This is a genomic window from Comamonas sp., from assembly GCF_009360615.1.
Taxonomy (GTDB): Bacteria; Pseudomonadota; Gammaproteobacteria; order Burkholderiales; family Burkholderiaceae_C; genus Comamonas.
The window spans coordinates 1-53,474 of the sequence record NZ_SPEY01000045.1; the positions used below are offsets into that span (position 1 = coordinate 1).

The window sequence follows — 53,474 nt, forward strand, 5'->3', positions numbered from 1 at the left end:
TGTCCTTTTGCACCTCGGCTTCGGCGAACTTGCGGCCGATCAGGCGCTTGGCAGCGTAAATGGTGTTCTTGGGGTTGGTGACGGCCTGGCGCTTGGCAGATGCGCCCACCAGGATTTCGCCGTCTTCTTGATAGGCGACGATGGAGGGGGTGGTGCGGGCACCTTCGCTGTTTTCGATCACGCGGGTGTTGTTACCCTCCATGATGGCGACGCAGCTGTTCGTGGTGCCCAGGTCGATACCGATGATTTTTCCCATAATTCTCTCCGTAATCTGTTGAATGTTTGCTTGATTCGTCACTTGTGGGCGCTGTGGCGGGCTTCAAGAGCCGTCACTCACAATTTTTTGCCCTGGCGGTGGGGTTCGGGGTCCTGGCGCTTCAGCCCTGGGCCACGGTCACCAGGGCGGGGCGCAGGATGCGGTCGGCGATCACATAACCTTTTTGCAGAACGGCCACCACGGTGTTGGCGGGCTGGTCGGCCGGCACCATGGAGATGGCCTGGTGATGGTGGGGGTCGAACTTCTCGCCTGCGGCCGGGTTGATGGCAAGAACCTTGTTGCGCTCCAGGGCCGAAGTCAGCTGGCGCAGCGTGGCGTCCGAGCCTTCGCGGAGCTGCTCGGGCGTGGCGTTCTGGATGGCCAGGGCCGCATCCAGACTGTCGATCACGGGCAGCAGGCTTTCGGCAAAGCTCTCGATGCCGAACTTGCGCGCCTTGGCGACCTCCTCCTCGGCGCGGCGGCGCACGTTTTCCGCATCGGCCTTGGCGCGCAGATATTGGTCCGCCAGCTCGGCGCTCTTGGCCTTGAGTTCTTCCAGCTCTGCCTGCAGACGACCCAGTTCGTCCGACGCATTGGCTGCCAGAGCCGTTTCCAGTTCCTCGGGGCTGGCGTCGTTGATGGTGTTGGGGTTGTGGTTCTCGGTCATAGGTGGTGAAGGTTTCTCAAAACTTAAGACAATCTGTTTTCCAGATGCGTTCCGGCAGGCCTATTTCAAGACCTCTGCTGCACGACGGGAAAGAAGCGCGCAGCCGCTGGAGTGAACCTGCACGATTTGCGGAGCATTCTAGGAGAGTAAGTGCTTGTGATTTCAGGGCCTCTCGCCGTGATTGACCGCTGGCAGTCGCAGGTTTATAGGTCCCAGAGTGTACAGATAGTCTGCGACTCGGCTAGAATCTAACGTTTTGCCTTGCCGCACCGCTACAGACGCAGCGGGCGGCGTTTACCCAAAAGGAGTCGTCATGCGTCATTACGAAATCATTTTGTTGATCCATCCGGATCAAAGCGAACAAGTTCCCGCGATGCTGGAGCGCTACAAGGGCATGATTGCCGCTGGTGGCGGCAAGGTGCATCGCGAAGAAGACTGGGGCCGTCGTCAGCTGGCCTACATGATCAACAAGCTCGCCAAGGCTCACTACCTGTGCCTGAACATCGAAGCCGACCAGGCTGTGATGGCTGAACTGGAACACGCCTTCAAGTTCAACGATGCCGTGCTGCGTCACCTGACTGTGCAGAAGAAGAAGGCTGAAACAGCTGCTTCCGCCATGATGAAGAGCGTTGAGCGCGAAGAGGCACGCAAGGCCAACCAGGCCGAGCACGCTTAATAGCATCTGACACTGAAGGAGTGGAAAACCGCGTTGTATTGACGGGCCTTCTCGCAGAGCAAGCCGCTTTGCGCTACACGCCCGCCGGATTGCCTGCCCTGGATTTGCGAATTGAGCACAGTTCGCAGCAGCAAGAGCTCGGCAATGCGCGCAACGTGACTGCATCTGTCAAGGCTGTTGCCTTTGGCGCCCTGGCTGAAAAGCTGGCCCGCCAAGCCCCCGGTAGCCAATGGACCTTTCAGGGTTTTCTGGCCACGCCGCGCAATAGCAAGATGCTGGTTTTGCACATTCAGGATATTCAACAAAATTAATTTTCAAGAGGTCCAGCAATGGCCACGTTCAAGAAATTCAACAAGGACAAGCGTCCTAAGCGCAACACCCAGTCGCTGCTGTTCAAGCGCAAGCGTTTCTGCCGCTTCACCGTCGCCGGCGTCGAAGAAATCGACTACAAGGATGTCGACACCCTGCGTGACTTCATCGCCGAAAACGGCAAGATCGTGCCCGCACGCCTGACCGGCACGCGCGCCATCTACCAGCGTCAGCTGAACACAGCCATCAAGCGCGCTCGCTTCCTGGCTATGCTGCCCTACTCTGACCAGCACAAGATCTAAGGAGCACGACCATGCAAATCATTCTGCTCGAAAAGGTTGTGAACCTGGGTAACCTGGGCGATATCGTCAAGGTCAAGGACGGTTACGCACGTAACTTCCTGATCCCCTCCGGCGCTGCACGTCGTGCAACGGCTGCTGCCAAGGCTGAATTCGAAGCCAAGCGCGCTGAGCTGGAAAAGGCTGCTGCCGAAAAGCTGGCTGCCGCTCAGGAACTGAGCGAAAAGCTGAACGGCGTCAACGTGAAGATCACTCAGAAGGCTGGCGTTGACGGCCGTCTGTTCGGCTCCATCACCAACGCCGACATCGCTGAAGAGCTGGTCAAGGCCGGTTTTGCAGTGAACAAGTCCCAGGTGCGCATGCCCAACGGTCCCATCAAGACCGTTGGCGACGCCACTGTGGTGGTGGCTCTGCACACCGACGTGGCTGCCGAAGTGGCCATCTCCGTGTACGGCGACCACTCCTGATTCAGGCCCTGTCCTGAATTGGCAAAAAGCCGCCTTCGGGCGGTTTTTTGCTTTCTGGTAATTGTCTGTCTCCCCTGCGTCTTTATCGTCACCCGTCGTGACGTCGCCATCGCCTCCCGCTACGATGGAGGACTTGTTTCTAGGAGTCTCATGTCGTCAGTAATGCCCCCGCTTGATCTGCAAGATGATGCATTCGCCCCGGTTCCGCCCGCAGACCAGCAGGTGGCGCAACTGCGTGTGCCGCCGCACTCCATGGAGTCGGAATCTTCGGTGCTCGGTGGCCTTCTGCTGGACAACAATGCCTGGGAGCGCGTGGGTGACCTGCTGAGTGATGGCGACTTCTACCGGCATGAGCACAAGCTTATCTTCGAGGCCATCGGCAAGCTGATCAATGCCAGCAAGCCGGCCGACGTGATTACGGTCTATGAGCATTTGCAGGGCATGGGCAAGGCCGAGGAAGTCGGCGGCCTGATGTACCTGAACCAGCTGGCGCAATATGTTCCCAGTGCCAGCAATATCCGGCGCTATGCGGAAATCGTGCGCGAGCGTGCCATCTTGCGCAAGCTGGTCACGGCCAGCGACGATATCGCGACCAATGCCTTCAACCCGCAGGGCAAGACCGTGGAGCGCATTCTCGACGAGGCCGAGCAGAAGATCATGGCGATCGGCGAGGAGGGGGCGCGCAACAAGCAAGGCTTTCAGTCGCTCGATTCGCTGGTGGTGGACCTGCTGGACCGGGTCCAGGAGATGGCCGACAACCCCATGGACGTGACCGGCGTCCCCACGGGCTTTGTCGATCTGGATCGCATGACTTCGGGTCTGCAGGCTGGTGACATGGTGGTGCTGGCGGCGCGTCCCTCCATGGGCAAGACCTCGTTTGCGGTGAATATCGCCGAGCATGTGGCGCTGAATGAAGGTTTGCCGGTTGCCATCTTCTCCATGGAAATGGGTGCGGCCCAGCTGGCGGTTCGTATTGTCGGCTCCATTGGTCGCGTCAACCAGGGCAATCTGCGCACCGGCAAGCTCAGCGACGACGAGTGGCCGCGTCTGACAGAGGCGATCGAGCGCCTGCGCACGGTGTCGCTGCATATCGACGAAACGCCGGGCCTGTCCCCGACGGAGCTGCGTGCCAATGCGCGGCGTCTGGCGCGCCAGTGCGGAAAGCTCGGCCTGATCGTGGTCGACTACCTGCAGCTGATGAGCGGCTCGGGATCGGCGGCCAGCTCGGACAACCGTGCAACCGAGCTGGGCGAAATCTCGCGGGGCTTGAAGATGCTGGCCAAGGAACTGCAATGCCCGGTCATCGCGCTGTCCCAGCTCAACCGCTCGGTGGAGCAGCGTACCGACAAGCGCCCCATGATGTCCGACCTGCGTGAATCGGGCGCTATCGAACAGGATGCGGACATCATCATGTTCATCTACCGCGACGACTACTACAACAAGGAGAGCAAGGAGCCCAATATCGCCGAGGTCATCATCGGCAAGCAGCGTAACGGGCCGACAGGGACGGTGAAGCTCTTCTTCCAGAAGAACCAGACGCGTTTCGAGAATCTGGCGCAAGGCTACGGCACGGACGAATACTAAAAAACATAGCTTCTAGCGCTTGTAGCGTATGGATTTCAGAACTCTATGAATATGAAATCTATGAATAAAAAGCGCTGGCAGCTATCAAATTGAATGTGGATATAAGAAAAGCCCGCAAGGCACAGACCTTGCGGGCTTTGTTTTTGAGTGACTGCGCCGCTAGCGTGTGAACAGGTAGATGCCAAGACCCGCAACGCACAGCCCCAGCACGCCGCAGGCCCAGGCCAGGCGCTGAGCGCCTGTGCGCAGCGCGCCCACGGTGGCCACGATCTGGGCATTCTGCTGGGCCAGCTTCTCGATGATCTCGAGCGACTGTCGCTGCGATTGCTCCAGCTGGGCGATGCGCTCTTCGTGACGCTGGATCAGCAGCAGCGCCTGCTCGCCGGCGGAGGCCGGTGGCGAAACGCGTTGCCTGGCACTGTCCGCGCCGGCATCCTGCTCGCGCGCTTCGGCCTGGGCCTCCTTCTTCTTGAGCATGCCCTGGGCGGCCTTTACCACCTGGGGCGTCGCCTTGATGACCTCGCCCCAGGGCACGAGCTTGAGCGCAGCGATCCAGCTGGTCACTTACAGCACCTCGCTGGCGAAGTCCGCCAGGCGCGAGCGTTCGCCGCGCGCCAGGGTGATGTGGCCGCTGTGGGGCCAGCCCTTGAAGCGGTCCACCACATAGGTCAGGCCCGAGCTGCCTTCAGTCAGATAGGGGGTGTCGATCTGGGCCAGATTGCCCATGCAGATGATCTTGGTGCCGGGGCCGGCACGGGTGATCAGGGTCTTCATCTGCTTGGGCGTCAGATTCTGGGCCTCGTCGATGATGACGTACTTGTTCAGGAAGGTGCGACCGCGCATGAAGTTCATGCTCTTGATCTTGATGCGGCTGCGGATCAGCTCATTGGTGGCGGCGCGCCCCCATTCGCCGGCATTGCCGCCGTCACCCTTGGCCAGGAACTCCAGGTTGTCGTCCAGGGCGCCCATCCATGGACCCATTTTTTCCTCTTCGGTGCCGGGAAGGAAGCCGATATCCTCGCCCACGCTCACCGTGGCGCGGGTCATGATGATCTCGGTATAGCGGCGCTCGTCCAGCACCTGGGCCAGACCGGCCGCCAGGGCCAGCAGGGTCTTGCCGGTGCCGGCTGTGCCCGTCAGCGTGACAAAGTCGACCTCGGGGTTGACCAGCAGGTTCATGGCGAAGTTCTGCTCGCGATTGCGCGTGGAAACGCCCCAGACAGCATTCTTGGGATTGCCGAAGTCGCGCAGGGTCTTGAGCACGGCCGTCTTGTCGCGGATCTCGGTCACGCGCATGTAGAGACTGGGCTCGCCCGGTGCTTCGTAGTAGACGAACTGGTTGATCATCAGCTGGTCGACGATGGCGCCGCTGACGCGGTAGTAGGTGATGGCGCCTTCCTGCCAGCTCTCCACATTCTTGCCGGCCTTGGCCCAGAAGTCGTGAGGCAGGGCCAGGGCGCCCGAGTACAGCAGATCGCCGTCTTCCAGCACCTTGTCGTTCTGGTAGTCCTCGGCAGCCAGACCCAGGGCGCGCGCCTTGACGCGCATATTGATGTCCTTGGATACCAGTACGACTTCGCGGTCCTTGTGCTGCTCGCGCAAGGCGGCAACCACGCCGAGAATCTGGTTGTCCGCCTTGCCCTGGGGCAGGCTCTCGGGCAGGGATGCATCCAGGGGGTTGGTCTGGAAGTACAGCGTGCCGGTGGCGCTGCGCTGGCCCGTGGCATTGAGTGGCAGGCCTTTCTCCAGGCCGTCGGCGGGCTGGGAGGCAACCAGGGAGTCCAGCGTGCGGCTGACCTGGCGGCCGTTGCGCGCCACTTCGGTCATGCCCTTCTTGTGGTTGTCCAGCTCTTCCAGAACCACCATGGGCAGGAAGATATCGTGCTCTTCAAAGCGGAACAGGCTGCTGGGGTCGTGCAGCAGGACATTGGTGTCCAGCACGAACAGCGTGGTCGGGCCGCTGCGCGTATTGCGCGCACGGCGCGCAGGCTTGGCGGCCGTTTCGGCAGGTTTGGCAGGGGCTGCGGGTCCCGCCTTGGTTGCGACAGCCGGTGCTGCGGCAGCCGGTGCTGCGGCAGCCGGTGCTGCGGCAGCCGTCGCTGCAGTCTTGCGCGGCTTGGCGGTCGCTGTGGCCGAGGTGCCGGGCTTGCCGGTGCTGCGGCGCGGTCTGGTGGCTGCGGCAGCGGTCTGCGCAGCGGCGCTCGGTGCTGCTGCGGAGGAGGGGTTCAGATCCTCGTCAAGCTCTGCAGTCTGTCGGACAGACTTGCGGGTGGACGAAAAGGCTTCTGCGGGGAGCTTTGCGGCGCGATGGCCGGGTGCGGGGGGCAGGGGCATAGTGGACGAACCGTTCTCAACAAGATTCAAAAAGCACAAAGCCGCCTGGAAACCGAGGCGGCTTTGGTGGGGTGAACAGAGAATACTGCGTAGCACTGAGGCATGCCCCATTATGCATAGGCCGCGAGGGCCTGAACGCAGTATTTCCTGTTTTGCCTTGTTTAAAGACTTTGAAATACTTTGCGTGTAGATAATTGCAAGGTTTTCAGTCCCGGCGGGGCTCAGGCCACCTTCTTGTCCTGAGTCTTCAGGCTTTTGACGGCCTTGAGCACTTCGTCCACGTGGCCGGGAACCTTCAGACCGCGCCATTCCTGCATCAGGATGCCGTCGGCGCCGATCAGGAAGGTGGAGCGCTCGATGCCCTTGACCTTCTTGCCGTACATGATCTTGTTCTTGACCACGCCAAACATGTGGCACATCTTCTCTTCAGTGTCGGCAATCAGCTCGAACGGCAGTTCCAGCTTTTCCTTGAAGTCGTTGTGCGAGTTCATGTTGTCGCGCGACACGCCGAACACGGTGGCGCCAGCCTTCACGAAATCCTTGTACTTATCGCGGAATTGCATTGCTTCCGTGGTACAACCCGGCGTGTTGTCCTTGGGGTAGAAATACAGGATCAGAATCTGGCCGTTGTGCGAGGTGTTGGACACCTTGACGCCGCCGGTGGCGTTGGCTTCAAATTCTGGGAGTGGTTTGTTGACAACGATCGCCATGCGCTTGTATCTCTCGGGTGTGTTCGTTGAAATGCCGAGGGCGTCGGTGGTATTTTTGTTTTTATCAATCGATCGCCCCCAACCGCAACCTGCGATTTTACCCTGAAATACGTATTTCTCTCAATGCATGTTCCGAAGGCTATGCTAGGAGCAGGGCTGCGACCACATTGCGTCCTTCGCTGGCCAGAACGTTGTAAGTGCGGCAGGCCGATGCGGTGTCCATGCTCTCCAGGCCGATGCGTCTGTCGATCAGCGGCTTGAGCCAGGCCACAGGCGGAAAGCGGTTCTTGCTGCCGCTGCCAAAGAGCACGACTTCTGCATCCAGCGCGGCAAGTTGCTCGAAATGCTCGGCCGTCAGGTCTTCGAAACGCTGGCAGTTCCACTCGGCCAGCAGGCCGCGGGCCCCGACCAGCAGACTGGTTTCATGGTTTTGCTTGTCAACCGCGATCCAGCCCGGGCCGTAGCCGGTGATGGTCTGCGCATCGGATTTGTCTGCCTGGAATTTCATGGTCGAGAGTGTGCGCAATCGGCGCGCTGGACGGGGGCGATGGCTGCTGTCTCCATACAGAGAGGGTGGGGACATTGCTGCAGCGCGGAACTGTGCTTAAATTATAGGTTTCACCATGGCTCTTTATGCGCCCTGGCGTGCCTGAAATCCTTTTGCATTGATTCGCATGAAAACCGTTCAAAAATCCGCCAAGTTAGCAAACGTCTGTTACGACATCCGCGGGCCGATCATGGACGCGGCGAAGAAGATGGAGGACGACGGCCAGAAGATCATCAAGCTCAATATCGGCAATCTGGCCGTGTTCGGCTTCGATGCACCCGAGGAAGTGCAGCAGGACATGATCCGGAATCTGCCCAATTCGGCGGGCTATTCCGACAGCAAGGGCATTTTCGCGGCGCGCAAGGCCGTGATGCACGAAACCCAGCGCCAGGGCATCAAGGGCGTGACGCTGGACGATATCTATCTGGGCAATGGTGCTTCGGAGCTGATCACCCTGGCGACCAACGCGCTGCTGGACAACGGCGACGAGATGCTTCTGCCGGCGCCCGACTATCCGCTGTGGACGGCTGCCACCAGTCTGTCGGGCGGCACGCCGGTGCACTACATGTGCGACGAGGCCAATGGCTGGATGCCCAACATGGACGATATCCGCGCCAAGATCACGCCACGCACCAAGGGCATCGTCGTCATCAACCCCAACAACCCCACGGGCGCTCTGTACTCCCGGGAACTGCTGCTGCAGATCGTGGATCTGGCGCGCGAGCATGGCCTGGTCATCTTCGCCGACGAGGTCTACGACAAGGTGCTGTATGACGACGCCAAGCACACGCCTCTGGGGAGCCTGTCCATCGACGTGCTGACCATCACCTTCAATTCCCTGTCCAAGGCCTACCGCTCCTGCGGCTATCGTGCGGGCTGGATGGTGATCTCGGGCGACAAAAAGCCTGCCAGGGATTACATCGAGGGCCTGAACATGCTCTCCAACATGCGCCTGTGCGCCAATGTGCCCGGCCAATGGGCCGTACAGACGGCGCTGGGCGGTCACCAGAGCATCGATTCCCTGGTGCAGGAGGGCGGCCGCCTGCGCGTGCAGCGTGATCTGGCCTGGGAGCTGATCAACGCCATTCCCGGCGTGAGCTGCGTCAAGCCCCAGGGCGCGCTGTACATGTTCCCGCGCCTTGATCCGGCCGTCTACCCTATCGAGGATGATCAGGAGTTCTTCCTCGAAGTGCTGCAGGAAACCAAGGTGATGCTGGTGCAGGGTACGGGGTTCAACTGGCCCGAGCCCGATCACTTTCGCATCGTGTTTCTGCCGCATGAGGCGGATCTGCGCGAGGCCATCAACCGGCTGGCAACCTTCCTCGAGAAGTACCGCAAGCGCCATGGCACGGACAAGCCCAAGGCCGTGCCGACAGAAAAGGCACTCAAGCCGGCCAAGGCAGAGAAAGCCGCTTAACACATCTTTTTGATAGCTGATGGCGCTTGATTTTCAAGCGCCTCAGCGCTTTTTGACCTTAGAACTTATGAAACCCATCCAAGTAGGCCTGTTGGGCATTGGCACCGTAGGCAGCGGTACTTTCAATGTGCTGGAACGCAATCAAGACGAGATTCGCCGTCGTGCGGGTCGTGGCATTGAAATTACCATGGTTGCCGACTTGGATACCGAACGCGCCAGGAGCGTGGTGGGTGACAAGGCCAAGGTGGTGGGCGATGCGCGTGAAGTCATCGCCAACCCCGATATCGATGTGGTGGTCGAGCTGATCGGTGGCTACGGCATTGCCAAGGCACTGGTGCTGGAGGCCATCGCCGCAGGCAAGCATGTGGTGACCGCCAACAAGGCACTGCTGGCCGTGCACGGCACGGAAATCTTCAAGGCCGCGGCCGAGAAGGGCGTGATGGTGGCCTATGAGGCTGCCGTGGCCGGTGGCATTCCCATCATCAAGGCCCTGCGCGAAGGCCTGACCGCCAACTCCATCCAGTGGGTGGCGGGCATCATCAATGGCACCACCAACTTCATCCTGTCCGAAATGCGCGACAAAGGCCTGGACTTCGACGTGGTGCTCAAGGAAGCACAGCGTCTGGGCTATGCCGAAGCCGACCCCACTTTCGACATCGAGGGTGTGGACGCTGCCCACAAGGCCACGCTGATGAGCGCGATTGCCTTCGGCATTCCCGTGCAGTTCGACAAGGCCTATGTGGAAGGCATCACCAAGCTGGCCGGTGCCGATATCCGTTACGCCGAGCAACTGGGCTACCGCATCAAGCTGCTGGGCATCACCAAGCGCACGGACAAGGGCATCGAGCTGCGTGTGCACCCCTCGCTGGTGCCTTCCAAGCGTTTGATCGCCAATGTGGAAGGCGCGATGAACGCCGTGGTCGTGAACGGCGATGCCGTGGGCACCACGCTGTACTACGGCAAGGGCGCAGGCTCCGAGCCAACGGCTTCGGCCGTGGTGGCCGACCTGGTGGATATCGCCCGCATGGACGGCTCCGATCCTGCCCACCGCGTGCCTGCCCTGGCCTTCCAGAGCAGCAGCCTGGCTGCCGCCGGCAGCGAGCTGCCGGTGCTGCCCATGGCCGAGGTCGTGACCAGCTACTACCTGCGCATCCGCGTGGCTGACGAAGCCGGAGTGCTGGCCAAGATCACCGGCCTGCTGGCCGGTGCCGGCATCAGCATCGATGCGGTGCTGCAGCGCGAGGCCGATGAAGTGGGCGGCGAAGGCTCGACCCAGACCGACCTGATCATCCTCACGCACGACACGCGCGAAGGGGATATGGACAAGGCGCTGGCCGAAATCCAGGGCCTGCCCACGGTGCTGGCGCCCATCACCCGCATCCGCAAGGAAGAGCTGAACTAAGGACTTGAGCATGTACCGTCGCACTCAAACCGGTTTATTCCCTGTTCAGTGCGGTGTCGGTATTGCAAACCCCTTCAAAGGCTGGCGCCCCATGGCGCCAGCCTTTTTGCTTTGGGTGGCAGCGGGTGCGCAAGCGGCGCCCGTCGATGTCTATCGTGGCACGCTGGGTGGCTCGGCGGTGGTGATGGAGCTGGGCCAGCCGGGTGCGGATGGTGAACGCCAGGGGCGCTATTTCTATCTGCGCCATGGAGTGGATATTCCGCTCCGGGGCGCGCTGAATGCGCTGTCTGAGGCACGTCCTTTGAATAACGACTGGGCGCGTGAAAGCGGTGGCGAGCCTCCCGTGTTGACCGACTCCCAACAGCGCCGCATCGTTTGGCAACTGCGCCAGCAAGGCAGTGCTTTGGCAGGTGAGTGGGTGGATGATATTCATGGCAAAAAACTGCCGCTAGCCCTTACCCATATTGCGCAGTACGACCCTGAAAAGATAGCGCCATTCGGTGTGGAGGCTGTGACGTTGGCGATTGTGCAAGGTGCGGGCAGCGGTATTGCATCGGGCGTTGCCATCTCGGCACAGGCCACGCCCTACGACTATCTGAAAGTGGCCGAGCAAAAGCTGGAGCAGGGCAAGGAAGTGGTGGTCAGTCCCACTCTGGCCTGGAGGCCGGTGCGCGACGCGCGTACCCAATTCTGGTATCCGCGCCTCACGCGCCATCCGGATAGCAAAATTCTGGCGCAGACCAATACCGTTCTGGAGCAGCGCCACTGGGGCATGAGCCTGGAGGCGCTGGCCTGTGTGGGTTCGATCTACCAGAACGCTGGTCCGGCGGCAGGCTCGCTGGGGGACTTCAATAACGAGTCGATCAAGGTGACCTACCTCTCAAGCGCCTTGATGAGTGTGGTGGAGTCCGGTTCAACCGGTTGCGGCGGCGCGCATCCCAACAATCATTACGACCCCTTTGTGCTGGACTTGCTGCGGGGCGGCTATATGGACTTCACCCGCCTGCTCAAGGACGTGAGATATGGCGAGTACAAGCTGGAATACGGTGATCGGCTGTCGCGTTTTCTGAGCAAGGCAGTGAGCCGGTATTCCGAGGATGACCAGGAGTGCACCGAGCTCTTGCCTCAGTACATGGCGCTGATGTTCGACAAGCCTGACAAGATGAGTTTTGTGATTTCGGGCATAGGCCATGCCATGGGAGTGTGCCTGGGCAGTGGCGTCAGTGTCCCGTTCAAGGAGCTGAAGCCCTATATCAAGCCGGGGGCGCAGCGCTATTTCCAACCCTGAGTCCCCGTTCAGGGCGATATGAGGCAATGGCGTTGGCCGGTCTCTGCATTCGCGCGCAGTCAAATCGGGCTTGCTGACCGATAATGGCCGGCTTGGCGGCACGACTTCTGTCCGTTTGGCTGCTGGTTCCGAATTTTAGTTTTTGGCGAGTTTGAGATGCTGTATCTGTCCACCCGCGGCCATGCTGACCGCAAGCGTTTTTGCGACATTTTGCTCGAAGGTCTGGCTCCCGATGGCGGCCTGTACCTGCCCGTCGAGTATCCCCGGATCGACGATGCCAAGCTGAGCCAGCTGCGCGAGACGCTGGCCACCAAGGGCTATGCGGCCCTGGCCTTCGAGATTCTGTCGCTCTATATCGACGACATTCCGGCCGAAGATCTTCGCGCCCTGTGTGCCAAGACCTATACCAAGGAAGTTTTTGGCAGCGACGCCATCGTGCCCGTGCGCCAGCTCGACGGCGTGCTGCACATCGAAGCCCTGTCCAACGGCCCCACGCTGGCCTTCAAGGACATGGCCATGCAGCTGCTGGGCAATCTGTTCGAGTACGAGTTGGCCCGCCGCAACGAAGAACTGAACATCCTGGGCGCCACCAGCGGGGACACCGGCAGCGCGGCCGAATATGCCATGCGCGGCAAGAAGGGCGTGCGCGTCTTCATGACCAGCCCCCACGGTCGCATGAGTCCTTTCCAGCAGGCGCAGATGTTCAGCCTGCAGGATGAGAACATCCACAACATCGCCATCGAAGGCGTGTTTGACGACTGCCAGGACATCGTCAAGGCGGTCTCCAACGACCACGCCTTCAAGGCCCGCTACAAGATCGGCACCGTCAACTCCATCAACTGGGCGCGTCTGCTGGCCCAGGTGGTCTACTACTTCGCCGGCTATCTGCAGGCCACCCGCTCCAATGACCAGAAGGTGAGCTTCACCGTGCCGTCGGGCAACTTCGGCAATATCTGTGCAGGCCATGTGGCACGCCAGATGGGCCTGCCGATTGCCAAGCTGGTCGTGGCCACCAATGAGAACGATGTGCTGGACGAGTTCTTCCGCACCGGCGTCTACCAGGTGCGAGGCTCGGCCAATACCTACGAGACATCGAGCCCCTCGATGGACATCTCCAAAGCCAGCAATTTCGAGCGCTTTGTGTTCGACCTGGTGGGGCGCGACGGCGAGCGCACCAGGCAACTGTTTTCCGAAGGCGTGGCCAAGGCGGGCAAGTTCGATCTGAGTTCCGATCCCGCCTTCAGGGATGCGGCCGGCAAGTACGGTTTTGCGAGCGGCAAGAGCACGCATGCCGACCGTCTGGCCACGATCAAGGACACCTTCGAGCGCTTCGGGCAGATGATCGATACCCACACCGCCGACGGCGTGAAGGTGGCGCGTGAGCATCTGGGGACCGAACCCATGCTGGTGCTGGAAACCGCCTTGCCCATCAAGTTTGCCGCGACGATTGAAGAGGCGCTCGGCCGCCAGCCCGACCGTCCCGCCAAGTTCAACGGCATTGAAGACCTGCCCAAGCGCGTGGTCGTCATGGCCTGCGACGTGGACAAGGTCAAGGCTTTTATTGCAGAAAACTGCAAATAAAGCCTTGCAGCGTTAAGCTTGATAAGCACCTGTGGCTTGGCGACAGGTGCTTTTTTCTTTGAATGAGATTGGCATTTGCGCTTAACCATCCAGCGTTGGCAGCTCTCAAAAGCATATTGAAATCAAGATGAAGGTCATAGGCATTGCCGGATATTCGGGCGCGGGCAAGACCATGCTGGTCGAGGCGCTGGTGGCGCTGATGAGGCAGCGCGGCCTCAAAGTCTCGGTCATCAAGCATGCCCACCATGACTTCGATGTGGATCGCGAGGGCAAGGACAGCTGGCGGCATCGCAAGGCGGGAGCCTATGAGGTGCTGCTCGCGTCCGACCGGCGTATGGCGCTGATGCGCGAATACGAGCAGCCCGCGCCATTGAACGTGCGCGAACTGCTGGCACAGCTGGACCCCATCGTGGACTGGGTGCTGGTCGAAGGTTTCAAGCATGGCGAGCTGCCCAGGATCGAGGTCTGGCGGCTGCAGCAGGACAGGCTGGACAAGGGCAAAACCCTGGAGCCGCTGTATCCCCGTGATTCTCGGGTGCTTGCCGTGGCCACCGATTCGGCCCATGACCTGCCGCAGACGCCCTTTCAGCCCGTGCTGGATCTGAACCAGCCCCAGCAGGTGCTGCAATGGCTGCTGGCCCATGCGGATTCCCTGCAATACAAGAACTAAGGAAAGACACAGCAATGCAAGCACCACAGACGCCCCGCAAGCCCCTCAAGCCGCTGGATGAAGCCCTGCAGGAGTTGCTGGCCCATGCACAGCCTCAGTCGGGCGCACAGATGGTGGACACCTTTGATGCCGATGGCCGCGTGCTGTTGCAGGCCGCCGTCTCGCCGCTGCAGGTGCCGCCTCAGGACAATTCGGCCATGGACGGCTATGCCGTGCGCGCCGCCGAATGTGCCGACGGTGCAGCCGTTCTGCCGGTGTCGCAGCGCATCCCCGCCGGCACCTCGCCCGAGGCGCTGGCTGCAGGCTCTGTCGCCCGCATCTTCACGGGCGCGCCCGTGCCTGCCGGAGCCGATGCCATCGTGATGCAGGAAGACTGTGAACCGCTTGAAGACGGCCGTGTGCGCATCAAGGCCGCGCCCAGAACGGGGCAGTGGATTCGCCGCGCGGGCGAAGATATCAGGCAAGGTGCCACCGTGATTGAAGCCGGCACCCGTCTCACGCCGGCCCACCTGGGTCTGGCTGCCAGCATGGGATTTGCCTGCCTGAAGGTGGCGCGCAAGCCGCGCGTGGCGTTGTTTTCCACCGGCGATGAACTGGTCATGCCCGGTACCGTGGCGCCCCAGGACATGCCGGCGGGCAGCATCTACAACAGCAACCGCTTCTTTCTGCGGGCTTTGCTGCTGCGCATGGGCTGCGAGGTGACGGATCTGGGCATTGTTCCCGACGACCGCGAGGCCACGATTGCCGCGCTGGCCGATGCCGCCATGGACCATGATGTGATCGTCACGAGCGGCGGTGTCTCCGTGGGCGAGGAAGACCACATCAAGCCCGCGGTGCAGGCGCTGGGGCAGCTGGATCTCTGGCAGATCGCCATCAAGCCCGGAAAGCCGTTTGCCTATGGTCGCGTCCATCGCGAATCCGGCACGGGCTTTGCGCACTTTATCGGACTGCCGGGGAACCCGGTCTCCAGCTTTGTGACCTTCCAGGTGCTGGTGCGACCCTTTTTGCTGCGCCTTCAAGGGGTGCAGCAGGTGCTGCCGCGTGCCATCGAGGCGCGCGCCGATTTCGAGTGGCCAAAGGGCGACAAGCGCAGAGAGTTTTTGCGGGTGCGCTACAACGGGCGAGGCGGGCTGGAACTGTTTGCAAACCAGAGCTCGGGCGTGCTGACTTCCACGGCCTGGGGTGACGGTGTGGTGGACAACCCTGCCGGCACCACGATTGCCATGGGAGACAGCGTGCGCTTCATCCCGTTTGCCGAACTCATGGCCTGATGGAGTTGGAGATGAAGACCGTTACGATTCGATATTTCGCCTCTATCCGGGAGGCCTTGGGCACGGGCAGCGAAAGCCTGCAGACCCCGGTCGTCACCGTGGGCGCATTGCGCGAGCAACTGATGAGCCGCAGCGATGCGGCTGCCCAGGTGCTGGCAGCCGGCAAGGCTGTGCGCATGGCGCTGAACCAGGAGATCTGCGATGGCGATGCCGTGCTCGGCGATGGCGACGAAGTGGCATTTTTTCCGCCTGTGACGGGCGGCTGATGCGTTTTTGAGCGCACGGCGGAACCGCCGTGGCGCCTTGTCCGGTCGTTGCCTGCCGCACCGCCGATGCTGCTCCCGCCATGGTTGCGGGACCAGCCCCCGAGTCATATACCCTTTTCTGATGCCATGACAGAAACCGCCAATCCTTCCACTCCAGAAGTCAACCCCGGGATCAGTGCCCGCACCCGCAAGGCTTTGGCCGAAGCGCGCGAACGCGGCGTCAAGCTGGGGACGGCCGGTGCGTCGAACATCCGCGCCACGGTGGAAAAGCGCAAATCGGCGGCCGATGCCTTTGCCCGGCAGCACGAGGCGCTGTTTGCCCAGTTGCAGGCGCAAGGACTGACCCACCGTGCCATGGCGGTCGAACTCAATGAGCGGGGCATTGCGGCCCCCAGGGGAGGAGCGTGGACCCATGGTCAGGTGCAGCGTATTCTGAACCGTTATGCAGACTGGCAGGCTTCCGGGGCCGCCCGGGCCTGACGCTGTGCCTCGCCGATCGAAGGCTTTGCGGCACATGGCTCATGTGCCATGCCCGGCGACCGCCTGCGGCCTTGTGGCTGCCAGTGCCAGCAAACCCAGCACAATCAGCATCACACCATAGCCATAGGTGGTGGGCACCAGCCCCAGGCTCTGCGTGAGCAGGCCTGCCGCAATGGCGGGCAGGCTGAAGGCCAGATAGCTCAGCACATAGATGGTGGACAGCAGGCCGCCGCGCTCATGCGGCTCGGCCAGCGGCAGCACGCTGCGCAGCGCCCCCTGAAAACCCACGCCGAAGCCTGCACCGGCGATGACGGATGCTGCCACCATCAGTGCCAGGCTGTGACTGGCCACGCCCAGCAGCAGCATCACGATGCCCAGCGGCAGCACCGTGCCGCCAAAGCGCAGCATGCGCTGGGCCGTCCAGTGGCGCAGCAGCCAGATGGCCGCTGCGGCGCTCAGGGTGTTGATGCATACGGCGAGCCCCGCCATCAGCGTGGAGCCGGTGATCACCCGCAGCAGAGTGGGACCCAGCGACAGGTAGAAGCCCGCCAGCGCCCAGGCGGCAACATCCAGCGGTGCCATGCGCAGGAAGGCCGGGCGGATATGCGCGGGAAGGCGGATGCGAGGTCGCATGGCGGCGATGGCTCCGCTGCGGCGGGTGACGGTTTCCGGCATCACGGCAATCGCCCAGGCCGATACGGCAAAGACCAGCAGCAGCCACCAGTAGATCTGGTGCAGCCCGTCATGGCCGTGGCTGGCCAGCTGGTTGGCGCCGAACACGCCGGCGGCCATGCCGATCATGGGAGACAGCGTATTGACCAGGGCGCCGCGTTCGCGGTCCAGATCAAGCAGGGCCGCGCCCAGGGCTGCACTGGCCATGCCGGTGGCAAAGCCCTGCACCACGCGCGACCAGAGCAGGGCTTGCGCGTCCTGTGCGTGGGCAAACATCAGCATGGAGGCCGCCTCCAGTCCCAGGGCGGCAAGAATGACGGGACGCCGGCCCAGGTGATCGGACAGCGCCCCCATGGTCAGCAGGGCGGCCAGAAGACTGAACGCATAGACCGCGAAGATCAGTGTCAGCATGCCGGAAGAAAAGCCCCAGGCCTGCTGGTAGAGCCGGTACAAGGGCGTCGGAGCGCTGGAGGCGGCCAGAAAACTGGCCAGGGTCAGGGCGACAGCGGCCATATGGCGAGTGCGGGTCGCCGCTGGCAGGGATAGAGAGGATGTGGGCATGGAAAAGCAGGCTCCGCTACCATAAAAGCAAAATTTTTGCGTTTGCATATTCTGCGTTGATTTTTCATTAACGCAAATATTTAGCTTTAATGACCATGATTGCAAAAGACCCAGTCCAATCCCGGCCGGGCGGGCGCAGCTCCCGCGTGCAGGCCAGCGTGCATCAGGCGGTGAGGAAACTGCTGGAGCGCATGCCGCGTGAGGAACTGACCTTTCCCCTGATTGCCGCCGAGGCTGGCGTGACGCCCTCCACGCTGTACCGCCGTTGGGGCGACCTGCCGCAGTTGCTGGCCGATGTGGCGCTTGAGCGCATCCGCCCCATCGCCGATCCTGCGGACACGGGCAGCCTGAAAGGCGATCTCCAGGCCTGGACCGAGCAGTACATCGAGGAAATGGGCTCCCCTCTCGGGCGTACCTTGCTGCGCGATACCTTGGTGGCCACCCAGGAAGACCAGGTGACCTGCGCCTGCGTGGACATCATTCGCGACCAACTGGGCATTGTGCTGGGCCGGGCCCGCGCGCGCGGCGAAACGGCCCCCGACGTGGAAGCCATGCTGGATCGGCTGGTAGCCCCCATCGTCTATCGCATTCTTTACGGTCTGCAGCCCGATGTGGCTTTCGGGCGCACGCTGCTCGAACAACTGCTGCCCGAGCAGGTCTGAGGCAGTTGTTCTAGAATCGCGGATCACAGGTGCAAAGGGGCGCCTGCCCGCACAAGAGGCTCTCACCCTTGCTTTCGCCGGCGTGTTCACGCCCGATCTCGATGTTCTGTCAGACCATGGTTGTTCCGAGGGGCCCAGCGCGGGAGGCTCCGATGCAACCTGGAGCACTGTCATGACTTCATCTCTCCCTGCCCAGGCGCGGCGTGCGCTGGCTCGGGACTACAAACAGGCATTTCCTGCCATGGGCATCTATGCGGTGCGCTGCGATGCCGCCGATTTGCTGCATCTGGGTGCCAGCCGCAATGTGGATGCGACCCTCAACCGCCTGCGATTCGAGTTGAGCAATGGCTCCCGGCGCGATGGAGCCCTGGCCCGGGCCTGGGCCCGCCATGGTGCACAGGCGTTCCGTTTCGACGTGGTGGACCGCGTCAAGGAACGCGACGACCCTTTGTTCGACTATGACGCCGAACTTCAGTCCCTGCTGTTGCTGTGGCAGCAAGAGTTGCAAGGGAAGCGTTCATGAGCCGGGAATCCAGGATGGCTTTGGGCACAGGGCCAGCGCTGCCTGCGGGCGGTGCAGACATTGATCCACCGGGACCGGCCATGGGGGCCCGTTTTGCTGCGGAATGCGTGTCGCCGCAAGCCCTGGTCGACGAGATCAAGGTGCGTGCCCGTGTACGCCTCAGTCGTGTGCGGCGTGAGAGTCTTGCTGGTTCGGCTACGTTGCGCGACCACTTGCATCAGGCGGCGCGCGAGGTCGGTTTTGCCGGCTGGGAGCAGGCGCGCCGCGTGCTGGGAGCGCTGGCGGCGCCGGGCGATGACATGGGCAGCTTCTGGCATGTGCCGCGTAGCGGCATTCTTTTGCACATCTGGTTCAGCGAGTATGCACAGGCGCTCAGCGTGCTTGCCCAGCAGGCCGATGGCTTTTTGCTGCCTTATCGGCGCCAGTGCTTCATCGTGCAAGCGCCGTTCATCGAGGCCTTAGGTCTGAATCCGGCCGACCCAGCCTGGGTCGTCACAGGGCGCGATCTGGTCGCCGCCTATGGAACGCCTGCCTGGCGGGTTTTGGCCTGGCAGCGTCTGCATGCGCCTGCCGGAGCCTTCTGATCTAGCTCCGGAGCTTGAAGCGAAAAATGCTGGTCTGAAAGCGCTGAAAACCGGTTTCGTCCGGGTTTTCAGGCCCGGTCTTCAGGAGCGGAGAACTGCGGTGCACGCCATTCCAGGAGCTCGGCCAGACGTTGCACGATCCAGCCTGCCTCGGGCGCCGTGACGACCGAGCCCTCTGTGCACAGACCCGCGTGCATGCCCAGCAGCACCTGCTCTTCGGAGGAATTGCCCGAGTGATAAAGCGTCTGCGCCTGCTCGGTCAGATGGCTTGCCAGGTCTTCGCACAGCTCGTAGCGCGCGACGACTTCGGCAATCGGGGCGGACAGCTTTCCGCTGCGTGTGCGAAACAGCTCGGCAAAGCTGGGCGGCGGCTGGATCTGGCTGGTGTCGTCCATAGGGGCTTGACCTTTAGCTCGGCTCGAACAGGCGCTCGAAGCGTTCGATGTCCACGGCCAGCTCGCAGGTAATGAGCTGGCCCGATTTGTTGTCGCGCTTGCGGTGGGCGGCAAACAGCGTGGCCTTGCCCTTGAAGTTGTAGTCGGGCAGGTGGATCAGCTCGTAGGGATAGGGCACAAAGAGCTGGAACTCGAAAATCATCCGGTGCTCATTGCGCGGAGAGGGGTACAGCGTGTACTCCGGCAGATTGATGGTTTGTGTGGCCATGGCCCAATGCTAATGCGCCGGACATGCCCATGCTGGCCTGCGACAATGCGGGCATGACTGCAGCACGTGTATCCATTCAGACCCAGGACTTTGACCTCTCGGCCGAGATCGCCGCTCTGCGCGCGGGCGATGCGCGCGTGGGGGCGGTCTGCAGCTTTGTCGGCACGGTGCGCGATCGCAATGAGGGCGATACCGTGGCCAGCATGGAGCTCGAGCATTACCCCGGCATGACCGAGAAGTCGATCGAGGCCATCATCGACAAGGCCGTGGCGCGCTTTGGCATCCATGGCGCGCGGGTGATTCACCGCATCGGCCTGCTGCAGCCCATGGACCAGATCGTGCTGGTGGCCGTGACCAGCGCCCACCGCGGCAAATCGTTCGAGGCCTGCGAATACATCATGGACTATCTGAAGTCCGAAGCGCCATTCTGGAAAAAGGAGCAGACCGCTCAGGGGGCACGCTGGGTGGATGCGCGTGTCAGCGACGAACAGGCGCTGGCACGCTGGCAATAAGGCCGCAGGGGCCTGAGTCCGGTCCTGTTCCCGAGCCCCGTCGCCCCCGGCCTGTGGGACTCCCGCCGTGCCCCAGCAGCGCACGACTTTGGAGTCTCGAGGGAGGCCAGGCTGTCCGATCTGATAAATGAAGCGTCCGCCGCGACGGTTTTCGGCCTTTTCATGCCGGCGAATTTTGAAGGGCCCTCGCCATGGTGCGTATTGTGGGCTTGTGCCTACATGGATTCGGGCGGTGAAGCGCCATGCTAGGGTCGGGCTTCGGACGCGGTGGATCTTCTGATCAATGTCAAATCTCGGACCGGTTGACGTCTTTTGCGCCGCGTTATTGCCCTTTCGGTCTTGAAATTCACCACCTGGCTACCAGATAAACCAGCAATGAATCTGATTGGAGCGAAAGCGACAAACCATGCGAATTGACAAACTGACGACCAAATTCCAAGAAGCCTTGGCCGACGCGCAGTCCCTCGCGCTCGGTGCTGATCAATCCACCATCGACCCTCTGCACCTGCTGGTGGCCATGCTGCGCCAGGACGACGGCCCGCGTGCACTGCTGCAGCGTGCCGGCGGCAATGTGCAACAACTCAAGAACCTGGCCGAACAGGCCATGGCTGATCTGCCGCGCGTGCAGCAGCAAGGCGATGTGCAGGTCGGCTCCGAGCTGGCCCGCCTGTTGCAGGCCTCGGAGAAAGAAGCCCTCAAGCGTGGTGACCAGTTCATCGCCAGCGAGCTGTTTCTGCTGGCGCTGGCCGATGCCGCAGGCTCGGCCACGCGTGCCGGTGCCTTGCTCAAGCAAAGCGGCGTGAGCAAGTCGAGCCTGGAAGCCGCCATCAATGCCGTGCGAGGAGGTCAGAACGTGGACAGTGCCGAAGCCGAAGGCCAGCGCGAAGCGCTCAAGAAATATACGCTGGACCTGACCGAGCGCGCCCGCAGCGGCAAGCTCGATCCGGTGATCGGCCGCGACGATGAAATTCGCCGTGCCATCCAGGTGCTGCAGCGTCGCAGCAAGAACAACCCCGTGCTCATCGGCGAGCCCGGCGTGGGCAAGACCGCCATTGTCGAAGGTCTGGCCCAGCGCATCGTGGCCGGCGAGGTGCCCGAGAGCCTGCAGAACAAGCGCGTGCTGTCGCTGGACATGGCGGGCCTGCTGGCCGGTGCCAAGTACCGCGGCGACTTCGAGGAGCGCCTCAAGTCCGTGCTCAAGGAAATCGCTCAGGACGAAGGCCGCATCATTCTTTTCATCGACGAGATTCACACCATGGTGGGTGCCGGCAAGGCCGATGGCGCCATGGATGCCGGCAATATGCTCAAGCCTGCGCTGGCGCGCGGCGAGCTGCATTGCGTGGGGGCGACCACGCTCGATGAATACCGTAAATACATCGAGAAGGATGCAGCGCTGGAGCGCCGTTTCCAGAAGGTCATCGTGGACGAGCCTTCGGTGGAAGATACGATTGCCATCCTGCGCGGCTTGCAGGTCAAGTACGAGGCGCATCACAACGTCGATATCACCGACCCCGCCATCGTTGCCGCTGCGGAGCTGAGCCACCGCTACATCACCGACCGCTTCCTGCCTGACAAGGCCATCGACCTGATCGACGAGGCAGCGGCCAAGATCAAGATCGAAATGGACTCCAAGCCCGAGGTGATGGACAAGCTCGAGCGCCGCATGATCCAGCTCAAGATCGAGCGCGAGGCCATGAAGCGAGAAAAGGACGAGGCTTCGCAAAAGCGTCTGCAGCTGATCGAGGAGGAGCTGGAGAGCCTGGAGCGCGAGTACGCCGACCTCGAGGAAATCTGGAAGGCCGAGAAAGCCAGCGCGCTGGGCTCGGAGCAGATCCGCAAGGAAGTGGATCAGCTGCGCATCCAGATCGAGGAGTTCAAGCGCAAGGGGGACTTCAACAAGGTGGCCGAGCTGCAGTACGGCAAGCTGCCCGCACTCGAAAAGCAGCTGCATGAAGCCCAGGCCAAGGAAGAAGGCCAGGATGGCGCGACGGCCAACAAGCTGTTGCGTACCCAGGTCGGAGCCGAAGAGATTGCCGAGGTGGTGAGCCGTGCCACGGGCATACCCGTGGCCAAGATGATGCAGGGCGAAAAAGACAAGCTGCTGCACATGGAAGACAAGCTGCACGAGCGTGTGGTGGGCCAGGAGGAAGCGATCTCGGCAGTGGCCAATGCCATCCGCCGCTCGCGCTCCGGTCTGTCAGATCCCAACCGACCCACCGGCTCCTTCCTGTTCCTGGGCCCCACGGGCGTGGGCAAGACCGAGCTGTGCAAGGCGCTGGCAGGGTTCCTGTTCGATAGCGAGGACCATCTGGTGCGCATTGACATGAGTGAGTTCATGGAAAAGCACTCTGTGGCACGCTTGATCGGTGCGCCTCCCGGTTATGTGGGTTACGAAGAGGGCGGCTACCTGACGGAAGCCGTGCGCCGCAAGCCCTATAGCGTGCTGCTGCTGGACGAGGTGGAAAAAGCCCACCCCGATGTCTTCAATGTGTTGCTGCAGGTTCTGGACGATGGTCGATTGACCGACGGCCAGGGGCGCACGGTGGACTTCAAGAACACCGTGATCGTGATGACCAGCAATATCGGCTCTCATCTGATTCAGGCTATGGTCGGCGAGGATCCGGATGATGTGAAGGAAGCGGTCTGGGGGGAACTTAAAAACCATTTCCGACCCGAATTCCTGAACCGCATCGATGAAACCGTGGTCTTCCATGCACTGGATGCCAAGAACATCGAGGCGATTGCCAGGATTCAGCTGAAGTTGCTGGAGAGCCGTCTGCTGAAGATGGAGCTGAGCATGCAGGTGTCCGAGCAAGCACTGGCCGAGCTGGCCAAGGTCGGCTTCGACCCCGTGTTCGGTGCCCGTCCCCTCAAGCGGGCCATCCAGCAGCGTATTGAAAACCCGCTGTCCAAGCTGTTACTCGAGGGAAAGTTCCCGCCCAAGAGTACGATAGCCGTGACAGTCGACCCGGTGAACGATCCCGGGGTGTTCCGGTTCGAGTCCGCAGGCGAAGCCTGAGGGCTTGAACCCCAGAAAGAGGTATTGCTTTGAACGATTTCGCCGCCACTGCAACCCGTTGGGCCGTCCGCATCATGCTGATGCTGTTAGGCCTGGTGTTCTTCCTGTGCCTGATGGCCGTGGCCTGCCTCATCGCCCTGGCCTGGGGTGTGCGTGCCCTGTGGGCAAGGCTCACCGGCCAGCCCGTGGTGCCCATGAGCATGGGAGCCATGAGCCCTTTTGCCGGTTGGCAGACGGTGTACCGCTCGGGGGCCGAGTGGATGGCGCAATCGTCGGGCAATGCCGACGCCAGAAAGGATGGCCGCGAAACGCGCGGGCGTCGGGGTGTGCTGCCCGGCGCAGGCGACGTCACCGACGTGCAGCCGCGCGAGGTGCACGAGTCGTGATGACAAGCCCTTGCACAGGCTTCATACTTTGGAGCCTGTGAGGCAGCAAAGGGCCGCAGGCTGGTTTCGCGGTCAACACACAAGAGCCTGTGCAGTTGCATCAGGCTCTTTTTTTACGCTGTGTTTACGCAGTCTCGCGGTATGGTCGGGATTGTGATCTTGGGATTTTCAGACAGGCATGAACTACATGGACTTGCACCGCATTTTTGACTTGCAGTACCAAGCCAGCCGCACGCAGGTCGATGTACCTTTGCTGGTGCGGCGGGAGAGGCTGCTGCGTCTGCAGAAGCTGCTGGACGAGAACGCTCCGGCCTTGTGCGCGGCGGTGGAGCAGGACTTTGGCGTGCGCTCCGGGCGCTGGACCGAGATGCTGGATCTGATGCTGGTGCGCAATATGCTCAGGCACACGCTCAAGCACCTGCCCAGATGGAGCAAGCGCCAGCGCGTTCGCACGCCGCTGATGCTGCAGCCCGGCAAGGCCTGGGTGGAGCGCCAGCCCCTGGGCGTGGTGGGCATCATCTCGCCCTGGAACTATCCGCTGCAGCTATCGCTGGCACCGGCCATCACGGCGCTGGCGGCGGGCAACCGCGTGATGCTCAAGCCCAGCGAGCTGACACCGCATACCTCGGCAAAAATGGCAGAGCTGGTCGCCCAGTTCTTCGCTCCGGAAGAATTCTGCGTGATCGAGGGCGATGTGGCCGTGGCCACGCAGTTCTCGGGTCTGCAGTTCGACCATCTGCTGTTCACCGGCTCCACAGCCGTGGGGCGGCGTGTGGCGCAGGCGGCAGCCGTGCATCTGACGCCCACCACGCTGGAGCTCGGGGGCAAGTCGCCCTGCATCATTGCGCAGGACTGCGATATGCAGGCCGCGGCGCTCAAGGTGGCCTATGGCAAGCTGGTCAATGCCGGTCAGACCTGCATCGCTCCCGACTACGTGCTGCTGCCGCGCGGCAAGGAGCAGGAGTTTGCCGAGGCCTACCAGGCGGCAGTGCGACAGCTGTATCCGCGCATCTCGGGCAATCCGGACTACACGGCCATCATCAGCAAGCGCCATCTGGCACGGCTCAAGCAGATGCTGCGCCAGGCGCAGAGCCTGGGAGCGCAGGTGCACTGGATGCATGAGGCCGCAGCCCCGGCGGCCGAGGGCGACACCACGGCCTGGGGCGAGGCAGTGGAGCGCCAGTTCGCTCCGGCACTGGTGTTCGGTGCCACGGGCGATATGCAGCTGATGCAGGAGGAGATCTTCGGCCCCATCCTGCCCGTGATCTCGTACGAGCATATCGAGGACGTGATCAATGCCATCAACGCCAGCCCGCGACCGCTGGCGCTGTACTGGTTCGGCAATGACGAGGCCGAGCGCGATGCGGTGCTGATGCGTACCGTCAGCGGAGGCGTCTGCGTGAACGACACCTTGCTGCATGTGGCGCATGAGAACCTGCCGTTCGGCGGTGTCGGCGACAGTGGCTGGGGCGCCTATCACGCAGAGCAGGGATTCCTGCGCTTTGTGCACCAGAAGGCGGTTTTCGTGCAGTCGCGCTGGGCGGCGACCTTCCTGCTGTACCCGCCGTTCGGGGAGAAATTCGACCGGATGATGGCGTTCATGCGGCGCTGGCTCTGAAGTCGCTTGCCCGCGGTATGGGGGCCGGGCACTCCGATGGCGTCGCGGGCGTGTGCCATTTTGTCATCAAATGTGACGCAAACCATTGATGGTTGCGGGCTTGCTGCTCTGCTTAGTGGAGCGCATAGCACATAGACTGCGGCATAGCAAGAAATTGCGAACAGCCGCAGTTGAGCAAATGGCTAACCACTGCGCCGCGTGCCAAAACTCTGAATCTGTAGACAATTACGCCCTTCTATTCTTACATGTTTCCGTCCCGGTTTTTCCATGTCTAGTATCCAGGTCCGTCCCGCTACTCTTCGCGATGCAAAAGCGATTGCCCAGATCCATACTGCTTCCGCACTGGAGGCTTATCGAGGTCTGGTTCCCGATGATCAACTGAAGGCCATGTCCTCCGTTGAAAAGCGCCAGGCTTACTGGCGCGAAGCTATTGAATACTGCGAGCCGCAGGTCCAGGTTGCCATCGACGGCGACAAGATCGTCGGCTTCGTCGGCTTTGACCGCTCCCGTGACGAAAAATCCCGTCAGACCACCGGCGAGATCTGGGCCATCTATGCCGCCCCTTCCCACTGGAACCAAGGCGTTGGCGTGGCCCTGTGGGACGCTGCCCGTGATGGTTTGCTGGAAGAAGGCTGCACCAATGTGACCGCCTGGATTCCGCTGCGCAACGAGCGCGCCCTGCGTTTCCATGAAATGGCTGGTTTCAAGCGTGAAATGTCCACCGCCAAGACGGCTGTGATCGGCAGCATCAAGATCGAAGAAGTGCGTGTCAAGCGCCCTCTGAACGGCTGATCGCAGCGGTTCCCCCTCACTGAAAGACAGGCCGTGACGTCTCCTCATAGCAAGCTCGCGGCCTCCGTCTGCGCTCCCGCATCTGCTTTCGACCTGCTGCAATGGCAGGAGCAGGCCCTGGTCCATGAAGCCTTGTGGCGCACCGAAAGCAGCTTGCCCAAGCCCCGTCGCGTCGAAGTCGTCGACGACACCATGCCTGCGGATACGGCGTTTCGCCATATCAGCGAAGGTGCGTCGTTGCTGTGGCGCGGTGACTTCCAGAATGCGCGTCAGCTGTTGCTGGCGCTGGGCCGGCGGCTCGACAAGAAGTCCCGGCGCAAGAGCCCGGCAAGCGCAAAAAGCCCTGCGGCTGCAGGCTTTCCCCAGGCGTTTCATCTGTACCGCCAGTCCCAGGCCCAGCGTGCTCGCATGCTGGCCAGCATTCTGATCGAGCTGGATATGCAATGGCATTGCGCCTTGCGTCGCGCTCCTGACTGGAGCCTGGCCTGTTCCGAAGCCTGGGGTGCGGTTCCGGCCAAAGCGCAAGCGCAGACCGTGCTGGTTCCGCTGCGAGATCTGCTAGGGGTGGTCGGCGCCCATGAATGGCGCAAGAAGGGAGTGGAGATTCCCGCGCTGGATGGTGGCCGTATCCATGCGCACTACGGCGTTTTCTCGCCCGTGCGCGGAGAGTATCTCGATCTGGTGGCGCGTGCTGACATTCCCGCTGCCGCTCTGCAACAGGCCTGGGACATCGGTGTCGGCACGGGTGTTCTCTCTGCATTGCTGCTCAAGCGCGGCGTGAAGTCGGTGGTTGCCACCGACACCAGCGAGCGTGCGCTGGCCTGCGCCGCCGAGAATCTGCAGCGTCTGGGTCATGCGTCACGGGTGGAACTGCAGCGCACCGATCTGTTCGTGCAGGGAAAGGCCGGCCTGATCGTCTGCAACCCGCCCTGGCTGCCCGGCAAGGCAGCCTCGCTGCTGGATCAGGCCATTTATGACGAAGACAGCCGCATGCTGCGTGGCTTTCTGCAAGGCCTGGCAGCGCACCTTCTGCCAGGCGGCGAAGGCTGGCTCATCCTCTCCGACCTGGCCGAGCATCTGAAGCTGCGCACCCGTGACGAGCTGCTGGGCTGGATTGAATCAGGTGGCCTCAAGGTGTTGGGGCGAGAGGATGTCCGCCCGCATCACGGGAAGGTGCAGGACCGCGAAGACCCCTTGCACGCTGCGCGCGCTGCCGAAGTGACTTCGCTCTGGCGTCTTGCTGCGGCGGGCTGACCACTGGCTACCGGAGCGTCGGCTGCCATCAAGCTAGGTCGTCGCTCCCTGCAGTTCCTGGCGTGGCATGTCGGCTGCTTCGCCGTCTGCCAGCAGGGCCGCCAGCCGCTCGCGCAGCGACCGGGCGCGTTCCTCGCCCGCATATTCCTGGACTGCAGCCAACAGGCTGATGCCTGCGCTGCGCAAACTGTCCAGATCTCTGGCTTCGCGTAGCTGGCTGCGCAGCGTCTGGGCCAATGCCTCGTGACGGTTGGCAAACAGGCGTTCGCACAGATCGAACAGATACATGCGGGTTCCCGCCATATTGATGGCCGGCCCTGTGGCAGAGGCGTGCTCGGCGGGCACCTGGGCCGGTGCGGCCGGGCTTTCGCCGAGGGCGGCGAGAGACGCAGCTGGATGGTGGGCTGCACCGCGTTCCCTGGGGGCGGTGGGTGACGGCACCAGCTGGAGATACCCCTGCTCCACCAGTTGCCCGGCCAGTGCGGCATGATCGCTACCCAGCATGGCGGCAAGTTCCTCCATGCGCTTGCCGCCGGCCAGCAGCAGCAGGGAGCGCGCGCGCTGTGGTAGCTGTCGCGATCCGGGCTGGAGTTCCTGCTGGGCCTTGGCGGTTTTCTGCAAAATCATGGCTGGTTCTGTCTGGTGCATTGCAAGTGCGGATGCGCTATTGCATGGGCTGACGATGACACTGGTGTGAATCTGCGCCATTTCGCAGTGGATCGGCCAGTCATTGCTGTTCAAGCCTGCCAATTGCTTCTGAATTAACCGCTGCTGGCGTTTCTGGATGAGCGCTACAGGTCAATCTGGTGTGAATCTGAGATGAGATTGCTGCTTGCGCCCATGGAGGGGCTGCTGGATTTTGTGCTGCGCGACGTGCTGACCCGGGTGGGCGGTGCGGATCGCTGCGTGTCCGAATTCATCCGCATCAGCGGCTCGCTGCTGCCGGACAAGGTCTACCTGCGCACCATGCCCGAGCTGCGAAACGGAAGCCGGACGCTGGCCGGCGTGCCGGTGCGGGCGCAGCTTCTGGGCTCCGACCCCGTCAGCATGGCCGAGAATGCGGCCAATCTGTCGCGCCTCGGGCCCGAAGGCATCGATCTGAACTTCGGCTGTCCGGCCAAGGTGGTCAATCGCCATGGTGGAGGAGCATCGCTGCTGCAGGACCCCATGCAGATTGCCCGCGTGGTCGAAGCCGTGCGCAAGGCGGTTCCGTCGCAGCTGCCCGTATCGGCCAAGATGCGGCTGGGATTCAACGACCGGGCGCTGATGACCGAGTGCGCCCAGGCCATGGAAAGCGGCGGCGCCTGTGAAATCGTGGTCCACGCACGCACCAAGCTGGATGGCTATCGTCCGCCGGCCTACTGGGAAGAGATTCCACGCATCCGCGAGGCGGTGGGCGTGAATGTGGTGGCCAATGGCGAGATCTGGACGGTGGAGGAGGCCTTGCGCTGCCGCGAAGTCTCGGGTTGCGAAGACCTGATGTTGGGACGCGGCATCGTGGCCGACCCGGGCCTGGCACTGGCCGTGCGCCGCGCCGTGGAGCAGGGCATTGGCACGACGGCTGCGGGCATTGACTGGCTGGCGCTGGTGCCCCAGGTGCAGCGCTTCTGGCACATGGTCTGCGAGGATCTGGAGCCGCGCCAGCGTGCAGGCCGGCTCAAGCAGTGGCTCAATCTCATGCGCAGGCGCTTCCCCGAGGCCGAGCTGGCTTATCAGGAAGTGCGCACCCAGACCGATCAACGCGCCATCAGCGACTGGGTGCAGGCCTTGCCGCTGCGCGATCTGCAGCAGGAGTGGGCCTGGCCGCAGTCCGTGTCTAAAGCAGACTGTCCGGAGCCAGCGGCCCTAGCAGCTGCAGCATGAGGCGCAGGCCCAGGCTGGCATCGGGCTCCGAGCTCGAGTCGCCGAGTCCGCTGCCCTGAGGCGCGCGCCAGACCAATTGTCCCCTGGGGTCCAGATCCACCCGCCAGCTGTTTTCGGGCAGGCTTTCATTGATGCTGTCGCCAGCCAGCTGGCTGAAGCGGCGGCTGGCGATCAGCACGGCGATTTCGGTGTTCTGCCGCTGTGAGCGCATGTCCAGATTCATGGAGCCCACGGCGACCAGGCGACCGTCGATGACCAGCAGCTTGGTGTGAAGCATGGCCCGCGACGCTCCTGCGCTGCCGCCGCTGGAGCCCGTGCCGCCTGCGCGCAATGCGGAGCGCACATTGGCTGCCTCGCTGCGCATTTCATGCAGTTCGATGCCCATCTCCAGCAGCGCCTTGCGGTGGCGCGCATAGCCGGCATGGGCCAGCGGTGCATCGTTGGACGCCAGTGAATTGGTCAGCACACGGATGCGTACCCCTTTGCTGCGTGCGGCGCGAAAGGCATCCATGATCTCCGGCCCCGGCACGAAGTAGGGCGAGACCACGAGCAGGTCCTGCTTGGCGGAGCGTATCAGGGCCAGCAGACCGTCGACCACCGACTCGGCATTCAGCGCCGGTGTGGCGGAAGGGGGCGGGCTGTAGGCATCGTCGGCATCGAGCACGGCGGCGGCCAAAGGTGGCTCGCCAGCAGCCCGCTCGGTACCTTCGACGGGAATCTTGGCCGGGCTGTCTGCCAGCACCATGGCCTGCGCCCAGATCCATGGGATCTGGTTCAGATTCAGGGGGCTGTCCTCGGGGGCGGTGACGCCCGGCGCAGTTTCTTCCTGGCTGCTGGCGTCTTCCTGATCAAATTGCGTTTTGAGCTTGAGCAGGTCTGGCTCGCTGATCAGCGACTGCACCGGGTAGGCGCGCACATTGTTCCAGTAGCGGTCAAAGCTGCGCGACAGCTCCTTGACAACGGGGCCGCCGGTCAGAACATCGAGATCGACAAAATTGCCGACATCGGAGGCATCGAAGTAGGCATCGCCCAGATTGCGGCCGCCAATCACGGCCAGGGTGTTGTCGGCCACGAACAGCTTGTTGTGCATACGTTGCTGCGCCCGCTGAAAGTCGGTGAGCAGCGTCCATGCCCGGCCGATGCTGGAGGCGCGGGAGCCTGCCAGCGGGTTGAACATGCGCATTTCCACATTGGGCACAAAAGCAAGGCGCATGACCTGCGCATCGGGCCCCGTGCTGTGGAAGTCGTCCAGCAACACCCGCACGCGCACGCCGCGCCGGGCCGCCTGCACGACGGCGCGCAGCAACTGCCCGGTACTTTGGTCGGCATGAATGGCGTAGTACTGCAGATCCAGCGTTTTCTGGGCGTTCTGTACCAGTGCCATACGGCTGCTGAAAGCATGTCTGGGCCCGGAGATCAAGGCAAAAGCCGAGGCATCCGGCTTGGCCTTGGCAGGACGGGCCTGGGCGATGAGCAGGCCGAGGTCCGTGCTTTGGGGCTGGCTCAAGGCCGTGCTGACGGGGCGCTCCACCTCCTTGGGTAGCGATGCAGCGCAGCCCGTGAGCAGCATCGCCGCGAGAGTGCAGCAAAGCACTGCTGCCGGATGCCTGGAGCGCCGCAGCTGCTTCAGCTGAAACGATATGGAATGAAAAGCCGTCATTGCAGCTTTGTAACCCACTCTGACTGATTTCACATGTCGGACACAGACTGCGCTAGAAATGCTCTCGTCCCTGGACTCTGGCAACAATGCGCAGATCAGGCCCCAGGCGGGCGACATCGCGGAACTCCAGCGGCAGGCGCTGATCCAGGCGGTCGAGCGGGCCGAAGTTGGCAATGCCCATGGCTCCTGTGCCTAGCAGCTTGGGAGCTTGGTAGAGCAGAAGCTCGTCGACCAGACCTTCGCGAACCAGCGAGCCGTTGAGTTTGAAGCCGGCTTCCACATGCAGTTCATTCGTGCCACGTGCGGCAAGATCGCGCAGCATGGCCGCCAGATCCACCTTGCCTGCCGCATTCGGCAAAGCGACGACCGTAGCGCCTAGCGCCTGCAATTCTTCAATCCTGGAACGATCTGTACTGCAGGTGTATATGAAACAACCACCAGGTGCTTTCAGAACATGAGCATCCAGGGGTATGTCCAGCTTGCTGTCCACCACGGCGATGCGCGGTTGGCGCGGTGTGTCAAGGTCACGCACGTTCAGGCGCGGGTTGTCCTCCAGTACCGTGCCTATGCCCGTCAGAATCGTGCAGGCACGGGCGCGCCAGGCATGTCCGTCGGTGCGCGCTGCGGCCGATGTAATCCACTGGCTCTGGCCGTTGTGCAGTGCGGTGACGCCATCCAGCGAACTGGCTGCCTTCAAGCGCACCCAGGGCGTGCCGCGCACCATGCGGCTGAAAAAACCGAGATTGAGCTCGCGCGACTCGGTCGCGCCTGGGCCGATTTCCACGGCCACGCCCGCCGCGCGCAAGCGTTCGAAGCCCTGGCCTGCGACTTGCGGATTGGGGTCCGTCAGGGCACCCACCACCCTTCCGATGCCGGCGCCGATCAGGGCGTCGCAGCAGGGGCCGGTACGCCCGTGATGAGAGCAGGGCTCCAGCGTCACATAGGCTGTGGCCCCGCGCACGTCGTTGCCTTGCGAAGCCGCATCGCGCAACGCCATTACTTCGGCATGCGCGCCGCCGGCCTGCTGGGTAAAGCCCCGACCGATGACGCGGTTCGACGCATCGACAATCACGCAGCCTACGCGCGGGTTGGGAGAGGAAAGAAAAAGCGCCTGGGCAGCCAGCTCAAGCGCTTTGTTCATGAAATGGGCAGAATTGGTCATCTTGCCCCGGATGGTAATGCAGAGGTGCCTTGCTTACTTGCCCCAGCAGTCGGGGTCGTAGCCAGATTGATCCGATGTCTTGCCATTGGCTCCGCGCAAGCCGGTGTTGGACAGGGTATAGGTTCCGCATTTGTCACCGGCCTGTGGGCCGGGATTTTTAGGCGTGGCCGTCAAGGTAAATGCTGCATTGGTATTGCCTGCGGCAAGGCCGATGGTGTAGCGTTTGCTGGCGTCGGTAGACCACGTGAGATTGGCCGGCAGGGCAGTGGGATAGACGCCTGTGGCAGTGGCACCTCGCTCCAGCCAAAGCTGTGCCTGCAGCAAGCCGGCGCGAGCGTCGGCCCTGTGACCGCGGCGTACATATTCGGTATAGCTGGGATAGGCAATGGCGCTGAGAATGCCGATGACTGCCACCACGATCATCAGCTCGATCAAGGTGAATCCCCGGTTCTTGTTTTTCATGGATCGTTTTCCTCTTTTGTAGGAGTTGGTTCTTACTTCAACTGACGCCAGCTGGGGCGTAGCGACTGTTCTGGCAGGCGGGCGAGCAATTCTTTGTTGTTCTTGGTATCGATGTCCGAGACCTTGTTCTTTTGGGTGATCAGGGTGTGGGACCCCTTGGAGACCCTGACACGAGAAACAAAGAGATCGCTGGCGTTGTAGAGGCCGTCACCGTTCATGTCCACGATCTGTACCGAGGGGCGTTTGCCATCCATGATGTTTATCAGAGTGCGGTACTGACGCTCTTCGTCAACCGAGGTGGATTCGCAGCTTTCCACATTGACATCCACATTCGAGCCCTTGGCGGGAACTTGCGAGTACACGGCGAGCAGGTTGCTGCCGTCATAAAACTCCATGGGCTTGAGCAAGCGCTCTCCGACGGCTGGCAGATCCATAAACCATCCATTGAAGTTGGCCCAGGTGTCCTTGTTCAATTCGTTGCTCGAATCCTTGGCTGCCACAGTGGCGAAATCCCCATTGCCGATCTCGCTGATCTTCTGTTCTGCCAGCTTTGCGTTGACGGTACCTTCACCGAGTGCCTTGGGGGAGGGGATGCAGCCATTGGTGGGGAGTGTGCAACTGCTGTCGCCGGGATTGACCTGAAGCCGCTTTCCAATGGGCGTGTCGACGATGCTGTAGCGTGTGTTGTCAAGCACCGAGTACAAGGTCTGTACCTGCACGTTGTTCGGGTCGTCTTGCGTCACGTTTCGCCCAGTGCCGAAAGCAACCATCAAGCCGCCGACAGAGATTCTCTTGGCGTTGCTGCCGCTGCCCACGATCATTGCGCGGTCATTGGCACGTACGGTAGGTACGGCCGTGATGGGCTGAGGGTTTGGGCGTGTGGTTGCGTTCAGGGCCGTGGGGCCCTTGGCGGTAAACAAAGGCTGTCCTCCAAAGGCAACCGTCCAGTTGTCCTGGTTGGCACTGGTCAGGTCGAACTTCCACATATTGCCCAGATTGTCTCCAGCGTAGGCGACGTCGGGGAGGCCATCGCCGTTGATGTCCAGCAGGCGCGGCGCTGAAAGGCCGTTATCGGCCGCCTTACCGGTGCCTGCCGCCTCTGCCGTCACAGGGATGCGCTTGAGTTCCATGGCACCGTCCAGGTACTGGATCAGCAGCACGGGTCGTTGGTTGGTACTGTTGTAGCCATTGCCCATGACCGCGGCCCAGCGGTTGTTGTTCATGCGCGTGATTTGTGTGGTGCGCATCAGATTGTTTTCGTCCAGCACGGGACGTGCCGTGATGTGGCCTATATCCTTGTCTTCTTCAAGCGCAACGCTGCACGCCGTCTTTTGGGCGCTACTCATTCCTGTCTGGTTGCAGTTGGGAGTTGCTTCCGTGGAGCCCCGAGTGCGGTCCAGCCTGACCAACTGTTGCGCGTTGCTTTCAGCAAAGTTCGCAGGGTTGGTGACATCCAGCACAAAGTAGCCTTTGCCGCCTGCGCCCAGGGTTCCCACCAGCAAGGTGCGCCAATCAGGGGAGTAGCTGGAACCGGCCGGGTCGCCTGTACCCAGGTCCACGTCACCTGTCATGGGGGAGCCGTCCACGAAGTACCTGTGGGTGTTGTTGAAGGCTGGCGCAGTCAGCAGGTTCAATGTGGGAATGACGCCACGTGGCACATAGGCGATTTTTTCGCTGCCGTCGGCGGCGGAAAAGCCGTGCAGCATGCCGTCGTTACCACCGGCATAAATCATGGCCGTGCGAGAGACGTTGTTTCGCGTGAAGGCTGCATATCCGTTGAGCGGATAGTTGCTGGCGGGTGCTCCCGTGTACCAAATCACGGAGTTGATGATGTCGCCCTGGCGGCTTTTGCGTTCACGAAACGGCTTGGTCGTGGTGTATCCGGAAGAGTCCGATCCCTCCAGGGTGCGGTCGCCGCGGATGTAGTTAAGCTTGTTCTGGCCGTTGGTCGCGATGGTCACGCCGGCGGCGTTGGTATTGAGCCCCAGCAGCGCATTCTGGGCGGCGCTCAGATAGCTGCTGCCATTGTCGTTCCAGCGGAATGCAACCCCTCCTTTGTAATTGTTGGTGTTCCATTGGTCGCTCCAGCTCAGTACCAAACGGTTATCCAGATTGGTAAGAGCATCGAGTTTGTCTGCCGTGTTTTTGCCGCCCCAGCCAGGGGTCGGCACCACGGTGGTGCCGTCGGCTTGAACAGTCTCTGCGGTGATGAACCCCTTCCAGGCATTCAGAGGCTCGTAGGCTCCCGTGAATTTGCCCACGTCAATGCGTGTGTTGTTGGCACCGCTGGTCGCGGTTGATGTGAGATCGGGCTCAGTCTGGGTGCCGATCTGGCCGATGATTTCGCGGAAAGCCTTTTCCAGGTCCTGTCCCGTCATGACCGCATAGAAGCGACCACGGCCGTTGAGTGCGGCGTGCCAGAGGTCCAGCGCCCGGACGTTTTCACCGGTGCTCATGTCAGGCCACTTTTGGTTGCCGGTCGCAAGATTGAGAAAACTGTTGTCGTAGCCGAATGGCACCTGCTGGCTGGGGGCGATGATTTTGCTGGCGCCTGGCCAGGTGGTCGCATCGGTGCTGATGCCGATGGTGTAGGTCACCATATGCGGCCAGGTGGCAGGGTTGTAACGCGGGTTCCAGTACCGGTCAAAGGTGACATCCTTGCCTGCACTGTCCTTTCCGAAAGTCTCCGTGGCGGGTGCCTTGCGATAGTCGGCATTAGGCTGTGGAGCGCCTGTCAGCCCGGAGGGCTGAAGTGGCTTGGACCAGCTGTAGAAGGCCCAGTCGGCGAGAGTGTTGGAATAACTGTCGCTATAGAGCTGGTTGCTGGGGCGGGTCGCTGGGCTATTGCTGCCATAGACCGTGCCGTCGGGAAGGGTGATGCCCTGGGTGTTGTCGTCCTGGGAGCCGCCGGAAATTGTCCCATTCCAACGTCCGTCGGTGAACATGATGTGGTAGTTGCGTCGGCATCCCAGGTAGGTTCCGCTGGTGGTGCCCGGCACTGATGCCCAGGGGCCGTTGACGCTGAGTCCGCGTCGCATGTAGGAGTCTGCCTGACTGAACATTCGATGGGTGGGTGTTCCATTGCCAGGAGAGAGCTTGCTCACAAAGCTGAGAAAGTCGGAGCGATGGGTGCCTTGCAGCACCTGCATCGAGTTCACGCCGTTGGTGCTGCTGTCCACGCTGTTGGCCCCGCCGTTGACGGTGGTGCGTCCATCGATATATCCGGTACCGACCCCCGGTGACTTGCCGTTGTTCCACATGGCCTGCCACGCCAGACGAATTTTCTTGTCGGGCAGCAGGCTTGTGTCATTGAAAACCTGTGTCAGCGCATACTTCAGGACGTTGATGCGCTTGGCTCGGGTGTCCCAGACACCGCTGGCATCCGGCGCAGTGATGGTCGAAAGGCCTGTGGAGGTGTTGTTGATCTGCCAGTCCATGCTGCCCGAATCGTCGATCGAGACGATGACATTGGGTGCCACATAGGGCTCCTTGGTGCCGGGCGGTCCCTGCGTCAGGTCCAGTGCCCAACTCGGCTGGGGCAGTATTGCGGCGCCGACTGCCAGTGCCAACAGGGTTTTGCGGAAACGGGGGGGAGTGTTGCAACGCATGGCGAGCTCCTCTTGGGTTTTTGATTTCTGTTCGTTCAGTGCAGCTTGCTGCAACGCTCTGTCTGCAAGGCTTGCAGCTCTTTTCCTCTGCGCGCGGTGCGCCTGATGCTGCTCCTAGTCCTTGAGCTTTTGCTGGGCATAGGTCTGCTGCAGAACCACTATCGAGTTGCGGCGGCCGTAGGCCAGAGCCGTGATCCGGTACACCACACTGGGTGTCAAATTGAGTGGTAGCAGATTGCTGGAGCCGCCCGTAATGAGTGCCGAGGTTTTGGTGCTGTCGCTGTAAGGCAGGACTTCTATCCAGTACCAGCCGCCTTTGTTGGGGGCCGTCTCTGACAGGATCGGGTTGGTGGGCTTGCTGCCTGTGCCGGCGGTGGCCCCGGTGTATTGCCCGTAGCGTGCTCCGACGTTTGCCTTGGTCATGTTGTCCAGCGTCACGGAGTCATTCCAGAAGTCTTGCTTGTCTGCGCGTTTGGCGCAGAGGCCATGGTCACACATGGTTGCAATCATCTCCGGGGTTCGTGCTGCTGTTGGTGTCTGGTCCGTGAGCATGGACAGCAACGGGCCCACGTCCTTGGTTTCCAGGGGGATCTTCGCGTTGGTGGTGGTGCGACATACGTCGCCGCTGCCGCTGCAAACGCTGCCGTCAGAGTTTTCTCCGCGGATATCCAGTTCCGCATCCTGCATCAAAGCCTGCGCTGCTTCAAAGGTGCGCTGGTAGTCGGCATCGTTGCCCACGACCATTTCATTGAACAGCGACGTGCGAGAAGCCCATAGCGCCAGCAGCATGGACAGCATGACAAAGACGATGACGACGAACAGGGCAACGCCTTGCTGGGTCTTTCTGGTGTAGGTAAATGGCATGCGTTGCATGTCTGTTTCTCGGTCAGGGTTAAAGCACCGTGCCGATCAGGCCCTGGCTGCGGAGTTGAAAGACGTTGCGAAAGGCAATGTGCATGCGACGAGCGCGAGTGCCCGTCAGGCTTGTCATATCCACGGCTCCATTGCAGCCTGTGTAGCTGCTTCCGGCGGGCATATCGATCACTTCGTCGCCGTGTAAAACCAGGCAGACTTCAACGGCCTGCACCTTGCCCCAGTTGTCGGCACCAACGCTGGTGGCTGATAGGTACTGGATCTTGGTGTTGCCTGGTGCCGAGTTGTCCTGCAGCAGATAGCGAACCTGGAAGTCGGCAACGTTTTGCACGATGGGCTGGGCTGTTGCGCCATTGCCGGCACATTGCAGCCTGCCATTGCTGAACGTGAAGACGCTCTCCAGACGTTGGTCGGTGCTGGTGTCGGTCGGGCCGCCAAGGCAATTGCGCACCATCGATTGCGCAGTAGCGCTGTTGAAAACCGCCTCGGTGTAACGGCGGTAACCCACGGTCAGGCCCGTGCTGGTTCCTGACAGAGTGTCGCTGGCCGGAGTGAAGCTGTTGCCTGATCCTGAGGCTGCAGCCGAAGCTTCGAAAGCTACCGGCATCGATGCCGCGATGGCACTGCTTTGTCCTGCGGCATAGTCGAGGTTCAGATAGATGGAGCCGGCCTGGCGCAATTGTTGGCCGATGACTCGCATGGCATAGGCTGCTTGCTGTTGGATCGCGGTGGCGTCACTGACTGTGCCCGATATGCTGCGCGAGGCCATGAGCGCTCCCATGGCAACGGCCACCACCATCAAGCCAATGGCAATTCCGACCATGAGTTCGAGCAATGTGACGCCTTGTTGTGAATGCCGATAGGTCGGCTTGATGCTTTGATGGGTGCTGCTGGTGACCATGATCAAGCTCCCGGACAGAAGAACTGGGTGGTGCCTCCACCGAGATATGGAGCGCAGCGTGCCGCGACTGCGATGTATTGCAGGTGGCAGACACGGTTGCTGGGGCAGGTCTGGTCAGATCCCGCGCTGAGTGTTCCGGTGCTGTCGCGGTTCTTGGTGGCATCGATGTTGTCCTTGTAGAAGGCTTTGTCGGTTGCGCTGGCAATATTTTTTTCGTTTTCGCGCCAGCTGATCATCACTCCCAGCTGGCGACGGTTGGCGTCCACGCTCTCGCCTGAGGCAAGGAAGATGTTGGCCTGCCCCAGGGGGAGCGTGTTGCTGACACTTTGCTTCCAGATGCCAAGGTCGTAGGCGGTCAGTTGGGTGTGGGTGCAGGCCTGGGTCTGGCAATCACCTGCGACCGGCTGGTTGTTGAAGGAAGAGGCGTAGGCCTGCAGGTCGGCCAGCGCATTCGGGTTGACTTTCATGCGCTCGCTGAGATCCTCGATCAGCCGAATGGCCTGTGCCCGGCGCACTGTGGTCTGGGTATCGGTCAGGGTTCGCATCTGCACCCCCAGGATGCCCAGGATGCCGAGGGCGGAGATGACAATGGCGACCAGGGACTCGATGAGGGTAATGCCGCGTTGGCGGGATAGAGATTTGGCTTTCATGGAGTGCATGGGATTTCTTCTGAGGGAATGACGCGGATGCGCCCGCCGGAGCTCATGCAAAGGCCTAGGGCGGCTGGATTCAGCGTGGATTGGTTGACGGGCACAAGACTGAAGCCTGGCCACTTGCCATCAATCAGACCCCAACGGTTGAACTTGATGCTGGCTGCTCCGCTGGTTCGGGTGATCTGTACAGTGGCGGGCGCGTCAAAGCGCTGCAAAACAATCTCGTTCGCTGCGCAGATGCCATTGCCGTTGCTATCCAGGCAGACAAACCAGCCGCAGTCCCAGTCGCTGCTGTTTTGAGCAGTGATGCAATTGCCGGTTCTGTTGGGGAGTTTTTGCACAGTGATGTTTCCGCCCCGCTTGATGGCTTCCGAGCGCGCGAAGTACAGCGTCGATTTGAGTTCATCGGTCACCTGCCTGATGCGCCAGCGCTCTATCAATGGCTTGAAGCTTGGTGCCGCGAGGGCGGCAAGCACGCCCAGGATGGCCAGGGTGAGCAGTAGTTCGATACTGGTCATTCCATGGCTGCTGATTCTCATCAGGTAGTGATGAGGCGGAAAGTAAGTCGCGCCATACATGCCTGTACCTCCTCAATAAACAGTAAGAAATCAAACCATGCGAGGGGCGGGTGGTGTCTAGGTGCAGGGATCGCTTCCGATATCGAGTCGTTTGATGCGGCCGCTGGCCAGGACGCATAGCTTGGTGGTGTTGGTGCTGCTGGAGCTGGAGGGGTAGATCAGAAAATCGAAGCTGGTATTGCTGCCAAGGGTGATTTGTCCCCAGCGGTCTATGCTGATGGGGGTGCTGGTATCAATTCCCCGGCCCTGTCCGTCTCTGAGCTGTATGTGAGTGCGGGAGGGCGCGGATGCCCTTTGCAGATTGGTGGTCGTGGGGGTGCCCGGGGTGGTGCCGGGAGTGGTGAAAAGTACCTGCCAGCCGCAATCCCACAATGCCGGGCTGGCGCTGATGTCACTGCAGCCACTGTCGCCGAGAGTACGGACGATGGTGATGTTTCCTCCACGCTTGATGGCTTCTGCGCGTGCGAGGTACAGGGTGGATTGCAGCTCCTCTGTAATCTGGCGCATGCGCCAACGCTCGATGAGCGGCGTGAAGCTGGGAACGGCCAGAGCCGCCAGGATGGCGAGGATGGTCACGGTCACCATCAGTTCGACGGCGGTGAATCCTCCTTGGGTGTCGTTGTTCCAGACGGTCTTCGGATGGCGCGGGCGTAGCATTCTCCGATGCTAGGCCAGGTAGGAGTGTGCGAGGGGATCGTTCCGGATGAATGGCGGCTGACTGGAGATGAGTGGTGCCGCTTGCCCGTCTTGGCGCGACTAGAGGCGTCGGCCTCTGGGAGGAGGTCGGGTGTATCCCGCACAGGCTCCGGAGTTGGGCCTGCCCTGGCATTCCCGATACAGTCGTCTGTCGCGTTCGGCGGTGGTTTCCTCCGAGCTGCTGCGGCTGTTCTGAATCTTGATCTTGTTGCCATGCTTTTTGGCGGCCTTGTGGCCGCGTTCGCCCCCTGCACTGGCCGCGAGTGCGGGCAGATGGGCAAGCGCAACTGTCGCCAGTGCTGCGGTGCAGAGATGGGCAAGCAGGTGGCGTCGGTGCAGTCGGATCATGGCGCGTTCCGGGTCGGAGGTGATGACGCATTGTCAGTGCCAGACACTGGCGTCGGCAAGCGGGTTTGCCTGCCTGAATCTGAGGCTGGCCATGCTGCAGCATGGGGAATAAATCAGCTCTTGATATAATTGCCTGGTTTTGCATGGTGCAAGACGCACGCTGAGGCCTTTCCAGTCTTGGCGCAAGTAACCAAGGTCCTCCCCGCCGAGGGCCAAATCCCAAGGAAAACAAAATGATCGCTGCCGATAAGAAGGCTGAAGTTGTCAAGGCCAATGCCCGTTCCGAAAACGACACTGGTAGCCCCGAAGTGCAAGTGGCTCTGCTGACAGCTCGCATCAACGAACTGACTCCCCACTTCAAGGCTAACGCCAAGGACCACCACGGTCGCCGCGGTCTGCTGCGCATGGTGAGCCGCCGCCGCAAGCTGCTGGACTACCTGAAGTCCAAGGACGCTGACCGCTACACCGCACTGATCGCCAAGCTGGGCCTGCGCAAGTAAGCACTGTGAAAGATCGAAACGCCTGAGTTAGATTGCCTAGCTCAGGCGTTTTTTACTTCGGAGTTCGCAAAACAGAGCGAAGCTGTGTCATTCCAATGCTTCACTATTCATAGCGTTTAGCGCAGCACTGGAATGGCATCGTGTTCTGTTTGCACTCCAAATCAAGACTGGATGAACGCATCCAGCTATTCATAAAGGAGTCAATATGACCATGTTCAACAAAGTTACCAAGACTTTCCAGTGGGGCCAGCATACGGTCACCATGGAAACCGGCGAAATCGCGCGTCAGGCCTCCGGCGCCGTGCTGGTCAACATCGACGACACCGTGGTGCTGGCCACGGTCGTGGGTTCCAAGATCGCCAAGGCCGGCCAGGACTTCTTTCCCCTGACCGTCGACTACATCGAGAAGACCTACGCCGCCGGCAAGATCCCCGGCAGCTTCTTCAAGCGCGAAGCCAAGCCTTCCGAGCTGGAGACGCTGACTTCGCGTCTGATCGACCGTCCCATCCGTCCTCTGTTCCCCGAAGGCTTCTACAACGACGTGCATGTGGTCATCCACACCATTTCGCTGAATCCCGAAGTCGACGCCGACATTGCGGCCATGATCGCCACGTCGGCGGCCCTGGCCGTGTCCGGCATTCCCTTCAGCGGCCCCATCGGTGCTGCTCGCGTGGGCTATATCAACGGCGAATATGTGCTGAATCCCGGTCAGACCCAGCGCAAGGATTCGCTGATGGATCTGGTCGTTGCCGGTACCGAATCCGCCGTGCTGATGGTGGAGTCCGAAGCCCTGCAGCTGCCTGAAGAAGTGATGCTGGGTGCCGTGGTGTTCGGCCATGAGCAGGGCAAGATCGCCATCGACGCCATCCATGACCTGGTGCGCGAAGGTGGCAAGCCCGCATGGGACTGGACCGCTCCCGCCAAGGATGAAGCGCTGATCGCCAAGGTCACAGAGCTGGGCGAAGCCAAGCTGCGCGCCGCGTACCAGGAGCGCAACAAGCAGGTGCGTACCCTGGCCTGCCGCACGGCTTACGCCGATGTCAAGGCGGCTCTGACCGAGCAGGGTCTGGCATTCGACGGTGTCAAGGTCGAAGGCATGCTGTTCGATATCGAGGCCCGCATCGTGCGTTCGCAGATCCTGGCAGGTGAGCCCCGTATCGACGGCCGCGACACCCGTACCGTACGCCCCATCGAAATCCGCTCCTCGGTGCTGCCCCGCACCCACGGCTCCGCATTGTTCACGCGCGGTGAAACCCAGGCCCTGGTGATCTCCACGCTGGGTACCGAGCGCGATGCACAGAAGATCGACGCGCTGGCTGGCGAGTTCGAGGACCGCTTCCTGTTCCACTACAACATGCCTCCCTTTGCGACCGGCGAAGTGGGCCGCATGGGCTCGACCAAGCGCCGTGAAATCGGCCACGGTCGTCTGGCCAAGCGCGCTCTGGCTGCTTGCCTGCCGACCAAGGAAGAGTTCCCCTACACCATCCGGGTGGTGTCGGAAATCACCGAGTCCAACGGCTCCTCGTCCATGGCTTCCGTCTGCGGCGGCTGCCTGTCCATGATGGACGCCGGCGTGCCCATGAAGGCACATGTGGCCGGTATCGCCATGGGTCTGATCAAGGAAGACAACAAGTTCGCCGTGCTGACCGACATCCTGGGTGACGAAGATCACCTGGGCGACATGGACTTCAAGGTGGCTGGTACCACCAATGGCATCACTGCCCTGCAGATGGACATCAAGATCCAGGGCATCACCAAGGAAATCATGCAGGTCGCCCTGGCTCAGGCCAAGGAAGCGCGCATGCACATCCTGGGCAAGATGCAGGAAGCCATGGGTGAAGCCAAGACCGAAGTCTCCAGCTTCGCGCCCAAGCTCTACACCATGAAGATCAACCCCGAGAAGATCCGTGACGTGATCGGCAAGGGCGGCGCCACCATCCGTGCGCTGACCGAAGAGACCGGCACCCAGATCAACATCGAGGAAGACGGCACCATCACCATTGCCGCCACCGACGGCGCCAAGGCCGAAGCCGCCAAGCTGCGCATCGAGCAGATCACGGCCGAAGTCGAAATCGGCAAGGTCTACGAAGGCCCCATCGTCAAGATCCTGGAATTCGGTGCCCTGGTCAATCTGCTGCCCGGCAAGGACGGTCTGCTGCATATCAGCCAGATCGCCCACGAACGCGTGGAAAAGGTCACCGACTACCTGCAGGAGGGTCAAGTGGTCAAGGTCAAGGTTCTGGAAACCGACGACAAGGGTCGTGTCAAGCTCTCGATGAAGGCGCTGACCGAGCGTCCTGCCGGCATGCCCGAGCGCGAGCCGCGCGAGCCTCGTGAACCCCGTGGCGATCGCGAGTACCGTGAACGCGCTCCTCGCCAGAATCGCGAACCCCGTGAAAACCGCGAGCCGCGCGAGAGCCGTGCAACTGCCGACGAGCAGCAGCAACAGCAGCAGTAATGGCTGAGCAGGAGGTCGCCGTGAGGCGGTCTCCTGTTTTGTCGTTTGCTGGATGATCCTGATCTTGTAGCTGCTAGCGCTTTCTGCATAAGCGTTTGAGCCTGAATTCTTTGATAAAGCAAAGCCTGACTATGGAAGCCAACACAATGCGAGCCGTGGAGATCACCGGCTATGGTGCGCCAGACGTGCTGCGCATGGGTGTACGTCCCGTGCCGGCGGCGGCACAAGGGGAGGTGCTGATTCGCGTTGCCGCCAGCGGCATCAATCGGCCCGATGTGCTGCAGCGCAAAGGTCATTACGCGCCACCTCCCGGTGCCTCCGATCTGCCGGGGCTTGAGGTGGCGGGTGTGATCGTGGCGGGTGACGAGGCTGCCATGCGCAATGCCGGCTTCAAGCTCGGCGACCGCGTCTGTGCGCTGGTGGCGGGCGGTGGCTATGCAAGTTTCTGTGCGGCGCCCGTGGCCCAGTGTCTGCCGGTGCCGGCGGGTTTCAGCGATGTCCAGGCCGCGGCCTTGCCGGAGACCTTTTTCACGGTCTGGAGCAATGTGTTTGACCGGGGAGCTCTGCAGCCTGGTGAGACCTTGCTGGTGCAGGGCGGCAGCAGCGGCATTGGCGTGACGGCGATTCAGCTGGCCAAGGCCTGGGGCGCGAAGGTCATTGTCACGGCGGGCAGTGATGCCAAGTGTGACGACTGCCTCAAGCTCGGAGCCGATCACGCCATCAACTACAAGACCCAGGACTTCGCGGCAGAAGTGCTGCGCATCACGGCCGGGGAGGGCGTCAATGTCATTCTCGACATGGTGGCCGGAAACTATGTGGCGCGCGAGGTGCAATGTCTGGCTCCTGACGGCCGGCTGGTCATCATCGCAGTGCAGGGCGGCGTCAAGGCCGAGTTCGATGCCGGCCTGGTGCTGCGCAAGCGACTGACCGTGACCGGCTCCACGCTGCGTCCGCGCTCCGTGGCCTTCAAGGCGGCGATCGCCGAGGCGCTCAAGCGCAATGTCTGGCCCCTGCTGGAGTCGGGTCGGGTGCGCCCTGCCATTTATCGTGAATTCGATGCTGCCGATGCGGCGCAGGCTCATGCGCTGATGGAATCCAGCCAGCACACCGGAAAAATCGTTTTGACTTGGGAAACATGAAGCAAAAACTCATTGTTGGCAACTGGAAGATGAACGGCAGCCTGGCTGCCAATGCCGCTTTGCTGCAGGCCATCAAGCAGGGGTTGCCTGCTGGCAACAAGGCGGGGGTGGCTGTGGCTGCTCCTGCGCCCTACCTGGCTCAGGTCCAGGCGGAACTTGCAGGTACCTCGATCGGTCTGGGCGCGCAGGATGTGTCCCAGCACGAGCAGGGCGCCTACACGGGTGAGGCTTCGGCCTCCATGCTCAAGGAATTTGGCGTGCGCTATGCGCTGGTCGGTCACTCCGAGCGTCGTCAGTACCATGGCGAGACGGACGCGGTGGTTGCCGCCAAGGCCCAGGCTGCGCTGGCCAAGGGCATCACACCCATCGTCTGCGTGGGCGAGACCCTGGCGGAGCGTGAAGCGGGCCAGACCGAGGCAGTGGTCAAGCGTCAGCTGGCGGCCGTGATTCATCAGGTCGGTCACTGCGTGAGCGAGCTGGTGGTCGCCTATGAGCCTGTCTGGGCCATCGGTACCGGCAAGACCGCCACCCCCGAGCAGGCGCAGCAGGTTCACGCCGTGTTGCGAGCGCAGCTGGCAGCAGCCAGCGACAAGGCCGGTCGCGTGCCTCTGCTCTACGGCGGCAGCATGAATGCGGGCAATGCGGCGCAGCTGCTGGCTCAGGCCGACATTGACGGCGGCCTGATCGGTGGCGCGGCTCTCAAGGCCCCGGATTTCCTCACCATTATTGCGGCAGCGCAATAATTCGTCTGCACTGCACCTCGGTGCGGTGCGCAATGATTCAGATTTTTAGGTTTTGATATGAACGTCTTTTCCAGCGTCATTCTCGCGGTCCAGATGCTGGCCGCTCTGGGCATGATCGGTCTCATCCTCATGCAGCACGGCAAGGGTGCCGATATGGGAGCCTCCTTCGGCAGCGGTTCGTCGGGCAGCCTGTTTGGTGCCTCGGGCAGCGCCAACTTCCTGTCGCGCTCCACGGCGGCACTTGCCACGGTCTTCTTTGTGTCGACACTGGCTCTGGCTTATCTGGGCAATGCCCGCCCCGTGAGCTCGGGCAGCGTGCTCGAAGGCGCTGCGGTCTCGGCGCCTGCGCCTGCGGCTGCTGGTGATGCAGCCGTGCCTCCTCCTGCTGCTCCGGCCGCCGGTGCGGAGGGTGCAGCCCAGATCCCAACAAAATAATTTGAGAAAAACCTGGGGAACCCCGAAGAGCGGGGTTTTTCAGGCTAGAATCTAGGGATTGTCTGGGGATCAGAATCTTTGCAACGAAGGTTCCAGGGATTGCCGGACTTTGAGACGAAGCCGTCGTGGTGGAATTGGTAGACACGCTATCTTGAGGGGGTAGTGGCGAAAGCTGTGCGAGTTCGAGTCTCGCCGACGGCACCAACACATAACTAAAAACCTGCCCTGCTGATCAGGCAGTGATCGGTGAGGCATGTTTTCATAACAAGGCCCACTCGATGAACATCGATCAGTACCTTCCCGTTCTTCTGTTCATTCTTATCGGCATGGCTGTGGGTGTTGTACCCCTGGCTCTCGGCTACGTGCTGGGTCCCAATCGCCCTGATGCTGCCAAGAACTCTCCCTACGAATGCGGTTTCGAGGCGTTTGACGACGCTCGGATGAAATTTGATGTGCGCTATTACCTGGTTGCCATCCTGTTCATTCTGTTTGACTTGGAAATCGCATTTCTGCTGCCCTGGGCTGTCGCACTCAAAGATGTTGGCGGCGTGGGTTTTGTTGCTGTCCTGATTTTCCTGGCCATTCTGGTCGTGGGCTTTGCCTACGAGTGGAAAAAAGGCGCCCTGGATTGGGAATAAGCAGCTTTTCTGAGGAAACACGATGATCGAAGGCGTGATGAAGGAAGGCTTCGTCACCACCAGTTATGACACGGTGGTGAACTGGGCCAAGACAGGGTCGATCTGGCCCATGACATTTGGCCTGGCCTGCTGTGCGGTGGAGATGATGCATGCAGCCGCTGCCCGCTATGACATCGGTCGCTTCGGCTCCGAAGTGTTCCGTGCCAGCCCCCGCCACTCTGACCTGATGATTGTTGCCGGCACGCTGTGCAACAAGATGGCTCCCGCGATGCGCAAGGTCTATGACCAGATGTCCGAGCCGCGCTGGGTCATCTCCATGGGCTCCTGTGCCAATGGCGGTGGTTACTATCACTACAGCTACTCGGTGGTGCGAGGCTGTGATCGCATCGTTCCCGTCGACGTCTATGTGCCTGGTTGCCCTCCGACAGCGGAAGCGCTGATCTACGGCATCATTCAGCTGCAGCAGAAGATTCGTCGTACCCACACCATCGCTCGCGTTTAAAGGGCTGAGATGACTGCAATTGCGATTCACCCCGAAAAGCTTCGGGATGTGGTTACGGCTGCCTTGGGTGACAAGGCGCGCTCTGTCACTCTGGCTTACGGCGAAGTGACGGTGGAGGTCTCAGCCGACCAGTATCTGGATGTGATGCAGATTCTGCGCAACGCGCCGGGCTGCCAGTTCGAGATGCTGCTGGATCTGTGTGGCGTGGATTACTCCACCTATGCGGAAGTCGGCAAGGACGGTCCGCGTTTTGCCGTGGTGTCCCACCTGATGTCCCTGACGCTGAACCAGCGCCTGCGTGTGCGCGTGTACTGTGCCGATGACGATTTCCCCGTGGTGCCTTCGGTCAATCCGATCTGGAATTCGGCCAACTGGTTCGAGCGCGAAGCGTTCGATCTGTTCGGCATCGTCTTCGAAGGTCACGAAGACCTGCGTCGCATCCTGACCGACTATGGCTTCATCGGCCATCCGTTCCGCAAGGATTTCCCCCTGTCCGGTCACGTGGAGATGCGCTACGACGCCGAACAGCAACGCGTGGTGTACCAGCCCGTCACGATCGAGCCGCGCGAAATCACGCCGCGCATCATTCGTGAAGAAAACTATGGCGGAGGCCTGCACTGAAGGCGCGCGTCGCCTTTTGACGGAAGACCATGGCTGAAATCAAGAACTATTCCCTGAACTTTGGTCCGCAGCACCCGGCAGCGCACGGTGTGCTGCGTCTGGTGTTGGAGCTCGATGGCGAAGTGGTGCAGCGCGCCGACCCGCACATCGGCCTGCTGCACCGAGCGACCGAAAAGCTGGCCGAAAGCAAGACCTACATCCAGTCGCTGCCCTACATGGACCGCCTGGATTACTGCTCGATGATGAGCAACGAGCATGCTTACTGCCTGGCCATCGAAAAGCTGATGGGCATTGAAGTGCCCATCCGCGCCCAGTACATCCGCGTGATGTATTCGGAAATCACCCGCATCATGAATCACCTGATGTGGCTGGGCTCCTCGGGCAACGATGCCGGCAGCTCCACCATCCTGATCTACAGCTTCCGCGAGCGTGAAGCACTGATGGACATGTATGAGGCCGTATCGGGTGCACGCATGCACGCGGCCTACTTCCGTCCTGGCGGCGTGTATCGCGACCTGCCGGACAGCATGCCCCAGTACAAGGCCAGCAAGGTGCGCAACGTGCGCTCCATGGAGGCCATGAATGAAGACCGCAAGGGTTCCCTGCTGGATTTCATCGATGCTTTCACGCAGCGCTTCCCCAAGTGCGCGGACGAGTACGAAACCCTGCTGACCGACAACCGGATCTGGAAGCAGCGTAACGTCGGTATCGGCGTGGTGTCTGCAGAGCGCGCCATCAATCTGGGTCTGACCGGCCCCATGCTGCGCGCCTCGGGTCTGCCCTGGGACATGCGCAAGACCCAGCCCTACGAGGTCTACGACAAGCTGGACTTCGACATTCCGGTGGGAGCCACGGGCGACTGCTACGACCGCTATCTGGTTCGCATGGCGGAAATGCGCGAGTCCAACAAGATCATCAAGCAGTGCGTGGACTGGCTGCGTGCCAATCCCGGCCCGGTGATCACGGACAACCACAAGGTGGCGCCCGCAAGCCGTGAGGCCATGAAGTCCAACATGGAAGAGCTGATTCACCACTTCAAGCTCTTTACCGAAGGCTTCAAGGTTCCCGAAGGCGAGGCGTACGCTTCCGTCGAGCACCCAAAGGGTGAGTTCGGCATTTATTTGATCAGCGATGGTGCCAACAAGCCCTATCGACTGAAGATTCGTCCACCAGGATTTGCGCACATGGCTGCTCTCGATGAACTGAGCCGTGGCCATATGCTGGCTGACGCCGTGATGGTGCTCAGTACCCTGGACATCGTGTTTGGAGACGTTGACCGATGATTACCGAAGCGACCAGAGAACGCTTTGCGCGTGAGGTGGCAAAGTATCCGGCTGACCAGAAGCAGTCTGCCGTCATGGCTTGCCTGTCTATCGTGCAGCAGGAGCAGGGCTGGGTCAGCCAGGAAAGCGAGGCAGTGATTGCCGAAGTCCTGGGCATGCCCGAGATTGCGGTGCATGAAGTCACCACTTTCTACAACATGTACAACCAGCAACCCGTTGGCAAGTACAAGCTCAATGTCTGCACCAATCTTCCGTGCCAGCTGCGCGACGGCTACAAGGCCCTGCACTACCTGGAGCACAAGCTGGGCATCAAGATGGGCGAGACCACCAAGGACGGCCTGTTCACGCTGCAACAGTCCGAGTGTCTGGGTGCCTGCGCCGATTCTCCCGTGATGCTGGTCAACGATCGTTGCATGTGCAGCTTCATGAGCAATGAAAAGCTCGACGAGCTGGTTGACGGCCTGCGTGCAGCGGAGGGCAAGGCATGAGCACGATCCTGAACAATCCTGCCGCCAATGCCGTGCTGGCCAAGTTCGCATCGACCGGCAAGGAAACCTGCTTCCATGATCGCCACATCAACCCCCAGATCTATGCAGATCTGAACGGCAGCAACTGGTCCATCAAGGACTATGAGGCACGCGGCGGCTATCAGGCTCTGCGCAAGCTGCTGGGCAAGGATGGCGGCGAAGGCCTGACGCAAGATCAGGTCATCGCGACACTCAAGGAATCCGGTCTGCGTGGCCGTGGCGGCGCAGGCTTTCCCACGGGCCTGAAGTGGAGCTTCATGCCGCGCCAGTTTCCCGGTCAGAAGCACCTGGTCTGCAACTCGGACGAGGGCGAGCCCGGTACCTGCAAGGACCGCGACATTCTGATGTTCAACCCGCACATCGTGATCGAAGGCATGATCATTGCCGCGTTCGCGATGGGCATCAGCATCGGCTACAACTACATCCACGGCGAAATCTTCGAAGTCTACGAGCGCTTCGAGGCCGCCCTGGAGGAAGCCCGTGCCGCCGGTTATCTGGGTGACAACATCCTGGGCAGCAGCTTCAGCTTCCAGCTGCATGCCCATCATGGTTTTGGTGCCTATATCTGCGGCGAGGAAACCGCTTTGCTGGAATCGCTGGAAGGCAAGAAGGGGCAGCCCCGCTTCAAGCCGCCTTTTCCTGCCAGCTTCGGTCTGTACGGCAAGCCCACGACCATCAACAACACAGAGACTTTTGCGGCCGTTCCCTGGATCATCCGCAACGGCGGCCAAGCCTATCTGGAATGCGGCAAGCCCAACAACGGCGGCACCAAGATCTTCTCGGTCAGCGGTGACGTGAACCTGCCCGGCAACTACGAAGTTCCCATGGGCACGCCTTTCAGCAAGCTGCTGGAGCTGGCGGGCGGTGTGCGCACCGGTCGCAAGCTCAAGGCCGTGATCCCCGGCGGCTCTTCGTCGCCCGTGCTGCCTGCCGACATCATCATGGACTGCACGATGGACTATGACTCCATCTCCAAGGCCGGCTCCATGCTGGGCTCGGGCGCCGTGATCGTGATGGATGATTCGCGCGACATGGTCGAGTGCCTGCTGCGTCTGTCGTACTTCTATTCGCACGAGTCCTGCGGCCAGTGCACGCCCTGCCGTGAAGGCACGGGCTGGCTGTGGCGCGTGGTGAACCGTATTCAGCACGGCGAAGGCCGTCCGGAAGATATCGAGCTGTTGGACTCGGTATCCGTGAACATCATGGGCCGCACCATCTGTGCGCTCGGCGACGCGGCAGCCATGCCGGTTCGCGCCATGATCAAGCACTTCCGCCACGAGTTCGAAGCGAAGATCCAGAACGCTTCCAAACAGGCTGCATGAGCGCCTGATCGCGAGACAAGCATATGGTTGAAATTGAACTGGACGGAAAAAAGGTCGAGGTGACGGAAGGCAGCATGGTCATGCATGCAGCCGAGAAGGCCGGCACCTACATTCCTCACTTCTGCTACCACAAGAAGCTATCCATTGCGGCCAACTGCCGCATGTGCCTTGTGGATGTGGAAAAGGCTCCCAAGCCCATGCCCGCCTGCGCCACGCCAGTGACGCAGGGCATGATCGTGCGCACCAAGAGCGAGAAGGCCATCAAGGCACAACAGTCGGTGATGGAGTTTCTGCTCATCAATCACCCGCTGGACTGCCCCATCTGCGACCAGGGCGGCGAATGCCAGCTCCAGGACTTGGCAGTGGGTTATGGCAGCAGCTCTTCGCGCTACGAAGAAGAAAAGCGCGTGGTGTTCCACAAGAACGTGGGGCCGCTGATTTCCATGGAGGAAATGAGCCGCTGCATTCACTGCACACGTTGCGTGCGCTTCGGTCAGGAAGTGGCCGGCGTCATGGAGCTGGGCATGATCCATCGCGGCGAGCACTCCGAGATCACCACCGTGGTGGGCGATAGCGTGGACTCCGAGCTGTCGGGCAATATGATCGACATCTGCCCTGTGGGTGCGTTGACCAGCAAGCCCTTCCGCTACAGCGCCCGTACCTGGGAACTGTCGCGCCGCAAGTCGGTGGCTCCCCATGACTCCACAGGTTCCAACCTGATCGTTCAGGTCAAGAACCACAAGGTCATGCGCGTTGTGCCCTTCGAGAACGAAGAAGTCAACGAATGCTGGATTGCCGACCGCGACCGCTTCTCCTACGAAGCGCTGAACGGCGACGATCGCCTCACCAAGCCCATGCTCAAGCAGGGCGGTGAGTGGAAGGAAGTCGACTGGCAGACTGCCCTGGAGTATGTGGCCAACGGCCTGCAACAGATCAAGAGCAGCCATGGCGCCAGCGCCGTCGGCGCTCTGGTCAGCCCGCACAGCACGGTGGAAGAGCTGTTCCTGGCCGCAAAGCTGGTGCGCGGCATCGGTAGTGAGAACATCGACTACCGTCTGCGCAACGCCGAGTTCGCTGCCACGCAAGGCGTGCAGTGGATGGGTCTGCCCATCGCTGCATTGAGCAATTTGCAGTCGGCTCTGATCGTGGGCTCCAACCTGCGCAAGGACCATCCGCTGTTCGCTCAGCGCATCCGCCAGGCTGCCAAGAAGGGTTGCAAGGTCTTCGCCATCAACGATCGCGTCTATGACTGGGCCTTGCCCGTCAACGCATCGGTGGTCGCCGCCGGCGACTGGGCTCAGGCCCTGGCCGATGTGGCCGCCGCCGTGGCCGAGGCCAAGGGCGTGACGGCGCCTGTGGCCGGCCAGGCCCATGAAGAAGCCAAGGCGATCGCCGCTGCCTTGCTGGCCGGCGATCAGAAGGCCGTGCTGCTGGGCAATGCCGCAGCACACCATGCCCAGGCCTCTGCACTGCTGGCCCTGGCCAACTGGGTGGCCGAACAGACTGGCGCCGCCGTGGGCTACCTGACCGAAGCCGCCAACACCGTGGGTGCGCAATGGGTCAAGGCCATGCCTGCCGGCAACGGTCTGAATGCGGCTCAGATGATTGACGGTGGCCTGAAGGCCGTCATCTTGCTGAACAACGAGCCCGAGTTCGACAGCGCTGCCGGCAAGGCCGCCATCGCCGGCCTGAACAAGGCCGAGATGGTGGTGACGCTGAGCCCGTTCAAGGCCAATCTGGAATTCAGCGATGTGCTGCTGCCGATTGCTCCGTTCACGGAAACCTCGGGCAGCTTCGTCAACGCCGAAGGCCGACTGCAGAGCTTCCATGCCGTGGTCAAGCCTCTGGCCGAGACGCGTCCTGCATGGAAGGTGCTGCGCGTGCTCGCCAACCTGATGGGCGTTCAGGGCGTGGACTATGAGACGTCCCAGGACGTGCTGGCAGCCGCCACCGGCGGCGCTACCCAGGTGCCCGCCCAGGTGCTGAGCAACGCGGCCCCGGCCGTGAGCGCAGTGCCTGCCGGCACGGTGACTGCGCCTGCAGTCGCCAGCATTTACCAGCTCGACAGCATCGTGCGCCGCGCCACGTCGCTGCAATTGACGGCTGACGCGCGTCAGGTTCGTGAGGGAGGCGCCGCATGATCGACGCATTGAAAGCCTGGGGCGCGGGCCTGTCCGCAGCTCCTTTCTGGACCGATGTGGCCTGGCCCGTCATCTGGATTCTGCTCGGCATCGTGGCCATCGTGGCTCCCCTGATGGGTGCCGTTGCCTACCTCACATTGTGGGAACGCAAGCTGCTGGGTTTCATGCAAATCCGTCTGGGCCCCAATCGCGTGGGTCCCTCGGGTCTGCTGCAGCCTCTGGCTGACGGCCTCAAGCTGCTGACCAAGGAACTGATCCAGCCCACGGCCGCTGCCAAGGGCCTGTTCTACGTAGGTCCTGTCATGGCCATCATGCCGGCCCTGGCGGCCTGGGTGGTGATTCCCTTTGCCCCCGACGTGGCCCTGGCGAATGTGAACGCGGGTCTGCTGCTGCTGATGGCCATCACTTCCATCGAAGTCTATGGCGTGATCATTGCGGGCTGGGCCTCCAACTCCAAGTACGCCTTCCTGGGCGCACTGCGTGCCTCTGCCCAGATGGTCAGCTACGAAATCGCGCTGGGCTTCTGCTTCCTGGTGGTCATCATGGTCACGGGCAGCATGAATCTGTCGGCCATCGTGATGAGCCAGGGTCAGGGCCAGTTCGCCTCCATGGGCGTGAGCATCCTGTCCTGGAACTGGCTGCCGCTGCTGCCTATCTTCATCGTCTACCTGATCTCGGTCGTTGCCGAAACCAACCGTCACCCCTTTGACGTGGTCGAGGGTGAAGCCGAAATCGTGGCAGGTCACATGGTCGAGTACTCGGGCATGGGCTTTGCGGTCTTCTTCCTGGCCGAGTACGCGAGCATGTGGCTGGTCTCCATCCTGGCCGTGATCATGTTCCTGGGCGGCTGGCTGCCTCCGTTCGACTTCCTGGGCTTCATCCCCGGTTGGA

At 61.6% G+C, this 53,474-nt stretch carries 56 protein-coding genes and 1 tRNA gene; 37 read left to right on the forward strand and 20 right to left on the reverse strand.

Annotated elements, in window-relative coordinates:
• Both E2583_RS13500 and grpE read right to left on the reverse strand, forming a co-directional pair.
• Positions 1 to 256: Hsp70 family protein (locus E2583_RS13500; RefSeq protein WP_291596530.1), on the reverse strand; the 256-nt coding region annotated here is incomplete at its 3' end.
• A gap of 121 nt (positions 257 to 377) precedes the next feature.
• A complete protein-coding gene (gene grpE / locus E2583_RS13505; RefSeq protein WP_291596531.1) occupies positions 378 to 923 on the reverse strand; it encodes a nucleotide exchange factor GrpE in 546 nt (181 codons plus the stop codon).
• 313 nt (positions 924 to 1,236) lie between these two features.
• Between grpE and rpsF the strand changes: the two genes are divergently transcribed.
• From rpsF to dnaB, 5 genes are all read left to right on the forward strand, one after another.
• Positions 1,237 to 1,599 (forward strand): 30S ribosomal protein S6, encoded by a 363-nt coding sequence (gene rpsF, locus E2583_RS13510; RefSeq protein WP_003064289.1) that lies wholly within the window; start codon positions 1,237 to 1,239, stop codon positions 1,597 to 1,599.
• Positions 1,600 to 1,619: 20 nt separating this feature from the next.
• Positions 1,620 to 1,910, forward strand: coding sequence for a primosomal replication protein N (priB, locus tag E2583_RS13515; RefSeq protein WP_291596532.1), 291 nt, complete (start codon positions 1,620 to 1,622; stop codon positions 1,908 to 1,910).
• A gap of 18 nt (positions 1,911 to 1,928) precedes the next feature.
• Positions 1,929 to 2,210 (forward strand): 30S ribosomal protein S18, encoded by a 282-nt coding sequence (gene rpsR, locus E2583_RS13520; RefSeq protein ID WP_003057920.1) that lies wholly within the window; start codon positions 1,929 to 1,931, stop codon positions 2,208 to 2,210.
• An 11-nt stretch (positions 2,211 to 2,221) separates the two neighbouring features.
• Positions 2,222 to 2,674 carry a 50S ribosomal protein L9 gene (gene rplI, locus E2583_RS13525; RefSeq protein ID WP_291596533.1) on the forward strand — a complete coding sequence of 151 codons (453 nt, stop codon included), beginning with the start codon at positions 2,222 to 2,224 and terminating at the stop codon, positions 2,672 to 2,674.
• A gap of 150 nt (positions 2,675 to 2,824) precedes the next feature.
• Positions 2,825 to 4,258: a replicative DNA helicase gene (gene dnaB / locus E2583_RS13530; RefSeq protein WP_291596534.1), complete on the forward strand. Its 1,434-nt coding sequence runs from the start codon at positions 2,825 to 2,827 to the stop codon at positions 4,256 to 4,258.
• Between the two features lie 159 nt (positions 4,259 to 4,417).
• On the opposite strand, the gene E2583_RS13535 is transcribed toward dnaB, so the two are convergent.
• The 4 genes from E2583_RS13535 to E2583_RS13550 all read right to left on the reverse strand — a co-directional run bounded on the left by E2583_RS13535 (position 4,418) and on the right by E2583_RS13550 (position 7,810).
• The gene (locus E2583_RS13535) at positions 4,418 to 4,822 is read right to left on the reverse strand and encodes a hypothetical protein (protein ID WP_291596535.1); all 405 of its coding nucleotides are present in this window, start codon (positions 4,820 to 4,822) and stop codon (positions 4,418 to 4,420) included.
• Positions 4,823 to 6,592 carry a PhoH family protein gene (locus tag E2583_RS13540; protein ID WP_291596536.1) on the reverse strand — a complete coding sequence of 590 codons (1,770 nt, stop codon included), beginning with the start codon at positions 6,590 to 6,592 and terminating at the stop codon, positions 4,823 to 4,825.
• 221 nt (positions 6,593 to 6,813) lie between these two features.
• Entirely contained in the window at positions 6,814 to 7,302 is a 489-nt protein-coding gene (locus E2583_RS13545) for a peroxiredoxin (RefSeq protein WP_003057908.1), read from the reverse strand.
• Positions 7,303 to 7,441: 139 nt separating this feature from the next.
• On the reverse strand, positions 7,442 to 7,810 hold the full coding sequence (locus E2583_RS13550; RefSeq protein WP_291596537.1) for an Mth938-like domain-containing protein: 369 nt from the start codon (positions 7,808 to 7,810) through the stop codon (positions 7,442 to 7,444).
• Positions 7,811 to 7,976: 166 nt separating this feature from the next.
• Here E2583_RS13550 and E2583_RS13555 point away from each other — a divergent pair, with 166 nt between their 5' ends.
• From E2583_RS13555 to E2583_RS13590, 8 genes are all read left to right on the forward strand, one after another.
• Positions 7,977 to 9,266 (forward strand): pyridoxal phosphate-dependent aminotransferase, encoded by a 1,290-nt coding sequence (locus tag E2583_RS13555; RefSeq protein WP_291596538.1) that lies wholly within the window; start codon positions 7,977 to 7,979, stop codon positions 9,264 to 9,266.
• 67 nt (positions 9,267 to 9,333) lie between these two features.
• The gene (locus E2583_RS13560) at positions 9,334 to 10,668 is read left to right on the forward strand and encodes a homoserine dehydrogenase (RefSeq protein ID WP_291596539.1); all 1,335 of its coding nucleotides are present in this window, start codon (positions 9,334 to 9,336) and stop codon (positions 10,666 to 10,668) included.
• A gap of 91 nt (positions 10,669 to 10,759) precedes the next feature.
• Positions 10,760 to 11,956 (forward strand): hypothetical protein, encoded by a 1,197-nt coding sequence (locus E2583_RS13565; protein WP_291596540.1) that lies wholly within the window; start codon positions 10,760 to 10,762, stop codon positions 11,954 to 11,956.
• 156 nt (positions 11,957 to 12,112) lie between these two features.
• On the forward strand, positions 12,113 to 13,537 hold the full coding sequence (gene thrC / locus E2583_RS13570) for a threonine synthase (protein ID WP_291596541.1): 1,425 nt from the start codon (positions 12,113 to 12,115) through the stop codon (positions 13,535 to 13,537).
• Positions 13,538 to 13,664: 127 nt separating this feature from the next.
• Complete coding sequence (gene mobB, locus E2583_RS13575) at positions 13,665 to 14,207, forward strand: molybdopterin-guanine dinucleotide biosynthesis protein B (RefSeq protein WP_291596542.1); 543 nt, start codon at positions 13,665 to 13,667, stop codon at positions 14,205 to 14,207.
• A 14-nt stretch (positions 14,208 to 14,221) separates the two neighbouring features.
• Positions 14,222 to 15,478, forward strand: a complete 1,257-nt coding sequence (glp, locus tag E2583_RS13580; protein WP_291596543.1) for a gephyrin-like molybdotransferase Glp — start codon at positions 14,222 to 14,224, stop codon at positions 15,476 to 15,478.
• An 11-nt stretch (positions 15,479 to 15,489) separates the two neighbouring features.
• Positions 15,490 to 15,744 (forward strand): molybdopterin converting factor subunit 1, encoded by a 255-nt coding sequence (gene moaD, locus E2583_RS13585; RefSeq protein WP_291596544.1) that lies wholly within the window; start codon positions 15,490 to 15,492, stop codon positions 15,742 to 15,744.
• A gap of 126 nt (positions 15,745 to 15,870) precedes the next feature.
• The gene (locus tag E2583_RS13590; protein WP_291596545.1) at positions 15,871 to 16,224 is read left to right on the forward strand and encodes a recombinase family protein; all 354 of its coding nucleotides are present in this window, start codon (positions 15,871 to 15,873) and stop codon (positions 16,222 to 16,224) included.
• Positions 16,225 to 16,263: 39 nt separating this feature from the next.
• On the opposite strand, the gene E2583_RS13595 is transcribed toward E2583_RS13590, so the two are convergent.
• Positions 16,264 to 17,457, reverse strand: a complete 1,194-nt coding sequence (locus E2583_RS13595; protein ID WP_291596546.1) for an MFS transporter — start codon at positions 17,455 to 17,457, stop codon at positions 16,264 to 16,266.
• 95 nt (positions 17,458 to 17,552) lie between these two features.
• Between E2583_RS13595 and E2583_RS13600 the strand changes: the two genes are divergently transcribed.
• From E2583_RS13600 to E2583_RS13610, 3 genes are all read left to right on the forward strand, one after another.
• On the forward strand, positions 17,553 to 18,119 hold the full coding sequence (locus E2583_RS13600) for a TetR/AcrR family transcriptional regulator (protein ID WP_291596547.1): 567 nt from the start codon (positions 17,553 to 17,555) through the stop codon (positions 18,117 to 18,119).
• A gap of 172 nt (positions 18,120 to 18,291) precedes the next feature.
• Entirely contained in the window at positions 18,292 to 18,642 is a 351-nt protein-coding gene (locus E2583_RS13605) for a GIY-YIG nuclease family protein (RefSeq protein ID WP_291596548.1), read from the forward strand.
• Complete coding sequence (locus tag E2583_RS13610) at positions 18,639 to 19,226, forward strand: hypothetical protein (RefSeq protein WP_291596549.1); 588 nt, start codon at positions 18,639 to 18,641, stop codon at positions 19,224 to 19,226. Before E2583_RS13605 ends, E2583_RS13610 begins: the two co-directional genes overlap by 4 nt.
• Before the next feature lie 68 nt (positions 19,227 to 19,294).
• Here the strand turns inward: E2583_RS13610 and E2583_RS13615 are convergent, their stop codons facing one another.
• Together E2583_RS13615 and E2583_RS13620 are read right to left on the reverse strand one after the other, a co-directional pair.
• Complete coding sequence (locus E2583_RS13615; RefSeq protein WP_291596550.1) at positions 19,295 to 19,621, reverse strand: hypothetical protein; 327 nt, start codon at positions 19,619 to 19,621, stop codon at positions 19,295 to 19,297.
• A gap of 13 nt (positions 19,622 to 19,634) precedes the next feature.
• The gene (locus E2583_RS13620; RefSeq protein WP_003057869.1) at positions 19,635 to 19,889 is read right to left on the reverse strand and encodes a hypothetical protein; all 255 of its coding nucleotides are present in this window, start codon (positions 19,887 to 19,889) and stop codon (positions 19,635 to 19,637) included.
• Between the two features lie 53 nt (positions 19,890 to 19,942).
• Between E2583_RS13620 and moaE the strand changes: the two genes are divergently transcribed.
• From moaE to E2583_RS13650, 6 genes are all read left to right on the forward strand, one after another.
• Positions 19,943 to 20,401 carry a molybdopterin synthase catalytic subunit MoaE gene (gene moaE, locus E2583_RS13625; protein WP_291596590.1) on the forward strand — a complete coding sequence of 153 codons (459 nt, stop codon included), beginning with the start codon at positions 19,943 to 19,945 and terminating at the stop codon, positions 20,399 to 20,401.
• A 406-nt stretch (positions 20,402 to 20,807) separates the two neighbouring features.
• Entirely contained in the window at positions 20,808 to 23,420 is a 2,613-nt protein-coding gene (gene clpB / locus E2583_RS13630; protein ID WP_291596551.1) for an ATP-dependent chaperone ClpB, read from the forward strand.
• 29 nt (positions 23,421 to 23,449) lie between these two features.
• Positions 23,450 to 23,806 carry a hypothetical protein gene (locus tag E2583_RS13635; RefSeq protein WP_291596553.1) on the forward strand — a complete coding sequence of 119 codons (357 nt, stop codon included), beginning with the start codon at positions 23,450 to 23,452 and terminating at the stop codon, positions 23,804 to 23,806.
• Positions 23,807 to 23,984: 178 nt separating this feature from the next.
• Positions 23,985 to 25,424 carry a coniferyl aldehyde dehydrogenase gene (locus E2583_RS13640; RefSeq protein ID WP_291596554.1) on the forward strand — a complete coding sequence of 480 codons (1,440 nt, stop codon included), beginning with the start codon at positions 23,985 to 23,987 and terminating at the stop codon, positions 25,422 to 25,424.
• 267 nt (positions 25,425 to 25,691) lie between these two features.
• Positions 25,692 to 26,216: a GNAT family N-acetyltransferase gene (locus E2583_RS13645; protein WP_034348967.1), complete on the forward strand. Its 525-nt coding sequence runs from the start codon at positions 25,692 to 25,694 to the stop codon at positions 26,214 to 26,216.
• 33 nt (positions 26,217 to 26,249) lie between these two features.
• Complete coding sequence (locus E2583_RS13650) at positions 26,250 to 27,470, forward strand: class I SAM-dependent methyltransferase (RefSeq protein ID WP_291596555.1); 1,221 nt, start codon at positions 26,250 to 26,252, stop codon at positions 27,468 to 27,470.
• 33 nt (positions 27,471 to 27,503) lie between these two features.
• Here the strand turns inward: E2583_RS13650 and E2583_RS13655 are convergent, their stop codons facing one another.
• Positions 27,504 to 28,097, reverse strand: coding sequence for a hypothetical protein (locus E2583_RS13655; protein WP_291596556.1), 594 nt, complete (start codon positions 28,095 to 28,097; stop codon positions 27,504 to 27,506).
• A gap of 192 nt (positions 28,098 to 28,289) precedes the next feature.
• Between E2583_RS13655 and E2583_RS13660 the strand changes: the two genes are divergently transcribed.
• Positions 28,290 to 29,333 carry a tRNA-dihydrouridine synthase gene (locus E2583_RS13660; RefSeq protein WP_291596557.1) on the forward strand — a complete coding sequence of 348 codons (1,044 nt, stop codon included), beginning with the start codon at positions 28,290 to 28,292 and terminating at the stop codon, positions 29,331 to 29,333.
• Here the strand turns inward: E2583_RS13660 and E2583_RS13665 are convergent.
• The 10 genes from E2583_RS13665 to E2583_RS13710 form a co-directional block, all read right to left on the reverse strand.
• Entirely contained in the window at positions 29,287 to 30,993 is a 1,707-nt protein-coding gene (locus E2583_RS13665) for a phosphatidylserine/phosphatidylglycerophosphate/cardiolipin synthase family protein (protein ID WP_291596558.1), read from the reverse strand. The two genes, E2583_RS13660 and E2583_RS13665, sit on opposite strands and share 47 nt — an antisense overlap.
• A 52-nt stretch (positions 30,994 to 31,045) precedes the next feature.
• On the reverse strand, positions 31,046 to 32,155 hold the full coding sequence (ribD, locus tag E2583_RS13670; RefSeq protein WP_291596559.1) for a bifunctional diaminohydroxyphosphoribosylaminopyrimidine deaminase/5-amino-6-(5-phosphoribosylamino)uracil reductase RibD: 1,110 nt from the start codon (positions 32,153 to 32,155) through the stop codon (positions 31,046 to 31,048).
• 33 nt (positions 32,156 to 32,188) lie between these two features.
• On the reverse strand, positions 32,189 to 32,617 hold the full coding sequence (locus tag E2583_RS13675; RefSeq protein ID WP_291596560.1) for a type IV pilin protein: 429 nt from the start codon (positions 32,615 to 32,617) through the stop codon (positions 32,189 to 32,191).
• Between the two features lie 32 nt (positions 32,618 to 32,649).
• Positions 32,650 to 36,225 carry a PilC/PilY family type IV pilus protein gene (locus E2583_RS13680; RefSeq protein WP_291596561.1) on the reverse strand — a complete coding sequence of 1,192 codons (3,576 nt, stop codon included), beginning with the start codon at positions 36,223 to 36,225 and terminating at the stop codon, positions 32,650 to 32,652.
• Positions 36,226 to 36,339: 114 nt separating this feature from the next.
• On the reverse strand, positions 36,340 to 37,098 hold the full coding sequence (locus E2583_RS13685; protein ID WP_291596562.1) for a pilus assembly protein: 759 nt from the start codon (positions 37,096 to 37,098) through the stop codon (positions 36,340 to 36,342).
• A gap of 19 nt (positions 37,099 to 37,117) precedes the next feature.
• Positions 37,118 to 37,999, reverse strand: a complete 882-nt coding sequence (locus E2583_RS13690; RefSeq protein ID WP_291596563.1) for a PilW family protein — start codon at positions 37,997 to 37,999, stop codon at positions 37,118 to 37,120.
• 2 nt (positions 38,000 to 38,001) lie between these two features.
• Positions 38,002 to 38,658 carry a type IV pilus modification protein PilV gene (pilV, locus tag E2583_RS13695; RefSeq protein WP_291596564.1) on the reverse strand — a complete coding sequence of 219 codons (657 nt, stop codon included), beginning with the start codon at positions 38,656 to 38,658 and terminating at the stop codon, positions 38,002 to 38,004.
• Complete coding sequence (locus E2583_RS13700) at positions 38,646 to 39,170, reverse strand: GspH/FimT family pseudopilin (RefSeq protein WP_291596565.1); 525 nt, start codon at positions 39,168 to 39,170, stop codon at positions 38,646 to 38,648. Before E2583_RS13700 ends, pilV begins: the two co-directional genes overlap by 13 nt.
• A gap of 117 nt (positions 39,171 to 39,287) precedes the next feature.
• Entirely contained in the window at positions 39,288 to 39,887 is a 600-nt protein-coding gene (locus E2583_RS13705) for a GspH/FimT family pseudopilin (protein WP_291596566.1), read from the reverse strand.
• 99 nt (positions 39,888 to 39,986) lie between these two features.
• Positions 39,987 to 40,274: a hypothetical protein gene (locus E2583_RS13710; protein WP_291596567.1), complete on the reverse strand. Its 288-nt coding sequence runs from the start codon at positions 40,272 to 40,274 to the stop codon at positions 39,987 to 39,989.
• Positions 40,275 to 40,507: 233 nt separating this feature from the next.
• On the opposite strand from E2583_RS13710, the gene rpsO reads away from it, so the two are divergent.
• From rpsO to E2583_RS13780, 14 genes are all read left to right on the forward strand, one after another.
• On the forward strand, positions 40,508 to 40,774 hold the full coding sequence (gene rpsO / locus E2583_RS13715) for a 30S ribosomal protein S15 (RefSeq protein ID WP_003057844.1): 267 nt from the start codon (positions 40,508 to 40,510) through the stop codon (positions 40,772 to 40,774).
• A gap of 205 nt (positions 40,775 to 40,979) precedes the next feature.
• Positions 40,980 to 43,232 carry a polyribonucleotide nucleotidyltransferase gene (gene pnp / locus E2583_RS13720; RefSeq protein WP_291596569.1) on the forward strand — a complete coding sequence of 751 codons (2,253 nt, stop codon included), beginning with the start codon at positions 40,980 to 40,982 and terminating at the stop codon, positions 43,230 to 43,232.
• Positions 43,233 to 43,378: 146 nt separating this feature from the next.
• Positions 43,379 to 44,371 (forward strand): NAD(P)H-quinone oxidoreductase, encoded by a 993-nt coding sequence (locus E2583_RS13725; protein WP_291596592.1) that lies wholly within the window; start codon positions 43,379 to 43,381, stop codon positions 44,369 to 44,371.
• On the forward strand, positions 44,368 to 45,114 hold the full coding sequence (gene tpiA, locus E2583_RS13730) for a triose-phosphate isomerase (RefSeq protein ID WP_291596571.1): 747 nt from the start codon (positions 44,368 to 44,370) through the stop codon (positions 45,112 to 45,114). The genes E2583_RS13725 and tpiA overlap by 4 nt, the downstream gene beginning before the upstream one ends.
• A gap of 57 nt (positions 45,115 to 45,171) precedes the next feature.
• On the forward strand, positions 45,172 to 45,549 hold the full coding sequence (gene secG / locus E2583_RS13735; protein WP_291596573.1) for a preprotein translocase subunit SecG: 378 nt from the start codon (positions 45,172 to 45,174) through the stop codon (positions 45,547 to 45,549).
• Positions 45,550 to 45,668: 119 nt separating this feature from the next.
• A tRNA-Leu gene (locus E2583_RS13740) sits at positions 45,669 to 45,753 on the forward strand.
• Between the two features lie 74 nt (positions 45,754 to 45,827).
• A complete protein-coding gene (locus tag E2583_RS13745; RefSeq protein WP_003057834.1) occupies positions 45,828 to 46,187 on the forward strand; it encodes an NADH-quinone oxidoreductase subunit A in 360 nt (119 codons plus the stop codon).
• Between the two features lie 22 nt (positions 46,188 to 46,209).
• The gene (locus E2583_RS13750; protein WP_003057832.1) at positions 46,210 to 46,689 is read left to right on the forward strand and encodes an NADH-quinone oxidoreductase subunit B family protein; all 480 of its coding nucleotides are present in this window, start codon (positions 46,210 to 46,212) and stop codon (positions 46,687 to 46,689) included.
• Positions 46,690 to 46,698: 9 nt separating this feature from the next.
• On the forward strand, positions 46,699 to 47,310 hold the full coding sequence (locus tag E2583_RS13755; RefSeq protein WP_291596577.1) for an NADH-quinone oxidoreductase subunit C: 612 nt from the start codon (positions 46,699 to 46,701) through the stop codon (positions 47,308 to 47,310).
• A 29-nt stretch (positions 47,311 to 47,339) separates the two neighbouring features.
• Complete coding sequence (locus E2583_RS13760; RefSeq protein WP_291596579.1) at positions 47,340 to 48,593, forward strand: NADH-quinone oxidoreductase subunit D; 1,254 nt, start codon at positions 47,340 to 47,342, stop codon at positions 48,591 to 48,593.
• Positions 48,590 to 49,081 carry an NADH-quinone oxidoreductase subunit NuoE gene (gene nuoE / locus E2583_RS13765; RefSeq protein ID WP_291596581.1) on the forward strand — a complete coding sequence of 164 codons (492 nt, stop codon included), beginning with the start codon at positions 48,590 to 48,592 and terminating at the stop codon, positions 49,079 to 49,081. The genes E2583_RS13760 and nuoE overlap by 4 nt, the downstream gene beginning before the upstream one ends.
• A complete protein-coding gene (nuoF, locus tag E2583_RS13770; RefSeq protein WP_291596583.1) occupies positions 49,078 to 50,442 on the forward strand; it encodes an NADH-quinone oxidoreductase subunit NuoF in 1,365 nt (454 codons plus the stop codon). Before nuoE ends, nuoF begins: the two co-directional genes overlap by 4 nt.
• A gap of 23 nt (positions 50,443 to 50,465) precedes the next feature.
• Entirely contained in the window at positions 50,466 to 52,583 is a 2,118-nt protein-coding gene (nuoG, locus tag E2583_RS13775; RefSeq protein ID WP_291596586.1) for an NADH-quinone oxidoreductase subunit NuoG, read from the forward strand.
• On the forward strand, positions 52,580 to 53,474 hold an 895-nt coding region (locus tag E2583_RS13780), incomplete at its 3' end, for an NADH-quinone oxidoreductase subunit H (protein WP_291596588.1). The genes nuoG and E2583_RS13780, both read left to right, overlap by 4 nt.

What these genes read in the sequence shown, in the direction of transcription:
- grpE (WP_291596531.1), bottom strand. Translation starts at nt 923, where the DNA reads ATGACCGAGAACCACAACCCCAACACCATCAACGACGCCAGCCCCGAG.
- rpsF (WP_003064289.1), top strand. Translation starts at nt 1,237, where the DNA reads ATGCGTCATTACGAAATCATTTTGTTGATCCATCCGGATCAAAGCGAA.
- rpsR (WP_003057920.1), top strand. Translation starts at nt 1,929, where the DNA reads ATGGCCACGTTCAAGAAATTCAACAAGGACAAGCGTCCTAAGCGCAAC.
- rplI (WP_291596533.1), top strand. Translation starts at nt 2,222, where the DNA reads ATGCAAATCATTCTGCTCGAAAAGGTTGTGAACCTGGGTAACCTGGGC.
- dnaB (WP_291596534.1), top strand. Translation starts at nt 2,825, where the DNA reads ATGTCGTCAGTAATGCCCCCGCTTGATCTGCAAGATGATGCATTCGCC.
- E2583_RS13540 (WP_291596536.1), bottom strand. Translation starts at nt 6,592, where the DNA reads ATGCCCCTGCCCCCCGCACCCGGCCATCGCGCCGCAAAGCTCCCCGCA.
- E2583_RS13545 (WP_003057908.1), bottom strand. Translation starts at nt 7,302, where the DNA reads ATGGCGATCGTTGTCAACAAACCACTCCCAGAATTTGAAGCCAACGCC.
- E2583_RS13550 (WP_291596537.1), bottom strand. Translation starts at nt 7,810, where the DNA reads ATGAAATTCCAGGCAGACAAATCCGATGCGCAGACCATCACCGGCTAC.
- E2583_RS13555 (WP_291596538.1), top strand. Translation starts at nt 7,977, where the DNA reads ATGAAAACCGTTCAAAAATCCGCCAAGTTAGCAAACGTCTGTTACGAC.
- E2583_RS13560 (WP_291596539.1), top strand. Translation starts at nt 9,334, where the DNA reads ATGAAACCCATCCAAGTAGGCCTGTTGGGCATTGGCACCGTAGGCAGC.
- E2583_RS13565 (WP_291596540.1), top strand. Translation starts at nt 10,760, where the DNA reads ATGGCGCCAGCCTTTTTGCTTTGGGTGGCAGCGGGTGCGCAAGCGGCG.
- thrC (WP_291596541.1), top strand. Translation starts at nt 12,113, where the DNA reads ATGCTGTATCTGTCCACCCGCGGCCATGCTGACCGCAAGCGTTTTTGC.
- mobB (WP_291596542.1), top strand. Translation starts at nt 13,665, where the DNA reads ATGAAGGTCATAGGCATTGCCGGATATTCGGGCGCGGGCAAGACCATG.
- glp (WP_291596543.1), top strand. Translation starts at nt 14,222, where the DNA reads ATGCAAGCACCACAGACGCCCCGCAAGCCCCTCAAGCCGCTGGATGAA.
- moaD (WP_291596544.1), top strand. Translation starts at nt 15,490, where the DNA reads ATGAAGACCGTTACGATTCGATATTTCGCCTCTATCCGGGAGGCCTTG.
- E2583_RS13590 (WP_291596545.1), top strand. Translation starts at nt 15,871, where the DNA reads ATGACAGAAACCGCCAATCCTTCCACTCCAGAAGTCAACCCCGGGATC.
- E2583_RS13595 (WP_291596546.1), bottom strand. Translation starts at nt 17,457, where the DNA reads ATGCCCACATCCTCTCTATCCCTGCCAGCGGCGACCCGCACTCGCCAT.
- E2583_RS13600 (WP_291596547.1), top strand. Translation starts at nt 17,553, where the DNA reads ATGATTGCAAAAGACCCAGTCCAATCCCGGCCGGGCGGGCGCAGCTCC.
- E2583_RS13605 (WP_291596548.1), top strand. Translation starts at nt 18,292, where the DNA reads ATGACTTCATCTCTCCCTGCCCAGGCGCGGCGTGCGCTGGCTCGGGAC.
- E2583_RS13610 (WP_291596549.1), top strand. Translation starts at nt 18,639, where the DNA reads ATGAGCCGGGAATCCAGGATGGCTTTGGGCACAGGGCCAGCGCTGCCT.
- E2583_RS13615 (WP_291596550.1), bottom strand. Translation starts at nt 19,621, where the DNA reads ATGGACGACACCAGCCAGATCCAGCCGCCGCCCAGCTTTGCCGAGCTG.
- E2583_RS13620 (WP_003057869.1), bottom strand. Translation starts at nt 19,889, where the DNA reads ATGGCCACACAAACCATCAATCTGCCGGAGTACACGCTGTACCCCTCT.
- moaE (WP_291596590.1), top strand. Translation starts at nt 19,943, where the DNA reads ATGACTGCAGCACGTGTATCCATTCAGACCCAGGACTTTGACCTCTCG.
- clpB (WP_291596551.1), top strand. Translation starts at nt 20,808, where the DNA reads ATGCGAATTGACAAACTGACGACCAAATTCCAAGAAGCCTTGGCCGAC.
- E2583_RS13640 (WP_291596554.1), top strand. Translation starts at nt 23,985, where the DNA reads ATGAACTACATGGACTTGCACCGCATTTTTGACTTGCAGTACCAAGCC.
- E2583_RS13645 (WP_034348967.1), top strand. Translation starts at nt 25,692, where the DNA reads ATGTCTAGTATCCAGGTCCGTCCCGCTACTCTTCGCGATGCAAAAGCG.
- E2583_RS13655 (WP_291596556.1), bottom strand. Translation starts at nt 28,097, where the DNA reads ATGATTTTGCAGAAAACCGCCAAGGCCCAGCAGGAACTCCAGCCCGGA.
- E2583_RS13660 (WP_291596557.1), top strand. Translation starts at nt 28,290, where the DNA reads ATGAGATTGCTGCTTGCGCCCATGGAGGGGCTGCTGGATTTTGTGCTG.
- E2583_RS13665 (WP_291596558.1), bottom strand. Translation starts at nt 30,993, where the DNA reads ATGACGGCTTTTCATTCCATATCGTTTCAGCTGAAGCAGCTGCGGCGC.
- ribD (WP_291596559.1), bottom strand. Translation starts at nt 32,155, where the DNA reads ATGACCAATTCTGCCCATTTCATGAACAAAGCGCTTGAGCTGGCTGCC.
- E2583_RS13675 (WP_291596560.1), bottom strand. Translation starts at nt 32,617, where the DNA reads ATGAAAAACAAGAACCGGGGATTCACCTTGATCGAGCTGATGATCGTG.
- E2583_RS13680 (WP_291596561.1), bottom strand. Translation starts at nt 36,225, where the DNA reads ATGCGTTGCAACACTCCCCCCCGTTTCCGCAAAACCCTGTTGGCACTG.
- E2583_RS13685 (WP_291596562.1), bottom strand. Translation starts at nt 37,098, where the DNA reads ATGCAACGCATGCCATTTACCTACACCAGAAAGACCCAGCAAGGCGTT.
- E2583_RS13690 (WP_291596563.1), bottom strand. Translation starts at nt 37,999, where the DNA reads ATGGTCACCAGCAGCACCCATCAAAGCATCAAGCCGACCTATCGGCAT.
- pilV (WP_291596564.1), bottom strand. Translation starts at nt 38,658, where the DNA reads ATGCACTCCATGAAAGCCAAATCTCTATCCCGCCAACGCGGCATTACC.
- E2583_RS13700 (WP_291596565.1), bottom strand. Translation starts at nt 39,170, where the DNA reads ATGACCAGTATCGAACTACTGCTCACCCTGGCCATCCTGGGCGTGCTT.
- E2583_RS13705 (WP_291596566.1), bottom strand. Translation starts at nt 39,887, where the DNA reads ATGCTACGCCCGCGCCATCCGAAGACCGTCTGGAACAACGACACCCAA.
- E2583_RS13710 (WP_291596567.1), bottom strand. Translation starts at nt 40,274, where the DNA reads ATGATCCGACTGCACCGACGCCACCTGCTTGCCCATCTCTGCACCGCA.
- rpsO (WP_003057844.1), top strand. Translation starts at nt 40,508, where the DNA reads ATGATCGCTGCCGATAAGAAGGCTGAAGTTGTCAAGGCCAATGCCCGT.
- pnp (WP_291596569.1), top strand. Translation starts at nt 40,980, where the DNA reads ATGACCATGTTCAACAAAGTTACCAAGACTTTCCAGTGGGGCCAGCAT.
- E2583_RS13725 (WP_291596592.1), top strand. Translation starts at nt 43,379, where the DNA reads ATGCGAGCCGTGGAGATCACCGGCTATGGTGCGCCAGACGTGCTGCGC.
- tpiA (WP_291596571.1), top strand. Translation starts at nt 44,368, where the DNA reads ATGAAGCAAAAACTCATTGTTGGCAACTGGAAGATGAACGGCAGCCTG.
- secG (WP_291596573.1), top strand. Translation starts at nt 45,172, where the DNA reads ATGAACGTCTTTTCCAGCGTCATTCTCGCGGTCCAGATGCTGGCCGCT.
- E2583_RS13745 (WP_003057834.1), top strand. Translation starts at nt 45,828, where the DNA reads ATGAACATCGATCAGTACCTTCCCGTTCTTCTGTTCATTCTTATCGGC.
- E2583_RS13750 (WP_003057832.1), top strand. Translation starts at nt 46,210, where the DNA reads ATGATCGAAGGCGTGATGAAGGAAGGCTTCGTCACCACCAGTTATGAC.
- E2583_RS13755 (WP_291596577.1), top strand. Translation starts at nt 46,699, where the DNA reads ATGACTGCAATTGCGATTCACCCCGAAAAGCTTCGGGATGTGGTTACG.
- E2583_RS13760 (WP_291596579.1), top strand. Translation starts at nt 47,340, where the DNA reads ATGGCTGAAATCAAGAACTATTCCCTGAACTTTGGTCCGCAGCACCCG.
- nuoE (WP_291596581.1), top strand. Translation starts at nt 48,590, where the DNA reads ATGATTACCGAAGCGACCAGAGAACGCTTTGCGCGTGAGGTGGCAAAG.
- nuoF (WP_291596583.1), top strand. Translation starts at nt 49,078, where the DNA reads ATGAGCACGATCCTGAACAATCCTGCCGCCAATGCCGTGCTGGCCAAG.
- nuoG (WP_291596586.1), top strand. Translation starts at nt 50,466, where the DNA reads ATGGTTGAAATTGAACTGGACGGAAAAAAGGTCGAGGTGACGGAAGGC.